This is a genomic window from Flavobacterium bizetiae (genome assembly GCF_902804475.1).
Taxonomy (GTDB): domain Bacteria; phylum Bacteroidota; class Bacteroidia; order Flavobacteriales; family Flavobacteriaceae; genus Flavobacterium; species Flavobacterium bizetiae.
Genome location: NZ_CADCSU010000054.1, coordinates 1 through 57,671 on the forward strand (window position 1 = coordinate 1; position 57,671 = coordinate 57,671).

The following is a 57,671-nucleotide window of genomic DNA, read 5'->3' on the forward strand; positions in this document are numbered from 1 at the left end:
AACTTATATAGTGAAGCATTTTATAAATTCCTTTTATTCAAGGTAAAAATTATGAGCACCAACTTTAATATGAACTTATATAACTTATATGGTGAAATGTTTTTTATAAATCCCTTTTATTCAAGGTGTAAAATTGTGCGAAACAACTTTATTATGTAGTTATATTACTTATATGATAAAAAATTTCACACTCAAATATTGGTAAATTAATTTTAATTTGTATCATTGTAGTATAGAATAGTATAATAATCTAAAATTTATTTAATGAGACAGTATCCTTTCCTACTAAAAAACCTGTTTTTATCCGTTTTATTGGTTGCATTTTGTACGCCTGCTTTCGCCCAAAAAAGTATTAAAATGACTTTTGGTAAAAGTGGTGTTATTAATTATGATGCAAAGCAAAAAACAATTGCGGTAAGTCAGTCAGGTAAAATTATTTTTAGCGGAGCAAAAGCTTCAGTTATAGTTAATGGTAAAACAATTTCTGTAAATGATTATCCGGAAGCAGTTTTTGCAAAAGAAGCTATTAGCGATGATTTAGGTAAAGGTTTAAAATATACATTGACATATAAAGATAAAAGCAAAGCAACGCTAATCCAAAGTTTTTACATTTATAACAATCAGGACTATTTTATAACTCAATTGGAAATTTTAGGTAACGGACAGCAAATTGCGACCAATTATATTGCACCGTTAGATTTAGGAAAAATTGCTTTTGATAAAATAGAAAATCTACACACCGTTTTTGTTCCTTATGATAATGATGCTTTCATTAGTTATAATTCAAAAAAGTTAGATACCATTGCTCATAATAATAGTGCCGAAGTTGGTATCATATTCAATAATACATCCCGTAACGGTTTTATCGTAGGTTCGCTTGAACATACTATTTGGAAAAGTGCTGTAAAAACTATCAATCAAAATAAAGCAGCATCATTTTCTGCCTGGGCTGGATATTCAGAAAAAGAAAATACACGCGATAGTATTGCGCATGGTATTGTAAAAGGAGATAAAGTAGCTTCACCAAAATTCTTCGTGGGTTATTACTCAGACTGGAGAAACGGAATGGAGCAATATGCGAAAACCAATCGTATCGTAGAGAAACCTTATGTTTTTGCGTGGGACAAACCAACTCCGGTAGGCTGGAACAGTTGGGGAGTTTTGATGGAAAAAATCAATTTTGAGAATACTACCAAAGTAGCTGATTTCTTTGGAGACTCAGTTCCGGAATTTCGTGTTGGCAATACCGCTTATATCGATTTGGACTCGTTTTGGGACAATATGGTAAAAGGTGGTTTTACAGGAGACTTTAGTAAACTAAAAGAATTTGCAGATTATTGTAAAAAGAAAGGTTTAGAACCGGGAGCTTATTGGGCACCGTTTACAGATTGGGGCTGGAAAGACGGACCTAATCGCAAAGCCGAAGGAAGTGATTATACTTTTGGAGAAATGTGGACCAAAACCGGAAACACTTATTTTGATTTTGATGGTGCGCGTGCTATCGATCCTACACATCCGGGAACTTTAAAACGTGTTGATTATGTGATTAATAAACTAAAAGAATGCGGTTTTAAAATGATCAAAATTGACTTTTTAGGTCACGCTGCTGCGGAATCTACTTCTTTTTATGATCAAAATGTAACAACAGGAATGCAGGCTTATAAAGTAGGGATGGAACATTTAGTAAATGCTCTTGACGGAAAAATGCTAATTTATGCTGCGATTTCTCCAAATATGGCAACTTCCCGTTATGCGCACGTTCGTCGTATTGCCTGCGATGCCTGGAAAACAATCGAACAAACACAATATACCCTAAATAGTGTAAACTATGGTTGGTGGCAAACCTATTCATACGATTATATCGATGCAGACCACGTGGTTTTTGCCGATGTGACTGAAGGAGAAAACCGCGCAAGATTAATTTCATCTGTTATTACAGGAACCTTAATTACCGGAGACGATTACAGCAAAGACGGAATCTGGAGCAAACGTGCCAAAGAATGGTTACAGAATAAAGAACTACTTAAAATCGTAGAAAATGGTGTAGCATTTCGTCCGCTGGAAGGAAATACAGGAAAATTAACCACTGAAGTTTTCGAACAAAAAATAGGAAACAATTGGTACATCGCTGTTTTGAATTACAGTAATATGCCTAAAAATTATGCGCTTCCTTTACAAAGATTAGGCGTAAAAAATGGAAACTATAAATTGCAGGATGTTTTTACAGGTCAAAATAGCGAAGTAAAAAACAACAGTATAATTTTAAGTCTTGGTTCTAAAGATGCCCGTTTATTTAAAATTGTAAATCGTTAACTGAATGCTTATGAAAAAACAGTTTTTTAAGAAAACGATGCTAGTATTGACGTTATTTATGCTTTCGTCAAATGCGATAAATGCTGCAGTGTCGTTGCCTTCTTTCTTTACCGATAATATGGTACTGCAACAAAAAAGTGCCGTTCCGTTTTGGGGAGAAAGCGATGCAAAATCGGTTACGATTACAACTTCGTGGGATAAAAAAACATATACATCCAAAGTCGTAAACGGTAAATGGAATGTAGTTTTAAAAACGCCAGTTTATGGTGGTCCTTTTACCATTACTATAAATGACGGTGCTGTAAAAACGCTCAACAATATTTTAATTGGTGAAGTTTGGTTGTGTTCTGGACAAAGTAATATGGAAATGCCTCTTGAAGGCTGGGGAAAAATTGACAATTACAAAGAAGAAATCGCCAATGCCAATTATCCTCAAATACGATTATTACAGGCAGAACATATCGAGAGCACTTTACCATTAAGTACACTAAAAGTACAACACGATGGATGGAATGTTTGCAGTCCTAAAACCATTGCTGATTTTAGCGCAACGGCGTATTTTTTTGCCAGAAAAATTTATAAAGAAAAAAAGATTCCAATTGGGTTGATACATTCTTCCTGGGGAGGGACATTAATTGAAGCCTGGACAAGTTCCGGAGCGTTATCGACCATTCATGATTTTGATGCCCAAATTCAGGCCATGAAATCTGAGGTGGATGCCAATGCATTATTAAAAAAATATAATGCTGATATGGCGGTTTGGGAAAAGAAAGTATCAGATTCTGATAAAGGTTTTGGAGCAGGAAAAGCGATTTGGGCTGCTAGCAATTTTGATGATTCATCGTGGGAAACTATGAAATTGCCGTCGTTTTTTGATAGCAACGGACTAGGCAATTTTGATGGCATCGTCTGGTTTAGAAAAAAAGTAACTCTTACGGCAAACGATACAGATTTTACGCTAAGTTATTTTGCAGATGATGACGATATGATTTGGGTAAATGGCAATTATATTGGTGAAACCAAAGGATATAATGTAGAACGTCATTATACCATTCCGGCAAAGTTTCTTAAAAAAGGTGAAAACACCATAACCATAAGAGTTTTTGACGGTGCAGGAAATGGCGGTGTTTACGGAGATGAGAATTTCATTTTAAAATCAGCAAAACAATCTATTCCGTTAGCCGGAAATTGGAAATATAAAATTGGTGCAGATATCAAAGATTTGCCTGTAAGGCCGTATTTGGCTCAAGGCCAAAACAGACCAAGCGCCATATACAATGCAATGATTGCGCCATTGAGAGATTATAAAATAAAAGGAGTAATCTGGTATCAGGGAGAAAGCAACGCCGAGAGAGCCTATCAATACCAGACATTATTTCCATTATTGATAAACGATTGGAGAGATCAGTTTAAGGATAAAAATTTACCGTTTTTCTTTGTTCAGCTCGCCAATTACAAACAACAAAAACAAGAACCGGGAGATTCTGATTGGGCAGAGTTAAGAGAAGCTCAATTTAAAACCCTAAAAGTATCCAATACCGGAATGGCTGTTACAACAGATATTGGTAATGGAGAAGATATTCATCCCAAAAACAAACAAGATGTTGGTGGTCGTTTAGCCAATATTGCTTTGGCAAAGGTTTATAATGTCAAAATCGATTATTCGGGACCGTTGTATAAATCTTATACTATAAAAGGGAATACAGTTATTCTTGATTTTGATTTTAATAAAAACATAAAAGCCAGAGACGATACGCTTAAAGGATTTAGCATTGCAGGATCTGACCAGAAGTTTTATTGGGCAGAGGCTAAAATAGTAAATGGTAAAGTCGAAGTACATTCGGAAAAAGTACCAAATCCTGTGGCCGTTCGCTACAATTGGGCTGATAATCCTGACGGAAATTTAACCAATGCATCAGGTTTGCCTGCATCATCTTTTAGAACAGATGTTTGGGCAGGAATTACACAAGAAAAGAAATAGAAATAAAATATAATAAAAATGAAAAAACACATTACCAATTTAAGGCAATCTTTTGGGATCGCATTTTTTGTGCTGGCGAGTTATTGCAGCCCGGTTTCGGCGCAACAAATTATCTCAGTAAAAACAAAAAGTAATGCGCTTGTTTTGCAAGTTACTCCTGGAAAAGAGTTGAACACTATTTACTTAGGAGAAAAATTAGCCAATGATTTTGATTATGTAAAAATACAAGGTCAGTTCAAACAGGGAACAGATTATTCAGGAATTTACAATGCAGCATACACACCATCTGGTTCTAAAAACTTATTAGAACCTGCTATTGCAGTAACGCACGCTGATGGAAATACTTCGCTGGATTTATTATATGTAGATCATAAAACGACTACAGTAAGTACAGGAGTTTCTCAAACTGAAATTACCCTAAAAGACAATGTTTATCCAATTGAGGTTCATTTGTTTATTCAGTCTTACTATGATACGGATATTATCGAGCAATGGACAACGATTAAACATGCTGAAAAAGGAAATATTACTTTAAACAAATATGCTTCGGCTAATTTATACCTTAAAGGATATAACAATTTCTATTTGAATCAATACCACGGAGACTGGGCAAAAGAAATGCAACCTGAAGAAAGCAAATTAACTCACGGAATCAAAGTATTAGATACTAAATTAGGTTCACGTGCGAATTTGTTTCAGCCGTCAGTATTTATGGTTTCTTTAGACAAACCAGCTACAGAAGATGACGGAAAAGTGTTATTTGCAGGTTTAGAATGGTCAGGAAATTTCCGTACAGATTTAGAATTAGATCCGTTGAATAATCTTCGTGTTATTTCAGGTATTAATAATGCAGCGGCAGCTTATTCTTTAGCTAAAAATACTGTATTTACAACTCCAAAATTTTGGTATACTTTATCTTCTAAAGGAAAAGGACATGCAAGCCGTAATTTGCACGACTGGTCAAGAAATTATAAAATATTAGACGGAAAAGGAAGTCGTTTAACATTGCTAAACAACTGGGAAGCTACTTATTTTAATTTTGATGAAGACAAACTAAAAGTACTTATCGCTGATAGTAAAAAACTAGGTGTTGATATGTTCTTATTAGATGACGGATGGTTCGGAAACAATTTCCCTCGTAACAATGACGACGCAGCTCTTGGAGACTGGGACGTAAATAAAAAGAAATTACCAAATGGGATCGGAACTTTGGTAAAAACAGCCAAAGACAATCAGGTAAAATTCGGAATCTGGATTGAGCCGGAAATGGTAAACCCGGCGAGTGATTTATACAAAAAACACCCGGAATGGATTGTGAAACAACCAGGAAGAACGGAGCATTATTTCCGTAATCAATTGGTTTTAGATTTATCAAACCCTAAAGTTCAGGATTTTGTTTACGGAGTAGTAGACAATCTTTTTACAGAAAACCCGGAATTGGCATATATCAAATGGGATTGTAATGCAGTAATTTACAACGCCTATTCAAGCAATTTAAAAGACAAACAAAACAATTTCTATACAGATTACGTAACAGGATTGTATAAAGTTTTAGAGCGTATTCGTGTAAAATACCCTACAGTACCTATGATGCTTTGTTCTGGTGGTGGTGGTAGAGTAGATTATGCTGCAATGAAATACTTTACAGAATTCTGGCCAAGTGATAACACAGATCCTTTAGAAAGAGTGTATATGCAATGGGAATACTCGTATTTTTACCCAGCTTTAACAATCGCAGCTCACGTAACAGATTGGGGAAAACAACCTATAAAATACCGTACCGATGTTGCCATGATGGGAAGATTAGGTTTTGATATCGTGGTAAAAGATTTAAACGAGAAAGATTTGACTTTTGCGCAGCAAGCGATCAAAAATTATAATGCATTAAGCAACACAATCTGGCAAGGAGATCAATATCGTTTGCAAAATCCTTGGGGTAATGATGCGGCGTCTGTAATGTTTGTAAACAAAAGCGGAAACGAAGCAGTTGTATTTAGTTATTCTGTTAATTCAAGATACGAAGTAGGAACGCATCTTCCTATAAAATTAAAAGGATTACAAGCAGGGCAAAACTATAAAGTAGAAGAAATCAACGTATATCCGGATAAAAAGCCTGTGGTAGAAACTGCGACTTATTCTGGTGATTTTTTAATGCAGGTTGGTATCAACCCGAATGTAAATTCTACTAATACGAGCGTTGTTTTAAAAATTACAAAGGCCTAAATCTCAAACATTAGTATATATTTGTACTATCATTTCTAAATAAATACCTATTAAAACGTTTTATGAAGCAAATTATTCAGCAGATAAAAAATCTCGAATCTATAAATTCCTTCTCTAAACATGAACAATTGGTTCAGGGAATAATTAATGCCATCGATGAAAAAGTGGTTACAAAAGGAGATTTACTTCCATCTGTAAATACTTTTATAAGCGAGTTGGGTTTTGCGAGAGAAACCATTGCAAAAGCTTATAAAGAACTTGTGCACAGAGGAATTATCGAATCAAAAAACCGATTGGGTTATTTTGTTGCGACCAATGATGTAAAGCAAGAACTAAAAGTGGCACTGCTAATATTTGCATTTGATATTTTTCAGGAAACGTTTTATGAGAATTTCAGAAAAGGTCTTGGAAAGAACATTCAGCTCGATATCTTTTTTCACCACAATAATTTCGATACATTCGAAAGTATTGTTCAGAACATAAAAGGAAAATACGGCATGTTTGTGATTGCTCCAATTCCGAGTAAAAAAACACCGGCTGTTTTAAAACAATTGCCTACCAACAGGGTTTTGCTGGTAGACCGTTTTATAGAAACAGATGAAGATTATAATTATGTTGCACAAGAGTTTGGAGATTCGTCTTACAATGCTTTTGTGCAGCTTAAAGATAAAATTAAAAAATACGATGAGATTATTTTCTTCTTTAAACCCTCATCTGCAGAACCTGATGAAATTTTAAATTCATTTAAAAGATTCATGAAGGACTATGATATTAAGGGAGTTATAGAAGAAGAGTATGTATCCGGTTCTCTTGAAAAAGGAAAAGTATACTTCACGATTCACAATCTTGAACTTTGGGAAATGCTTAAAGATTCTAAAATCAAAGGGCTTAAAATTGGTACCGATATTGGTTTTATTTCGCACAATGATGATATCGTAAAAGAGATCATTTTTGATGGCGTTACCACTTTCTCAACTGATTTCTCTGAAATGGGAAAAAAAGCAGCTAATTTTGTTCTGAACCGTAAAAAAATTCAGGAGATTATTCCAACAGTTTTGGTCGACCGAAATTCGCTGTAGTTTATGAGTGTATTGTCTATTGTTAGTTTTTTGCTTATTACAGGTTTTATCGCCTTATTTTCAGCTTTAAAAACACGTAAAAAAAAGGTCCAAACTACAAATGGACTTTTTTTTGCAGATCATAACAACAATTTTTTTATAGTAGGAGGAGCATTGTTACTCAGTAATATAAGTGCGAATCAATTTATAGGCGAAAACGAATCCATATACACCAACAACATGAGCGTTATGGCATGGGGCGTAAGTTCTGTGTTTGCGATGTTGCTTGTGGCGGAGTTCTTTTTGCCTATTTATTTTCGTACCGGCGCCATGACAATTCCGGATTATCTGGGAAAACGCTATGATAATTCGACCAAACGATTGGTATCGATCGTATTTCTGTGCAGTTATGTCGTGAATCTTTTGCCAGCCGTTTTATATGGTGGCGCAGTAGCTCTTACCGGAATGTTCAATTTCTTATTGCCTTTACAATTAACCTATTGGCAAAACATCTGGATTATGGTTTGGGTGATTGGTCTGACAGGTTGTGCATATTCAGTTTTAGGAGGTTTACGCGCAATATCGATAAGTGATACTATTTTAAGCATCGGATTATTGACTATTGGGATTGCTTTTCCATATTTTGGGTTTAAATTTCTGGGCAACGGAGATTGGTTCAAAGGATTTCATATCCTGCTTTCTCAGCATACAGACCATCTCAATGCTATTGGAGGACCAAAAGACGAAATTCCGTTAAGCACCATTTTTACAGGAATGTTCATCATGAACCTGTATTATTGGGGAATGGAGCAGTTTATTGTTCAGCAGGCACTTTCGGCAAAAAGTTTATCGCACAGTCAAAAAGGGATGGGGTTGGCCTGTTTAGGAAAGCTTTTATGTCCGTTTATCATTAATATTCCCGGATTAGTTGGGGTACATTTGTATAATAATCTCGAAAACACCGCTGAGGTTTTTCCTCTCGTTGTCAAAGATACCTTGCCGGGTATCATGATTGGTTTAACGGCCGCAGTTGTTCTGGGCGCAGCAATAAGTACTTTTAATGCTGGTTTAAATAGTAGTAGTACGCTGTTTGTGCTTAACCTTTACAAACCGTGGTTAGAGAAAAGAAATAAAGAAATTACCGAGAAACACTTGGTTTACACAGGACGTAAATTTGAAATCATTGTTTCGGCTTTGGCCATGTTTTCGGCTCCGTTTATCATGTTTAGCAAAGCAGGTTTTTATACTTATTTGCAACAATTGGGCGGAATGTTTTGCGTGCCTATTTTTACCATTATTCTCGTTGGTTTTGTGTCTAAAAAAGTTCCGCCACAAGCCGCTAAAATCGGAATGATATTCTTTATTTTTAGTTACATCGTTTTTAATTATATACTCGATATCAAGCTGCATTATTTGCATATGCTGGCTTTGTTATTTGTTTTTACTACAATTTGCATGCTGGTTGTGGCTAAGTTGTATCCTAACTATCATTACACCGAAATCAAATTAGAGTCGGTTGAATTATCACCATGGAAAAACCGTTATTGGTATTTCGCTTTACTTTTGATGGGGATGATTAGCATTTTTGTGCTGTTCTCGAAATGGGGGATAGCTTAGGGGGAAGGGACTAAGAAACTAAGGGACTAAGGTTCTGAGAGACAAAGGGACATAGGTTTTAATATAGGGACGCACTTTTGGTGCGTCTTTTTTTTTGTTCAAAACCTCATTTTTCAAATTCTATTATAAAACTAAATCTTTTTTTCAGGAGCTAATCCCGCTATCCGTTCCAATCTTTTTATTTTTTAAAGAAAAAAATAAAAAGGATTTCCACTTCTATCGGGGCTAGGGGACTCGTTTTCATAATAATAATTCCGTGTAGTTTGTCATCCTGAGGAACGAAGGATCACACAAGAAGCTCGACAAACAAGCTCGACAAAGGATCTCGACAAAGATTAAGGATTCACTTTGCGGAATTACTAGTGTGATCCTTCGTTCAGTATGACAAGCTTGTGGTTATTTTACGTTAAATACTTTACAACAAACATAAAAGTTACTCAAAACAATGATTAAGAAATTCAAAGTTTGGATTAAAACTTTTTATCAATTCAATTTTTTTAACCCTTATCCATCCTTTTAATTCTTTTTCTCGGGCAATTGCTTCCTGGATCCAATTAAATTTTTCGTAATACACTAAGAATTTGATGTTGTACTTAGATACAAATGTCTTTTCGCCAGTTTCTATACTTTGTTTGTGTTGAGATAGTCTTTTTTTTAGATTATTCGTGACACCAATATAAAATGTAGATCGGTGTTTGTTAGTTAGAATATAGATATAATATACATGATACCCATTTTGATTTATCATACTTTTTTGTACGAATATAGCTATTTTAAATAGTGTTTTTTGAAATAAGTCACGCAATAAAGTAATCAATACTTTATGTCTAATATAACCCCAAAGTATTTGTCATCCTGAGGAACGAAGGATCACACAAGAAGCTCGACAAAGATTGTGGAGTTACTTTATGGAATTACTAGTGTGATCCTTCCTGCGTCAGGATGACAAGATTACTAAGAAACTCTGACTAAACTGTGACTAAAACTGAGACTGCGACTGCGACTGTAAAACTGCGCCCTCTTATCGGGATGGTGGCAGGCCCTAATATTTAAAAGTCTGTACTAAATAATGTAAATGTATTGATCTTAAAACTGCTTTTTATGTAAAAATACGTGGCTGTGTGTCTTTTTTACGCAAAGAAATTGAGGGTTAAAAGGGTTATTTTAAGACTATAAGGGCGATTTTTTTATAATGATTTTAGTAATAATTTTTTAGAAATTATGCTTTTTTTATGAAAATTGACAAAATGAAATTATGTAGTCTAAATCTTTGTAAAGTGGTTATTTTCTTTGTTAAAAAATATAATTGATAGTTTTTTGTGTGAGATTTCTCTATTTTATTGCTTTCTTTTTTTTCTTTTTCCTTTTTAAACGTAGTTATTTATGGTAAAGCCGAAATAAAAAGCGGAAAAAAATAACAAATTCTTAAAACATAAATTTGGATGTTATGAAAATATTTGTATGTTTGTATTGTTGTAGTATAGTATAGTATAAGTCAATTCGTTTTCTCATATTTTAAATGCTCAATATTCAAAAAAACCAACTCAATATTTTATTAACTAAAAACCAAATCATTATGAGAATCGCAATAAGATACTTATGCTTCTTAGTAGTTATGATGTCCGCCGGTACACTTTATTCCCAAACCATCACCGGTAAAGTTACAGATAATGAAAATTTACCTTTGCCTGGAGCTACTGTTGTAGTAAAGGGTACACAGACCTCGACTGTAACTGACATTGACGGAAGTTACAAATTAAGCAATGTAAAAACAGGAGCTATTTTAGAATTTAGTTTCATAGGATTTAATACTTTAAGTATTACGGCCAATAACCCGGTTGTAAATGCGTCTTTAAAACCAAGCTCTCAGGAACTAAATGAAGTGATAATAGTGGGAACTGTAATGAAAAAAGGAGATCTGACAGGAGCTGTAAGTAGTGTTTCTGGTGATAAACTTAGAGAAGTTCCTACGCCAAACGTAGTGCAGGCATTACAAGGGCGTGCCTCGGGTGTATATGTACAACAAAGTGCTGTACCTGGTCAGTCAGGTTCGATAAGAATTAGGGGGAATAATTCGCTAAACTTTGGCGGTAACCCAATATTTGTTATAGATGGCTTGGTTACTGATGGTAATTTTGAAAACATTAACCCTGACGATATTGCGAGTATGGAAGTTCTTAAAGATGCTTCGGCTACTGCATTATACGGTTCAAGAGCTGCAAATGGAGTAATTGTAATTACGACAAAAAAAGGTTCAAGATCAGGAGAAGCAAAAATACAGTATGATACATGGACTGGTGTTTCTGAATTTGCAAGAAATATTCCTTTGATGAATGGTCAGCAATTATTTGATCTAAGAGTTGATGCTTATGCGAATCGTTATATGGATGAAAATCCAGGTGCTGATCGTGCGGCTTATGTTAACCAAATTAAATCGAATGGTTCGACTGTATTTGCACCTTATGAATTAGAATCTTACAGAACAGGAAAAAGCTATAACTGGTTAGATCAGGTAACACGTTCAGGTTTTCAAAGCAATCATAACTTAAGTTTTAGCGGAGGAGGAGAAAAAGGAACTTATTTTGTGAGTTTTAATTATGTTGATCAGCAGGGACTTCTTAAAAATTCTGATTTTAAAAGATATAATGGAAAAATTAACCTTACGCAGGATTTAAAATCTTGGTTGCAGTTTGGTACTAATACTACTTTCTCAAGAAGTAAAACTGATTATCAGGAAGGTAGCGCTTTTGGTGTAGCATTGGGAGCAAATCCATTATTACCTATAGATTCTAAAGCTACGTATCTTAGATATGGTGAAGTGTTTGACCAGAATCTTTATAACCCGATAAGAAGTCTTGATATCATTAATTCAAGCACACGTAACAGACTTACAAGTAGTAATTTTTTAAGTGCGAAACCATTAAAAGGACTTGATATCAGAACTACTTTATCTGTAGATATTGCAGATCAGGCTAACTTTGATTATGTGCCAAGTTACACGGGACAATCGCTTAGAAATTCTATGAATGGTGAGGCTCATCACTATAGATATTCACAATTCAATTATCAGTGGGATAACACGGTAAGCTATAATAGAGTTTTTGCTGCAAAGCATGACGTAAGTGTTATGGGAGGATTCTCTGTATTGAGTAATTCTGGAAATAGTACTGATGTAAGAGCTCGTGGATTTGTAAGTGATGATTTGACTTATAAGGCATTATCTGGTGCATATCAAAAAGATAATGCGCAGTTAAGCTCGAATTTTACAGATTACTCCAACCAATCTTATTTTGGAAGAGTTAACTATACTTTTGATGGTAAATACAATATTACAGGTACAGTAAGAAGAGATGGTTCTTCTAAATTTGGTCCTAACAACAAATGGGGAACTTTTCCTTCAGTAGCAGGAAGTTGGGATATTGCTAAAGAAAATTTCCTTTCTGGATTTGAAAAATTAAATCAACTTAAATTCCGCGTAGGTTATGGTATAGTGGGTAATCAAAATGTAGATGCTTACAGATACTTTGCCTTATACAATGCACAAGTTAGTAATAATTCAGGGACTTATGTGTCTGATAATTATATTGATAACTTTAACTTGAGATGGGAAAAACAAAAGCAATTTAACGTTGGGTTAGATACTGGTTTCTTTCAAAACAGGTTAACTGCAAGTGCTAATTATTTCCATATAAACAACGATGACCTTTTGATGTTGCGTAATATGCCGGTTTCATCAGGATATAAATATAAACTGGATAATATTGGTAGTACAACGAATGAAGGTATAGAATTAGAAGTTAGAGGTGATATTATTAGAAACAAAGACTTTAAATGGAATGTTTCTGCTAACATATCATCAGCAAAAAATAAGGTTACAAAACTTTATGGAGATGCTACAGAAATATACAATTTAGGTGGTTACAGTAACAATGAGATCCAACGTACAGGGAACTTTTTCTTAGGCAAATCGGTAAACACAGTTTATGTGTTTGAATATGATGGTATAGCACAGCAGGGGGAAGACCTTACTAAAGTAAATTACGGAAGCAGAACTGTTCAGCCTGGGGATATTAAAATTAAAGACCGTAATGGAGATGGTGTAATAAACGATAAAGACAGATATGTAGTTGGCGATTTGAATCCTGACTATTATGGAGGTTTTTCTACAGATTTTAATTATAAAGGTTTTGCATTAAACGCAGTATTTTCTTATTCAATAGGAGGTAAAAGACCAAGTGGTACCTACGAAAGCTATATGAACTCAGGAGGTATGAGTGCAGCACATACAGATCTTTTAGATCGTTGGACGCCTACTAATACGAATACAGATGTGCCAAGAGCTTATTTTGGAGGAGGAAGATACAGTTTGGGTGAGACAGATAAGGCAATACAAGATGCTTCATTCTTAAGATTAAATGCACTTACATTCTCTTATACATTACAAGACAAGGTTGCAGAAAGTGTTTTCCTTAAAAATGTAAGGTTTTATGTAACGGGATCGAATCTATTTATTGTAACTAAATATAAAGGTTATGATCCTGAGGGAGGAGATTCTTATCCTATATCCAGAATGGTAGTTTTAGGATTAAATGTATCTCTTTAATCAAATTAATTTAAAAAATTATTTTATGAAAGCAAAAATTATAGCCTTTATGGCTCTGGCAATATTATCGACCTCCTGTTCTTCAGATTTTTTGGAAGAAGATCCTCAAAGTTCACTTACTGCTGCTCAGGCTTATGGTAGCTTAGGTAAAATTGAGCCTGTTCTTTTGGGAGCTATAACAAATTGGAGAAATATGCAAAAAGACCGTGCAGGACTTTATACTTCTCTTGGTACAGACGAAGCACAACAAGGTGCTTTGCAGGTAACGGGAGATGCAAACCAGGCCGGACTTGATTTATACAATGGTTTTCTAAGTCAGGAGAATCAGGCAATTGGACAATTATGGAATGACAGATGGCCAGTAATTGAAGTAGCTGCACAAACTATTAGAGCATTAGGAACCAATACCGAAGATGATAGTGCAAAACGTGATCTTTTAATGGGTGAAGCTAGTTTTTTAAGAGCAACATTAATGTTTGAGCTTACACAATATTGGGGAGAAATACCTATTAATGATAAAGCAAAAACGGCAGAATTTGGTTTAAAACGTCAGCCTTTGCCTTTGGTTTATTCTTATATCGTTGCCGATTTAGAAAGAGCAATCGAAAAACTTCCTGCATCACAGAGCAATCCTGCATTTCCTGCAAAAGGCGTAGCTCAGGCACTTTTAGGAAAAGTATATCTATATGCTCCTCAAGCTTCAGGATACCGCGATTATACTAAAGCAAAGCAATGGTTTGGAGCCGTTATTACTTCTGGTAAATATAGTTTATTGTCTAATTACGCAGATGTTTTTAGTCCGGATCATGCTAATTCTTCTGAGTCTTTATACGAATGGCAGTATAATAACAACTGGCCTGATAATAACCAGATACAATGGCAGACAGGTTCAAGAGTTTTAGCAAACATAAACCAATACGCTTATTTTGGAGGTTATGATCTTATACTTCCTACTCAATATTGTTATAAAGATAAAACGGATGGCGGAATTTGGGAACCAGGTGATACACGTAAAGATGCAAGTATTCGTTATGATTTTACTTATAAAGGAGTTAAACCAACACTTCCGGCTGGTTTTGGAGGTGATGAGTTAGATCCGCACATTAAAAAGTTTGAAGATATTCGTGTAGAAGGAAAACAATCATTTTGGAATTCAGGTAAAAATAAAGCCTACATCAGATATTCAGATGTATTGCTTAATTACGCAGAATGTTTAAATGAATTAGGAAATACAACAGAAGCTGAAGGATATGTAAATCAGGTTCGTACAAGAGCTTTTGGAGGAACATTGCCAGCAGGAATGGCATGGAGCGGACTTTCTCAGGCTCAGTTTAGAGATCAAATTTTGGATGAACGTATGCGTGAATTAGCTTTTGAAGGCTGGAGAAGAATGGACCTTACTCGTACAGGGAAATTGGTAGACCTAGTAAAAGCACGCAACAAATGGGCCAAACAAAACGGTACAATAGCTGCATTTCATAACCTTTATCCTATTCCTATAGGCGAGATTAAGCTTAATGATGAGATTGGTCCGGAAAATCAAAATCCAGGATATTAATGTTTTTGAAGACAGTTTTAATGTAATTTTTTATTTTTTGGTCATGTGATTTTGGTTAGTCACAGTTTTGATTGTAATGCCATTTTGGATTTAGGTAATAACAGTACGAAGTTTTCTGTTAGAAAAAACTTAGTCCAAAATGGCATTCTTTTTTTTAATGTTTACAAAAATGTAAACGAATCAAATAGTAATATGAAGTTCAATAATATTCACTTTTTTATATGGTTATTAGTTTTAAATGCTTTTTCGTTAAGTATTTATGCTCAAAACAAAGTAAGTTTAAACTCTTCTGATATCGTTTGGAAAGTAAAACCACAAGCAGAAATAGGGCAGGACAGTCTTAAAATATTCTCCCCAAATTACACCGGAAGCAATTGGGTAAATGCCGTTGTTCCCGGCACCATTTTCAATTCGTATGTTGTAAGCGGATTAGAGAAAGATCCTAATTACGGCGACAATATTTATCAGGTCGATAAAACAAAATATGATCGTAGTTTTTGGTACCGTTCAGAGTTTAAAGTACCTGCAAATTTTACAAAAGAAACTATCTGGCTCAATTTTGAAGGAATCAATCGCGAAGGTGATGTTTACCTTAACGGAAAAAAACTGGCCACATTAAGCGGTATGATGCAACGCGGTAAATTTGACATTACAAAATTGGTACGTCGCAACGATAAAAATGTATTGGCAATTTTGGTAAGTATCCCAAAGCTACCCTTAAATAATTACGGAAGTCCAACTTATATTTCAAGCGCCGGTTGGGATTGGATGCCTTATGTACCAGGATTAAATTCCGGAATTACAGATGATGTTTTTCTAAGCAATACAGACAAAGTAACGATTGTAGATCCGTGGATTCATACCAACTTACCTTCAAACGCACGCGCAGATCTTGAAGTAAAAGTAGAGCTTAAAAATTCATCGGCACAAAATCAGGAAGGAGTTCTTACGGGTGTAATTATGCCCGGAAACATTACTTTTTCTAAAAAGATTAATCTGGAGGCCAACGCAATTACAAGTGTCAATTTAAGCAAAGAACAATTTCCGGAACTTTCTATTCAGAACCCGAAACTATGGTGGCCAAATGGTTATGGAGATCCTAATTTGTATACATGTCAGTTTACTTTTAAAATAGGTAATACAGTTTCAGACGAGCAAAAAATAACCTTCGGAATTAAAAAATATACTTACGATACAGAAGGCGGCGTTTTACATGTTTCGATCAACGGAAAACGTGTTTTCTTAAAAGGAGGAAACTGGGGAATGAGCGAATATATGCTTCGCTGCAGAGGAGAAGAATACGATCTTAAAGTAAAACTCCACAAAGAAATGAATTATAATATTATTCGTAACTGGCTAGGTTCGACTACAGATGATGAGTTTTACCAAGCCTGCGATAAATATGGAATTATGGTTTGGGATGATTTTTGGCTTAATGCAAATCCAAACCTGCCATTAGACATTCATGTTTTTAATAGCAATGTAATTGAGAAAATAAAACGAGTAAGAAATCATGCGAGTATTGCCGTTTGGTGCGGAAATAATGAAGGTTTACCACAACCTCCGCTTAACGGCTGGATTGCTGAAAACATCAAAACATTTGATAATAACGACAGATATTATCAGCCATGTTCGAACACAGGAAACCTAAGCGGTAGCGGACTTTGGGGCAATAAAGATCCGAGGTTTTATTTTACCAAATATCCTGCGGCTTATGTAGGCACGGGAGATGGACCAAGTTGGGGTTTAAGAACCGAAATTGGTACAGCTGTTTTTCCAAACATCGAAAGTTTCAAGAAATTTATTCCGGAGAAAGACTGGTGGCCAAGAAACGATATGTGGGACAAACATTTCTTTGGAGAAAAAGCTTTTAATGCATCACCGGATAATTATGATAAAAGCATCATAGAACGTTATGGGAAACCGAATAATCTGGAAGAATATACCATAAAAGCCCAATTACTAAATATCGAAACCAACAAAGCCATGTACGAAGGCTGGTTAGATCATATGTGGGAAGATGCTTCAGGTATTATGATCTGGATGAGTCAATCGTCGTACCCAAGTATGGTTTGGCAGACTTATGATTATTACTACGATTTAACAGGTGCCTATTGGGGTGTAAAAGCCGCTTGTGAACCTATGCACATTCAATGGAACTCGGTGAATAATTCGGTTAAAGTAATTAATACTACAGGAACTGATTTCAAAAATCTAAATGCCGAAGCAACGGTTTATAATCTGGATGGAAAATCAGCAGCAAAATTCAACCAAAAAGCCGTAGTAGATTCGTATTCGAATACAGCGACAGAAAGCTTTGTGATTCCGTTTTATTCGAACCAAAAAGATCTTGCTTTTCAGAAAAATGTAACAGCTTCTTCTACAGATGGAGGAAATACCAGAGACGTTACAGATGGAGATTCTAACAGTCGCTGGGCAAGTAAATCAACAGAAGACGAATGGATTTACGTTGATCTTGAAAATGAATACACTGTAAACAGAGTAGTTTTAAACTGGGAAAATGCCTTTGGAAAAGAATATAAAATTCAAACCAGTACAGATGCAAAAAACTGGACAGACGCAAGCATTATAAAAGAAGGAAAACAAGGACTTGAAACTATTTCTTTTGATGAAGTAAAAGCCCGTTATGTTCGAATGTTAGGTATAAAACGCGGTTCTGGCTGGGGATATTCACTTTATGATTTTAAAGTTTTTGGTGCCGATGCCAATACTTCAGAGTTGAGTCCGGTACATTTTATTCGATTAAAATTAAAAGATGCTCAAAATAAAGTAATTAGTGAGAATTTTTATTGGAGAGGAATTAACATGAAAGACTTCACCGATTTGAATAAATTGCCAAAAGCAAACGTAAATGTTTCCAGTAAAGTCGTAAAACAAAACGGGAAATATGTTGTAAAAGCTAAAGTTTCAAGTCCGTCAGGAATTGCATTTGGAGTTCACATTCAGGCTTTAAATGATAAAACAGGAGCGCAGATTTTGCCGGCAATTATTAGTGATAGTTATTTTACTTTACTAAAAGGAGAAAGCAAAGAAATTACCGTAGAATTTGATGAAGCACTTTTGAAAAACGGAGAAAAACTGGTGATAAAAGCTATTCCATACAATAAATAAGAAATTATTCTAAACGCAAACCTGACAGGTTTTTAAAACCTGTCAGGTTTAATAAACATCGCAAAACGATTAAATTAATTTGCCACAGAAAAAATCATTTCCAATTTTTTTATCCCGATAGCTATCGGGAGTGGCTAAAAACAAAACAATTATGAACATTAAAAAATTTAAAGCCCTGCTTTTTATACTATTGCCCTTGTTAGGTTATTCGCAAAATAACCCATTAGAATTATGGTATAACAAACCAGCATCTCAATGGGAAGAAACATTGCCGTTAGGAAACGGACGTTTAGGAATTATGCCGGACGGCGGAGTGACAACCGAAAAACTGGTTTTGAATGAAATTACCTTATGGAGCGGAGGTCCGCAAGATGCCAACAATTACAAAGCATATTCTTTTTTGCCACAAATAAGACAATTGTTATTGGAGAATAAAAATAAGGAAGCACAAAAACTAATCGACCAGCATTTTATCTGTACAGGAGCAGGTTCCGGAAGCGGAAACGGTGCTGATGTACCTTTTGGAGCGTATCAGGTTCTGGGAGATATGACATTAAAGTTTGATTATAAAACCCAGTCAAAACCGGTTAATTATAGCAGAAACCTGGACATTCAAACCGCAGTTGCCGGAACTCAATTTACAATTGACGGCGTGAGGTATAAGCGTGAATATTTTACAGGATTTGGCGACGATGCAGGTTTTATCAAATTGACTTCTAGTAAAAAAGGAAAACTAAATTTCACCATTCAGTTAGATCGACCAGAGCGTTTTAAAACCGTAAATGGTACTGATAATTCTCTTGTTATGACAGGTCAGCTTAACAACGGAACTGACGGAAAGGGAATGAAATATAAAGCAAAAGTAAAAACTCAGCAAGTAGATGGAAATGCTTTATATACCAATAATAAAATTGAAATAAAAAATGCTACAGAAGTTGTGATTTTTATTTGTGCAGGAACAGATTATAAAGATAAAAACTTCGAAATTACTACAGATAAAGTTTTGGATGCTGCGATGCAAACGAAATATCAGGATCAGAAGAAAAAACACGTTGAAAACTACCAAAAATTATTTAATCGTTTGACTTTAAATTTCGGAAAAAGCGCAAAGAAAACATTACCAACCAATGAGCGCCTGGATACTTTTGTAAAAGAACCAGATGCAGATACAGCGCTTCCAATTTTGTTTTATCAATACGGACGTTATTTAAGTATCAGCAGCACCAGACTAGGATTGTTGCCTCCAAACTTGCAGGGTTTATGGGCGAAAGATGTACAAACGCCATGGAATTCAGATTATCATTTAGATGTAAATGTTCAGATGAATCACTGGGCTTTAGAAACCGCTAACTTATCAGAATTGAATCTTCCATTAAAAGATTTGACTAAAGATTTGGTACCAAATGGAGAAAAAACAGCCAAAGCTTATTACAATGCTGATGGTTGGGTTGCACACGTTATTACAAATGTTTGGGGTTTTACAGAACCGGGAGAAAGTGCTTCATGGGGAATCACAAAATCGGGTTCAGGATGGTTGTGTAACAATTTGTGGAGCCATTATTTGTACACAAACGATCAGGCGTATCTGGCTGAAATTTATCCGATATTAAAAGGAGCAGCACAATTTTACAAAAATATGTTGGTGAAAGATCCTGAAACGGGATGGTTAGTAACATCGCCATCGGTATCACCGGAAAATTCATTTTTGTTGCCAAATGGCGATGCGTCGCACGTTTGTATGGGACCTACAATAGACAATCAAATTATTCGCGAATTGTTTAATAACGTGATAATCGCTTCTAAAAAACTTGGTTTAGATAATGATTTAAGTATTGAATTAGACAAACAATTAAAATTATTACCGCCTCCGGGAGTTATTAGCCCTGATGGAAGAATCATGGAATGGTTGAAAGATTATAAAGAAGAAGATCCTCAACACCGTCATATTTCTCATTTGTATGGTTTATATCCGGGATCTTTGATTACTCCTGAAAACAAACCAGAATTGGTTGATGCAATTAAAAAAACGCTTGAAGTAAGAGGAGATGACGGAACAAGCTGGTCTATTGCATACAAAATGCTGTTTTGGGCTCGTTTAAAAGATGGAAACAGAGCTTATAAATTATTTAAAACAATCCTTAGACAAACACGTGATACCAATATTAATTATGGTCCTGGTGGCGGTGTGTATGCCAATTTACTTTCTGCAGGGCCGCCATTTCAAATTGATGGAAACTTTGGTGCAGCTGCCGGAATTGGTGAAATGTTAATTCAGAGTCACGCCGGATTTATAGAATTATTGCCTGCAATGCCGGATGCCTGGTTAAACGAAGGGGAAGTAAAAGGACTTAAAGCCGAAGGAAACTTTACCATAAACATCAAATGGGAAAAAGGCAAAGTAACAAAGTATGAAGTTTTATCTCCTGTACCAACAAAGGTAAAAGTGAAAGTAAACGGAGAAATGAAAGAGATTACATCTTCTAAATTATAATTTGTAGAATTTAATTAGACCTAACAGTCCCGAAGCCTCGGGATTAAAACCTGTTAGGTCTACTATATTGAATAGATTCCAGCTTTAGCTGGAGGTAATAGAAATTCATCTCAAATATGGCTTTAGCCGAAATCTTAAAGTATTTTGGCTAAAGCCATTATTATATTCAATTCTTAAAAATCTGCAGCTAAAGCTGGAGCCTTTTCAATAAAAGAATGAAATCATGTTTTACTAATTTAATTCTAAACAATGAATTTTACTAAAATAATACTCTTTGGAACACTATTAAGTTCAATAGTTCTGGGAGCACAAACCACAGAAAAAATAACCTCGCATGTAAACCCCTTTATAGGTACAGGCGCAGCACACGGATCTCCACTTTCGGGGAATAATTATCCCGGAGCGACAGTTCCGTTTGGGATGGTGCAATTGAGTCCTGACACGAGAAATACTCCCGATTGGAGCGTTGCCAGCGGTTACAATTATAATGACAGCACTATTGCAGGTTTTAGTCACACTCATTTAAGCGGAACGGGTGTAGCCGAATTATTCGATGTTATGTTGATGCCCTTTAGTGGTGCAATAGTCAAAGAAGAAGCCGGACAAAATGCGTATCAGTCTAAATTTTCTCATGAAAAAGAATCGGCTAAACCCGGTTATTACAGCGTAGAATTGTTAGATTATCAAATAAAAGCAGAACTTACGGCAACTACACACGCCGGTTTTCATAAATACAGTTTTCCTAAAAATAAAGAAGCCCATATCGTGATAGATTTAGATCATTCGATGAAAAAATCAGATTGGAATACACTTATTATTGCTTCGCAGCTTTCATTTCCTAATGATCATACGATCGAAGGTTATCGCGTTATCACGGGTTGGGCGCCAATGCGAAAAGTATTTTTTCACGCTGAATTCTCACAACCTATAATCCATAATCATGTTACAGATGGCGGAAATATTTATGATAATGCCAAAATAGTCAACGGAAATGCAATCAGAGCGATTTTAGATTTTGATACCTCAAAACAGCAAGAAATTTTGGTAAAAGTAGGGATCTCAGCAACTAGTATCGAAAACGCACGTTTGAATGTTCAGACTGAAATTCCTGTTTGGGATTTTAACGCAACGGTAAATGCTGCCGATGCCGTTTGGGAAAAAGAACTTAGCAAGATAAAAATTGACGGAACAGAAGAACAAAAGCAGATTTTCTATACCGCTTTGTATCATACTTTTATCCAACCGAATACTTTATCAGATCTTAGCGGAGATTATCCTTCAGTCGATTTTACGACTAGAAAATCATCCAAACCTTATTATTCAACATTCTCTTTGTGGGATACGTATCGTGGTGCACATCCTTTGTACACCATTTTGCAGCCGGAACGCTCGGTTGATTTTGTAAATAGCATGTTGGCATATTACAAAGTCTTTGGTTATTTACCCATCTGGCAATTGTGGGGACAAGAAAATTACTGTATGATAGGCAATCACGCCATTCCGGTTGTGGTTGATGCCGTTCTTAAAAATCTATCAGGAATTGATGCCGAAGCAGCGTTCGAAGCCGTAAAAAATTCGTCAACACGTGAACATCCGGGATCACCATTTAGTCTTTGGGAAAAGTATGGTTACATTCCTGAGAATCTAAAATCCCAGTCGGTTTCATTGACTTTAGAAATGGCTTACGATGATTGGTGTGTGGCGGAATTAGCGAAAAAACTCGGTAAAACAGATGATTACAATCATTTTACAAAACGTTCTCAGTTTTACAGAAATCTATACGACAAACAAATAGGATTTTTTAGAGCAAAAGACGATAAAGGCAATTGGATCGGGCCATTTGATCCTTTAAAATACGGTGCAAATGGCGGATATCCGTTTACAGAAGGAAATGGATGGCAATACTTTTGGTACGTTCCACAAGATGTAAAAGGACTTGTAGGTTTAGTGGGCGGCGATAATACTTTCACTAAAAAACTCGATACTTTTTTCACTTTAGAAGATAAACCCGAAGAAGTAAATGACAACGCTTCTGGTTTTATTGGTCAATATGCGCATGGAAATGAACCAAGTCATCATATCGCTTATTTGTACAATTACGCAGGACAACCTTGGAAAACACAACAATATGTTTCAGAGATTCTGACGAAAATGTACAATACCACTTCATCCGGTTATTCCGGGAATGATGATTGCGGAGAACTTTCGGCCTGGTATATTTTTAGCGCAATGGGTTTTTACCCTGTTAATCCGGCAAGCAGTACGTATGTCATTGGATCACCGTCTCTTAAAGAAGCTTCTATCGAATTGAACGACGGAAAGATTTTTAAAGTGATAGCAAAGAATGTTTCTGATAAAAATATTTATATCCAAAGTGCTAAACTGAATGGTAAAAACTACACCAAGACTTTTATCCATCAAAAAGATATCGACGCTGGCGGAACTTTAGAATTTGTTATGGGATCAAAACCTAATAAGAAATGGGGAACTAAATTTGAGGATAGACCGATTAAGTAGGTTTATATTTTACGGAAATAGCCTACAGATTATGCGGGTTGAACGGGTCTTCGCAGATTTTATTTTATTATTTTTCCGTATTCTTGTCATCCTGACGAAGGAAGGATCACACTAGAAACTCCGCAATCTGAATCACCAATCTTTGTAGAGCTACGTGTGAGATCCTTCGTACCTCAGGATGACAAGATTGTGGAAACCTTTGTCAAAGTTCTAAACTTACAAGATTAGAAGAAAAGATTCTTATGAAAATGATTGCCCTAGCCCCGATAGAAGAGGAAATCCTTTTGTGGCGGTGTTCGCCACAAAAGATTGGAACGAATAGCGGGATTAGCTCCTGAAAAAAGTATAGAAATCAGGATGACAAGATTGTGGAAATCTTTGTCAAAGTTCTAAACTTTGACAAAGTTCTCCCTAAAAGTTATTCTGCGCAATTTTGTCATCTCTGACGAAGGAGAGATCACACGAGAAGCTCCACTAGGAAAAGACATAACCTTTGCCGATCTACGAGTGTGATCCTTAGTTCCTCAGGATGACAACAATGTGAATAACCATTGCAAGCAAAAAAAATCCGTTTTATATCCGCGTTTTCGCAAAGCGAATCCGTGTCATCCGCGTGCCATATTCAACGCTTAGAAAAAACAAAAAAGGTTTGATGAAATTAATCATCAAACCTTTTTTTATTCCCAAAGACCCGACAGGTTTTATGGCCTTTCGGGTCTAACTGTTTAAATACCTATACTAACTTAAACAGAAACGGATTCTTCATTTTTCAATAAAGACAAATGTATGGTAACGCCTGAATGGCTTTTTTCTTCAGAAAGAACTGTTTTGAAAGTTTCTTCAGCTTCAGCTTTTTTATCCAAACCTAAAAGTCCCAAACCTTGCATGTACAAACAGTGAATTCTGTTACGTTTATCTAAATCATCTTCCCAAATCATAAGATCAGGCAATGAAACCGCGAAATAGTCAATCGTAACATGATCGTTTAGATGCTTTTGCGCATACGTAACAAGTTTTTCGAAACGTTTATTAGCCTCAGCGGTATCATTTAATTTTAAGAAAGCAAGACCCTGATAGAAAATTTTATCCGGTTGCTGATCGTTATAGAAAATCGCAGCCGTAGGTTCTTCTAGTCCCTGAGTCGCTTTTTTCCACCAGTTATTGGCTTCTTCCTGATTGTTCTTTTTATCGAAAGCAACGCCAAGCCAATAATGAATATCATTTTCCTGAGCGCCCGGTAATTTCCCTTCGCCAAGATTATCAGGATAAGTTTGCGCTTGTTCTAAAAGTTTTATAGCCTGATCATAATTGCCTTCAGAGATTTGTTGTTTCGCAATTTCGGTTAAACTCGTAAGATATTGTCCGCTTACTTTTCCTTCGCCGCCTTCCCACGGATGGAAAATTCGGTTTTGTAATAAAGTTAAAGCCTTGTCGTGTTTCCCTAAAAGGTTGTACAAAGCCACTCTTTCTAAGTAAACATCGTCACGCTGAATCACCAATTCTAAATGTTTCTCTAAGAAAGCCAATCTGAAAACCAGATCTCTGTTCAAACGTTTGTACAATTGATCAAGTTCCATTAAAATTCTGGAATCATCTAAATCTAATGAAAATGCTTTCTCTAAACTGGCAAGCGCTTTTTCTTCATTTTCTAATTTATTGTAATAGGCCAGAGCCAAATTACGATGTACAGTTGGGAAGCTATCATCTATAGCAACTGATTGTTCCCAGCAAGAAATGGCATCATCATAATATTTAGAAGCATACCAGAAGTTTCCTAAATAGTACAAAGCTTTTGCATCATTGGTTTGTTTCGCGATCACATTTTGAAGTACTAATGCCGCTTCAACCTGATTTGGGAAACAATAATCCGGTTTTGCCTGAGACGCCATTTTAAAGCACTTTTCGGCTTGACCGAAATCATTTAATTTTTCGTAGAAAGAACCTGCAAAATACCACGCCAATGGATATGTTTCTTCGTCTTTTAATCCTTCATTCAATAAATTTGCGGCTTCCTGATACAAACCTGCAGCAGCATAATCTAACGCATATTCTATATACGTATGAATGTTGTTTCTGATTAATGAATTAAAATACGCAAGGTCTTTTTTGTCATTGCTTAAAAGGTATTTTTCGAAAAGTAATCCGAAATTGAAGCAATCATTTTCAAGATAATCATTTGCTAATTGTAGCGCTTTTTCATGCTGACCTAATTTTCTAAGGAAAGCTACTTGCAAATGCAATGCTTTATGATCTTCGGTATTTTTAGAAATTGCTTTTTTGATGTGCGTTAAAGCCAATTCATAATCGCCATTTAATGCGTCAAGTTGCGCTACATAAAAATAACCTTGATTTTGCCAGGCCGCATTCCACGTTGCTTTATAGAAAGCATCGTAAGCTTCTTTGTTTTTATCTTGATATTTAAGACATAAACCTAAATTGAAATACGGTTCTCCATCATACGGATTCGGATTTCTCTGTGTCAAAGTTTTGATAGCCGCTCTAAAATAAGGTTCAGCTTCTGTAAATTTTGCTCTTCGCATCAGCCATAATCCCATTGCATTATTCGAACGAACATCGCCGGCATCACGTTTTATAGCTTCTTTGTAATACGGAATCGGGCTATAAGTAGCGTGTCTGTATTGCTCTAAATGCTGTGCCGTCAGGAACAATTGCTCATTACTTTCGATAGTTTCCGGAGCAAGGGCAGGTTTTGCTGCTTCTGGAATTTCATCTTCATTTTGTGCTTCATATGCCCAATCTACCAGAACTTTACCATCGGCATCCGTTACTGAAATCGACAAACTTTCTAAAGAAGCATTTTGATCAAAATCAATTGTTTCTTCGAATGAATTGTACGGAGAAGCATCGTATTGTTTTTGTAATAAAACAGTATCGTTGCTTTTTAAAGTAACTGTTGTATTCGGGTAAACACCTGTTGTATAAGCTTTAATTACTAATTTATTATCGATACTTTCAATATTAACCATCGCATTTTTAGTCGCATTTTTCACGATGCCTAAATCGCGGTACGGCATAAAATACTGTGTAAAATCTTTTTGTTCACCCGGCATAATCCACGTAAAATCTGGCTGATTATCCGTGTAAACGCCACACATTAATTCAATATATGGGCCATCTTCATCAGTAAGGTTACGATCCCAGGCACGACCGAAATCGCCATGTCCCCAAGTCCATTGTTTTTTTCCCGGAGAAACATGATGATTGGCTACGTGCAATAATCCGCCTTTTGAATCATTTTCGTATCCGCCCACAAAATTATATTTAGATGCAATCGCCATATAAGATGTTGGAACAGGAATATTTTTATAACGCGAAATATCAGTTCCCGGTGAATAATCTACTTTGTAATAGGTTCCTTTTGCAATTGGGAAAGACGAAACATCGCGTTTACCGTGGTCAAAAACAGCATTTACATCCGGTGGAAAAACCGATTGATAATCGTCATTTACTTTAACCGCAGGATTTGCCCACCATAAAAAGGTTTGTGGGAAAGATGTTCTGTTGTATAATTGCGCTCTGATTTCTAAATATGCTTTGTCAGGATACAATCTAAATCCCGCCATACCTTTGGTTCTAAACATACGCTCGACCTCGCTGCACCAAACGGTTGCGCTTCCGTCTTCACGTTCTTCGATTGTGAAATCTACCGGATCAAAAGTCGTTGGTCTGTGGTGTTGTGGCCAGTTAAACTCAATTCCCCCAGAAATCCAAGGACCTGTAAGGCCCACTAATGCCGGTTTTACAACCTGATTATAATATACAAAATGACGTTCTTTGGTTTTATCGTATGCCATATGCACACGTCCGCCAAGTTCAGGCAAGATCATTATTTTAACAAACTCATTTTCAAGATAAACGGCTTGATATTCTTTGTCGACTTTTTCGTCTGCGATTTTTTCAATAACCGGATAAGGATATACAGATCCGTTACTTCCCTGATAAACTCTTTTTTCAATGAATACAGGATTTTTTTCAGGTTTGCCCACCTCATAGGTTGGTAGGATTATTTTTTCCTTCCAAACATTTACTTTTTGCATGATGTAATGAAATTTAAATTATTGAATATTCTTTGATTTTTTATCAGAAACCATCAGTTCCTCAATCTCTTCAAGACTTTTGTTTTTGGTTTCAGGAAGTTTTTTGAATACAAACAGAAATCCTAGGGCACAGATCACTCCGTAGATCCAGAAAGTTCCGGATGTGCCTAAATATTCGTTGAAAATAGGGAATGTCTGTACCAAAAGTGCAGAGGCAATCCAGAGAGCAAATGTCGCTACAGACATCGCAACACCTCTGATTCGGTTAGGGAAAATTTCAGATAAAATAACCCACGTGATAGGAGCAAGAGACATGGCATAAATAGCGATCGCTAATAATACCAGTAATAATAATGGGAATCCGGTAACATTGGTATAATAAAAATACCCCAATAAAGCGTAGATTACAGCAAGTGCGCCAGAACCAAAAAGCATTAGTTTTTTACGGCCAATTTTGTCTACAGTTCCCATCGCAACCAATGTAAACACAAGGTTGATGCTTCCTGTAATAACAATATTCATAAATAAATCGTTGATACTATAACCCGCCGAAACGAAGATTTCCTGAGCATAGTTAAAGATGATATTGATACCGCACCATTGCTGAAAAGCGGCCAATACAATCCCGATTGTTAGAATTGGTAATGCTTTTTTATCCAGTAACATTCTGAAATCAGTTTTCTCGCTTTCGTCGGTAAACGTTTCTTTTATTTTTACCGTAGCTTCTTTGGCGTAGGCCAAACCTCCAATTTTAGTTAGCGTATTTTCGGCTGTATCGTAATTTCCTTTTTTAGCCAAATATCTTGGGCTTTCAGGAATTAAAAACATTAATATAAAAAATAGAACTGCAGGGAAAAATCCAGCCCAAAACATCCATCTCCAGCCCGTTTGTCCGTTCCATGAAGCCAGAATTTCAACGTGTGTATATCCTGCCGGAATAACTTCGGTAATCAGCATATTGGTGATTTGTGCGGCAAGAATACCTATAACTACAGTAAGTTGGTTGATTGATACAAAAAGTCCGCGGGTTTCTTGCGGAGCGATTTCGGCAATATATAAGGGTGAAATTGTCGACGCAATTCCAATCCCGATTCCGCCAATAATACGCCAGATAATAAATACCGTAAAAGTTTCTGAGGCTCCGGTTCCAAGAGCCGATAAGGAGAATAATATGGCGGCAACGATCAACATAGGACGTCTGCCGTAAGTATCTGCCAGTTTTCCGGCAACGGCTGCTCCCGCAACACAGCCTACAAGCGCACTACTCATTGCCCAGCCCTGAAGCGCAGGAGAATTAGAAATGCCAAAATAAATTTCGTAAAATGGTTTTGCACCACCTATTACAACCCAGTCGTATCCAAAGAGTAAACCACCCAATGCTGCGACAAGGCTAATTGATAGTAAAAAGGTATAATTATAATTTTTCATAAAAAGGTTTTAATAGCTTTTGTAAAATTAGCAGAACAGGAACCTTTGATTTATGGATATTTTTTTTGAATAGATGGATTATAATACGATTTTTTTGCGCTTCTGGCTAAAATACGAAAACAATTGCGTTACTGCTTGTATTCCGTGCGATATTGTATGGGCGAAGTGCTCATTATTTTTTTGAATAAACGCGAAAAATACAACGGATCATTAAACCCCAAAGCAAAGCTTATTTCTTTAATACTCATAGTGGTAAAGCTGAGATATTGACAGGCTTTTTGCATTTTTAAGTAATTGAAATAATGTATAGGAGAGTAGCCCGTTTGCTTCTTAAACAAGGTAAAAAAGTGCGAAGACGAGTAATTAAAGTAAGCAGCGACATCATTGATTTTTAGCGCTAAATCCAGATGTTTTTTCATATAATCAATTGCGGACTCAATAGTATTATCCTCTGAAAATTGCCTGTTTTTTTTGATGAAAAATCGCTCATATAAAAAAGCATTCAATAATTGCCATAACGAGAGATTGGCATATTCCAGATTACTGGCACTATAACCATCTTCCATAACATCCAGGATATTTTCAAAAAGTTCAATACGTCTTTCTTCAAGCGACAATTGAGGCGCTGTATCAGGAAATTCGGTAATGAACTTTTCGTAGAAATGTGGCGCTTGAGGCCCGGTAAAATGAATCCAGTAAATACTCCACGGATTTTGTTTTAGTGCATAATAATCATGCGCCACTTCAGGAGGTATTATATAAAAGGTATTCGCTTTGAGCGTTATGGTTTTGTTTTCTTTACTAATGATACCTTCACCTTTATAACAATAAATAAGAATGTATTGTTTGCTGCCATGTTTTCGTTTCATCGAATGGTGGCTTGCATTCGGGAAAACTCCAATATCTGTAAAATACAAACTGGCAATAAGTGCATTTTTTTTAATGCTCGAAAGTATGTTTTTAGGAATCACGATCATACGTTGGCCTAAAAAACCTTCTTTAACTTTTATCTTTTCCTTTTGTGGTGAATTCTTCATTTTTGCGGATACTATTTTTCAAATATCGTAATTTAATCCATGTTTTTAAAAAAAATGTCCATTTTGATGACAATAATCAAAACTACATTTGAAACATTCGAATAACAATGATGTTTTTCAATCCTTTTTTTAAAACTATATGAATTCTATTAATAATATTGTATGCGAACCTTTTGGCGTATGCGATGGCAAAGAAATCTTTAACTTTCGACTCACCAATGTTCACGGAAACTATGTTGAACTCCTTAATTATGGAGCCATAGTAAAATCCATAGTGGTGCCGGACAAAAACGGAATTAAAGAAAATGTAGTCTTAGGATTTCCTACTCTTGAAGGATATCTAAAAGACAAATCTTATATAGGAGCAACGGTTGGGCGTTTTGCCAACAGAATCAATAATGCGGAATTTTCGATCGAAAATAAAACCTATTATCTCGATAAAAACGATGGAAAAAACAACAATCACAGCGGTTCTGCAGGATTTAACAACAAGGTTTTTGATTTTGCGATAAAGGATGATGCGATAGTTTTTATTCTGGAAAGCAACAGTGGAGAAGGCGGTTTCCCCGGAAACTTAAAATCAAAAGTGATGTATAACTGGACGGATAAAAACGAACTCAAAATTAAATATTTGGCTTTAGCCGATGAACCAACGCCGCTCAATTTTACCAATCATTCTTATTTTAATTTATCGGCCTGTAAAGAAAAAATACAGCATCATTTTCTAAAAATTGAAGCAGACAAAATAGTTGAAAGTACGGCAGATTATATCCCAACAGGGAAAATTTTACCCGCAGAAAACTATGCTTTTCAAAACTATAAATTAGGAGATGTGATGAAAAATTGCGGACTCAACACGTATTATATTTTTAATGATAATAAAATACGTCCCGATTTTTCATGTGAATTATTCGAAGAAAAATCAGGTAGAAAGTTACTCGTAAAAACTACTTATCCCGGCGTACAATTGTACACAGGAGATTATCTTAATAGTGCTGTTTTGGGCGAACATGGCAAGTTTTACGAACCTTTCGACGGGCTTTGTTTAGAATGCCAATATTATCCGGACAGTCCGAATCACACCCATTTCCCAAATACAATTTTCGAAGCCGGACAAGTTTATAATGAAACGATTATCTATGCTTTTGATGTTGTGATTCCAAAATATGCCACAGATTAGAAAGATTAAAATGATTTTTTAGCGATTAATTGTAGAAATTAATTCGTGCTCATTCGTGAATTCGTGGCAAAAAAATTACAATTACTAAAAATTGAACTATCACCTCTAAATTATATACAATGAAAAAAATGCTTATTCATAGATCCTTAAGTTTGCTGATACCCGCAATGTTTTTTGTGCAGCTAACCACTAAAGCACAAAACGATGGACTTTCTCTAAAGTCTAAAGATAATCTCAACAAAATCGAGTTGTCTTTCGCTAAAGATGGAAGCTTATCTTATGAAGTAACACGACGTGACAAAAAGATACTTTTAAATTCTCCGCTGGGTCTGACTTTCACCAACAATGATTTTACTTCTGGATTATCAGTGGTAAAAGTTTCACCTGTCGAAGAAAAGGTAGAAAAATACGAGCTTAAAGTGGCGAATAATAAAATTGCCAATCATGTTTTTAAAAGTAAAAGCATCACGTTTAAAAACGGGCAAGGTGCTTTGATGACAATAGATTTAATTGCCGGAGAAGAAGGAGTTGCTTTTAGATACAGATTTGCCGAAAAAGAAAATCAAACCAGAGTTCTTAAAAATGAAAGTACAGGATTCCATATTGATCAAAATGCCAAAGGATGGCTTCAACCTTACAATAAGGCTGGAGATTATACTCCGGGTTATGAAGATTTTTATATTAATGTAAAACCTGGAGACCCAATAAATGGTGCAAGAGGTGAATCTGTGGGTTGGTGTATGCCGGCACTTTTTAATGTAAACGATGCTAAAAGTTGGGTTCTAATTGCAGAATCTGCAACTGACGGTTCGTTTCCGGGATGCCATTTGCAACCCGATTCTAAAGGCGGAATTTACAATATAGCTTTCGCTAAAAAAGACGAGAAATTTACGTTGCCTTTACCGGATAAAGAAGCTTATCCGGAATCAAATTTACCTTGGACAATGCCTTGGAGAGTAATTATGATTGGCGATAAAGCAGGAGATATTTTATTATCGACTATGATTACAGATTTGGCTCCAGCCTCAAAAATCGAAGATACTTCGTGGATTGTATCCGGAAAAGCTGCATGGTCCTGGTGGTCACATCCTGAGGATTTTACTCCGGAAATGTACAATAAATTTACAGATGTTTCGGCTTCATTTGGTTTTAGATACACGCTTTTTGATGCCGGATGGGAAAAAGCCAATAAAGAAGGAAAAATTATCGATTACGCTTTAGCAAAAGGAGTTCAGCCATTGGTTTGGGGATATTCAGCAGAGTATTTTGACGCGGATAAAAGAAAGAAAAGATTCAAAGAACTGGCTGATATGGGCGTAAAAGGAGTTAAAATAGATTTTTGGTGCTCAGATCGTCAAGAAGTTATGGGAACTTTGCAATCGGTTTTTGAAGATGCTGCGAAACAACATTTATTAGTAAACTTACACGGAACAACGGTACCAAGAGGATGGCACAGAACATGGCCTAATTTTGTAACAGCCGAAGCAATTCTAGGAACCGAAAGCTATTTTTACGAGCCAAGATTTCCGGAAATGGCAGCAGAACAAAACACCGTATTGCCTTTTACAAGAAACGTAGCCGGACCTTCTGATTATACGCCGTTTGCATTAACTTTTAGAAAATACACTCGTTTAAATACAGGAACACATGAATTGGCGATGGCGATGATTTATACATCAGGAATTATTCATTTTGCCGATTCAGAAGAGGTTTTTAATTCATTACCAAATGAATTGAAGAATCTATTAAAAGAAATGCCGGCGACTTGGGATAAAACAGAATGCATCATTGCAGAACCAGGAAAAGCAGTTGTATTATCGCGTAAAAAAGACAACCTTTCGTATATCGTGGGAATCAACGGAACAAACAAAGTAAATCCAGTTTCAATCGATCTTAAAAAATATGGAAAAGGCTATTCAAAATTCAGAATTATCTCTGAAGGCAAAGACCCGTTAATGGATTTTAAAGTAGAAACTCATCCGATAACTTCAAAATGGCAGTATAACTTAGCTCCAAAAGGAGGATTTATTATTGAGTTTATAAAGTAATAATATTTTTAATGGGAGTGTCTTTTTAACCGCAAAGCACGCAAAAGTTTACGCAAAGTTCGCAAAGCTATTTCAATATATAGCTTTGCGAACTTTGCATTTTTTATAAAAACAACATAATAAAATCTTCCGTTCTTTGCGGTAAAACTTACCATTAAACCATATAAGTGATATAAGTAATTTAAGCTTAATTATATGTAGATCTATAATATGAACTTATATCACTTATATGGTTTAAAAATTTTAGATGGTTTGTTTTTTAAAATTCCTCCATCCAAAACCAATCAGCAATAAATTGAAAAGTAATAAAGGCAAAAATGCTTTTGCAAAACTTACTTCAGATGGATCATTAAAAGTTTCCACTTTAAATTTAGACCAGTTTTCTTTACTAACATCTGCATTATCAAATATTTTTGGATAGAAATACAAACGCATTTTTTCATGGAATTGCTTTGTCTCTTTCAAAAATAAAAGCTGGTTTCCCAGATCAGATTGAGCAATTTCGTTTAACTGAATCTGAGTGTGTAAAGTTGGAATAAAGTGCGCAATAAGCTGACTCGCTTTGTTTCGCTGTTGTAATTTATGCTCTAATTCCTGAGATTGTTTTGCCGAATCATCATCTCCCGCTTGTTGCATGGCATAATACCAAAGCCAGCTGAATTCTTTGTCCGGCAAAGGATACGTTTTAAATTGCGGATAATGATTGTAGAATTTATCCATTGTTATTTTTTTATCCATATCCCATTTTTCATGATAGGCATTTCTTTGCTTAACCGTCAATTCTAAAGCTTCCGGAATTGGAAATTTATTGACAATATAAGTATTGATTGTTGCCGGTAAAATGATGATCAAAAACAACCAGATTGTCAATAAAATAACCGCATTGAAGTTTGAATTTTGTTGTAACGAAACAATGAAAAAGCTTATAGCAAACCAAAAAAGGATGTATAAAATTCCGAGACCGTAAAAGGTAAAAAGTGCCTGATTAAGCGGAATATTCAAAAATAAAATTGCGATAAAAAGTACCATTGTTAAAAGCGCAATTAAACTTAAAATTCTAATGTAGAATAACTTCAGGATGTATAAAAAAGTATTATCGCTTTGTGTAGCGACAATTTTCCATGTTCCGCTTTCTTTTTCTTCTGAAACCAGATTATAAGAAAAGGCAATGATTAATAGTGGAAAAAGATAAATCAGTACAAAACTAAAATCGATGTTTCCGGATAATAAATTGTTGGGGTTATTTAATTCCGAGTCGTATTTCTGACCTTCTAAACCTCGAATTGTAACACTTTGTATCGACGGATTTACATCTCTTTGCCCAATTGCCAAACTATTAACAGGTAAGGTTGCATTGACCAATGAAAATTTGATGTAATAGAGCAGAAGCCCCATTTCGTCTTTATGAAAAGCAGCATTTCTGGCAATATGTTCTTTTTGATAAAGTGCCGCTTCTTTAATATTATTCTGTTGCTTTTGCTGAAATTGCTGACCAATTAAAAGACTTATAAAACAGATAATTAAAAGGAAAATCAGTCCGATTTTGGTTCCTTTCGATCGTATGAAATTTTTAAATAGTAATACTAACATATTAAATGGCTTTAAGGTTTTTTGCTGCAATTCGAATCAAAATAAACAGCATTATAGTCCAGAGAGTGATAGAGAGAACAGAAACAATTTCAGATTTTAAAACGTCCAAAATTCCTTTTGGTTCATAATGAAATTCGGCGACATCAGCCCAATGTTCTTTGTTGATAGTTAGTGGTTTATCATTTGGTCCAGGTTTTTTGTTACTAATGTATTTTACCTGTAAACCATTCATTTTTTGCGCCATGTTATAACGATACTCTTCCGCTTGTTTCTGAAAATCGATATACGAATCATAATCTGTATTGGATAATCCCATCGATAAATTTTTCATTGCGATATACGGATTCAAAAATGAAACTGTTTTAGAAAAACTGTTTTGCTTTTCATAAACCTTCAGTAAAGTTTCTAAATGTTGATTGTATATGCGGGAGCTTATTTTCTCCCCTTCGGTCATGATAAATCCGGAATAATTAAAAGGCAGTTTTTGTACCGAATCTACTTTGTAGACGCTTAAAAGAGAATCTTTAATCGCTTTATAATGCAAATCATTAGGATTGTGACTGTCTCCTTGTTTAAGAATATCTTTTTCGATATCACTCTGAAACTGAATTTTAGACGGAGCTTCGTAAATATAAGCGCCAATTGCCTGAGTGGTTCGTGGCAGGATAATCGTAAAAACCAACCAAATTCCAATTAGCGAGATTAATGCTTTTTTAGATGTTTTGCTAGATGCAGAAACCAAAACTGCGATCACACAAAAGAAAATCAGATAAATAAAATGAAACCCAATAAATAATAGCATTTTGATCGTTTCATCGGCAGAAATGCTGAAATTTTGCAGCAACAACCAGATAAAAACCAAAACAATAATGGTTGGGATAAAAAACAGCATAATAACGCTGGCGATTCCTAGTATTTTACCTCTTAATAATTGTTTCCAACTGATTCCCTGACTTAAAAGCAGTTTTAGAGTTCCGTCTTCTCTTTCGGCTGCGACCGCATTAAAACCTAAGAAAAAGATCAATAAAGGCAATAAAATTTGTAAAACCATTGCAATACTGATTTCTCCAAATCGAAGCATACTATTAGAAAATCCTGCTTCAGAGAAATTAGCGGTATTTTGCTTGTGCGCTTCCAGAAAAATGGCATTCCCGAAGAAAGGTTCCATCCCAAATTCAAAAATACTTAAAGGCGTACTTTTTCTGAAAGCAAAATTTCCGTAATGCGCCATTCGGTGTGGGTTCTTGTCCGGATTTTTCAACCAGTCTTCTCGGGATTCGTGCTGGTATTTTTCGCTGGTTTCGTTTTGATTGGTATAATTTTCCCAACCAGAAAAAGCAGCATAAAGTAAAATAATCCCAATAAAAAGGGTGATAATAAAAACTGCCGAATTTTTAAAAACGGAGTTCTTTAAATGTTTGGCGATTAAAATTTCTGTGTGTAATGATTTCATACCAATTAAAATTTATAAGTTACAGTCAGGCTAAAATTTCTGGGAGCTCCGGGAAATAGTCTCAAATAATTTTGAGCACCTAACCAATAGGTTTTATTAAATAAATTACCAGCGTTTACAGCAATTTGCATATTGCTCTTGTTGGGTTTGTAATAAATGGCAGCATCAAAAACAGTAAAATCAGGAAGAGTAAAAGCTCTGGTAAACCATGGTACTTTGCTGCTTTGATATTGCATCCCGAAACCCACGCCCAAATCTTTTAAAGCTGAATCTGAACTGAAGTTATAACGTGTCCATAAATTAGCGCTGTTTTTAGGCGTATTTTGTTTTCTGGCCCCAATTAAGGATGCATCGCGATCGTTGGTAATTTCGGCATCGATATAACTGTACGAAGCATTTATTTGCCAGTCGGCTGTGATATAACCTGCAAGATCACACTCAAAACCACGGCTTCTTTCCGCACCTCTGGTGACCAATAAATCAGGATTGGCAGGATCATTAGCATTCATCAAAATATTACGCTGATTGATCTCGTAAATTGCTGCATTAAAACTCATCGAATTATTGAAGAAAGTCGTTTTTATTCCCACTTCTTTCAAATTACTTTCAAGCGGATCGAATAAACTTCCGGCGGGTAAAGACCCCGTTTGCGGCATTAAAGTCACCGTATTCGATTGTGGCTGATAACCTTCAAGATAAGTGGTATAAACATTAATTTCATTGTTGACCGCATAAGTCACGCCTACACGAGGCAACAAAGCCGATTTTTTAACCTTCAATTCATTATTCGATTCATAATTGGTAATATCTTCAAACCATTCGTTTCGTAAACCCAGCAAAAACGTAAATTTTTCCCACTGAATCTGATCCTGAATATAAATAGCATTTGTAGTCGTTAATGCAGATGGCAACGCTGTTCTTATATTCAACGTATAATCATCTGCGCTTGTAATAGTATATGTTGGATTATTCAGATTGAAATAATTAACATTGGGTTTAGGCAAAACAACTCCATCAATCGTAGTAGTTTGATAATTAGCTGCATTTGCCGTAACAAAAGTAGTGGCCACAGTTCCGTCTTTTAGTAAATAACCTCTTGCGGCATTTTGTCCGCCGCCTTTGGTTTTGTTCCAACTGCTTAAATCGTAGCCAACCAATAATTTGTGTTTTATTTTTCCGGTTTTTAAATCAAAATTAAAATACGTACTCAAATTGTCGATATCCCAATATTGCTGGCGTTGCACAAATTGCATCATAGCCAGACTGGTCACAGGCTGATTGTTCATATCAACGGCAAAACCGTTTGTCGTTCTGTGTTCCTGAAGATCTTCTGTCCAGGATTGTTTCATATATTGTGCATTAAAACCAATTTTAGAACTGAATTTATGCCCCAAACTGGTCGTAAAAATCATTTCTTTCGATTTAAAAAAATCACTCGGTGCACCCAGATTCAGACTTATAGGTGTTTTGTTTAAACTGGTAACTCCTGCAACAGCGCCAAAAATAGGCTGACCACGATCCAGAATCCCGGTCATATTACTAAGAATCAATTCAGTATTAATAGCCGTTTTTTCGTTTGGGATATAACTGAAAGACGGAGAGATCAAAAACGATTTATTACTCACTAAATCACGAAAAGATTTGGCTTCCTGATACGCTCCGTTTACACGGTACAAAAGAGTTTTCGATTCGTTAAGAGGTCCGGTAAAATCCAGACTTCCGCGTAAAGTACTAAAACTTCCCACGCTAAGACTCACTTCTTTGCGATCGATTGCTAAAGGTTTTTTGGTCACCAAATTAATGCTTCCGCCAGGATCTACAGAAGAAAATGTAGCACTCGACGGGCCTTTAATCACTTCTACACGTTCGATATTAGTAGTTAAGGGTTGTAAAAAGTAATATTGGCGGGTTCGCATACCGTTTACAATCTGACCTTCTTCATTCTGACTAATGCCACGAATCGTATATTGATTGTAATAACTCGCCGGAATCACACCACTTGCCATTTTTACAGCATCAGCAAGATAAAAAGCACCTTTATCTGCAATTAATTCTTTGGTAATTGTAGCGATAGATTGCGGAATATCCTTGTTTAACGCTGCAGTTTTTGTGGCAGCAAACGAATAATCGCTATTGTACTTCTTTGACGAACGTCCTATAATTTCAACCGTTTGCAATTCATTTCTTGCCACTTTTACAGAGTCCGGAACAATGCTGTCTTTGGCTTTTTTATTAATGATTTGCGATTGTGCGCATTGAGAACCAATTATTAAAAATATAAAAGGATATATATGTTTCATTTTTATGTTAATGGAAATTATACTTCCTTTTATACAGTTTGTAAATACAAATCTTCCAGTTCGTTTGCCGATATTTTGTCGGCTTCGATAACTGTTACCAGGTTTCCTTGTTTCATAATTCCAATGTGTGAAGCTACTTCTCGGGCTCTGAAAATATCGTGCGTAGCCATCAATATTGCCGTTCCGTCTGCAGATAGTTCTTTCAGGATTTGCGAAAATTCATTCGAAGCCTTCGGATCTAATCCGCTTGTAGGTTCATCTAACAATAGCACTTTTGCTTTTTTGGCAATCGCGATCGCAATACCGACTTTTTGCCGCATTCCTTTAGAATATCCGCCCAGATTTTGATCGTGTGCCGTTATTTGCAAACCTGCTTTAGTCAAAAAATAAGTCAATTCACCCGTAGAGTATTTAAATCCTGCAAGCGATGAGAAGAATTTTAGGTTTTCTAAACCCGTAAGATTAGGATATAACATTACGGTTTCAGGAATGTAAGCCACATATTTTTTAGTTTCCTGAGCATTAGATATAACCGATATATCATTGATTTTTAATTCTCCTTCTGTTGGTTCAATAAAACCCAGAAAGAGATTAATTGTAGTCGTTTTTCCGGCACCATTCTGGCCTAAAAGTGCAAATATTTCCCCTTCTTTAATAGTTAGGTTCAGTTTATTCAAAGCAGTATGACTGCCATATTTTTTGGTCAGATTTTCAGCTATAAGCATAGTTTTTATGTATTTGGATGATTTAATTTAGATTTTACTCACAGTCAAAATCACAATGAGAGTTGAACTTGGAGACTTGAATTGTAAGGATAGGAATAGTGTACTACGGTTTCTGTAGAAAAAAATTAATTGGAATTTGAAAATAAGAATGACATTTTTACCTCCTATTCAATACGATTTTTGGTATGAACAGAGTGTATCAAATGAAATGCGATCAATTCTCCTTTTACCAATTAAAAAATAGGTAAGAGGTGTTTTTAATTTTCCGAAAATAAAAATGTAGTAAACTAAATTAGGGCAGGAGGTGCTCTAAGAGAAAAAAGACTGCCTTTAAAAAAGGTTGAAGCAACTTTAGTATAAAAGAATACATAAGAAGTTTCGGTGCTTACCTTGTCAAAAGATAAAGTTTGAAATGAATTGGGAATAAAAGTACTAAAAGCAAAATGACAAACGTGGCAGTTCGTATCAACAGTATGGCTGTGCGTGATTTGCTTTTGACCTTCAACGTATTGATGATCACAAGGTTTCTCTGTTAATTGCTTGTAGATGTGCTCATAAGAATGGACAGTCTGAAACAGCATTGCGAACAATACAGCTAAAGACATAAAAAGATTAATTAAGATAATTTTCTTTTTCATTCTTGTTCTGGAAATCCTTTGTTTATGGCGAGTTCACGAGTTATTAACTAACGCAACTCGGTTGCAAAGATAGATATCTTAATTAAAAAAGGCTTAGAATCCGGGATTAATTTAAAAATTAGGATTGAAAAGTTTTGTAATACGTACCTTTTAAAGATTACTGTACAGTAATTGTATCGTATGAAAATCTGAAGATCCGTCGAAATATTTGTCTAATACTTCATTAAATACAGGCTCAGTATTCTGAACACTGGCAAACAAAGTCATACACGATTGTAGTTTTTCATTGTCCGGATTTCCAAATATATCTTCTGCCGTTTTTTCATCAGTTTTGATCAGTTCGGCGGTGATTTCTATCAAATGTTTTCCTAAAATCGGATGTTCCAGAAAAGCGATTGCTTCATCTGCATTTTTAATTTCGTAGAATTTAGACGTATCACACGATCCCAATCCTTTTATCTGCGGAAAAATAAACCACATCCACGGAGATTCTTTCCTTCCTTTTTTAATTTCCGAAAGCGCAGACAAGTATAATTTGTTTTGCGCGTCTAAAAAGCGAACCAATCCTTTATTATTGTAAGCCATTATTTACTGATTTTATTTGGGGCAATCAGGTCGTAAAACTACTGAAAATAAATATAGTTAAGTAATCTGAAAGTTTTTTTTACATTCCTTTTTTTCTATATATTAAGCAGAAAAATATCTGTAGTATTTATCGGAAAATTTTATTGTTTTGAAGGAAAGTTTTTGGGAAATGATTTTGTAAAGGCGCGCATTTTTGTCATTTCGACCGAAGGGAGAAATCACACTCGGGATTCGACAAAGATTGGCGATTTTGATTGCGGAGTCTTTTGTGTGATTTCTCCCTTCGGTCGAAATGACAAGATTGTGCTTTGCAATCTTTACGGTTAAAAATTTCACAATATTATTCCTGTTAACAACCCTCTTTTTTGTTATAAAACTCAATAATCTTTCGTCTTCCCGTTATAATATTTCTATTTTTACTAATACACTACATTATCGACTTAGATAATAATTGAATTTTTGATTTGACATTAGTTTCAAAAAATGTCAATTTCTGTTAACGAGCGTTCTGCTCAATAAAAAAAATAAATTATGAAAATAGGATTAATCGGATTTGGAAAGACTGGAAAATCAGTAGCATCAATACTACTTGAAAACAAGAAATTTTGCCTGGAATGGGTTTTAAGACAAAGTACTGTTTTAGAACACAGATCAGTTCCGGAGTTTTTTGGAATTCAGTCAGAAGAACCCGGATTAATCTACTCAAGTTCTAAAACCACTATGGAGGAATTGTTAGACAAACATCCCGTAGATGTCATTATCGATTTTTCGTCTAATGAAGGTATTTATACATATGGCGAACTTGCCGCAAGCCGCAATATTAAAATTATCTCAGCAATTTCTCATTATAAGGATAAAGAATTACAATTATTAAAAAAACTGGCACATAAAACCACCGTGTTCTGGTCGCCTAATATTACGCTTGGTGTTAATTATTTACTTTTTGCTGCTAAGTTTTTAAAGAAAATCGCTCCGTGGGTTGATATCGAAGTCAACGAAGAACATTTTAAAATGAAACAAGGAACATCAGGAACCGCGGTTAAAATTGCAGAAGCTTTAGATATTGATAAAGAAAATATCAATTCGGTTAGGGCAGGAGGAATCGTTGGGAAACATGAGGTAATCTTTGGTTTTCCGTATCAGACCGTTCGGTTAATTCACGAATCGATTTCGAGAGAAGCCTTTGGAAACGGAGTTGTTTTTGTTGCCGAAAACTTAGAACACAAACAAAAAGGATTATACAATTTTGAAGATATTTTATCGCCTTATTTTGCGGTTTAGTTTCCTGCAAATTGCTGGCACTGAGGCAGAAATTTTTTAGGTAAAACGTTAAAAAAATCTTGCAATCCCGATAGCTATCAAGAGCTGAGACGAAAGTTGTTTCTTTTTTAAGTTTAAAACTTTGCATCTCTGTGACTTTGCGCAAAATTTCGTTAATACGTAAAAAAACTTCAATATTCAAACCCGACAGTTTCTTAGAACTTGTCGGGTTTTTTGTATGCAAAAATTTAAAACAAAAAATAATTGATAAAAATATATTTGATATATCAAATAAATAATTACATTTGATATATCAAATACATTGTAGAAGGAATTTAGCCTATAGCAGAAAATATCGCTTTCTACAAATAACTTTAAACTATAAAACTTCATAAAATGAGAAGACTATTAGCCTTATTATTGCTAACATTTTCAATTGGTTCGTATTCGCAAAACGCGTCAAACGTAAAAGAAAATCTTACTGAATTAAGTAAAAAACAAATTATTGATTCGCTAACCCAAAAACTTGAAGAGTTTTATATACGACCAAATGCTGTCGGAGATATTAAAAAGAAACTAAATGAGAATTATAAAAAAGGGCTTTATAAAGACATTGTAAAACCAAATGAATTTGGGAGTAAATTAAGTGCAGATCTTATAGAAGTTAGTAAAGACTTGCATTTTTCAGTACGATATGATCCGGAATGGACAGAAAATCAGCTTAAAAAAGAAGATAAAGAAGTACAGAAAAAAATTAAAGCTGAAGAATTGGCTGAAGCAAAAAAGAAAAATTTCGGTTTTCAACAAGTACGAATTTTAGAGGGAAATGTAGGTTACCTAAAATTTGATTATTTTGAAGATCCTGCAATAGGCAGTGAAACGGCTGCGTCGGTAATGCAATTTTTAAGCAGTACTGATGCGCTGATTATCGACTTACGCCAAAATAATGGCGGAGCTATGGAAATGGGACAATTTCTAACCAGTTATTTTTATTCCGGTAAAGAATTGCCTCTTTATAAATATTATTATAATGAGAAAAACAGAAAAAAAGTAGAACGCGAAATGTGGTTATTGCCATCTGTTCCTGGCAAACGTTTAGAAGATATTGATATTTATATTCTAACCAGTTCCGTTACTTTTTCTGCAGCTGAATGGATGAGTTATTCGCTTCAAAATTTAAAACGTGTTACAATTGTAGGCGAGAAAACGGCGGGAGGAGCACACCCAATTGATCGAAAAGTATTGCCAGATGGTTTTTCTGTAAATATTCCTTTTGGAGAAGTAAAAGACCCAATTACAAACCTTGATTTTGAAGGAAAAGGAGTTATGCCCGATGTTTTATGCAAAAATGAAGAAGCCGTAAATACCTCTCATATCCTTGCTTTGCAAAAACTATCAGCCAAAAATAAAGAGGTAACAAACAATCTCAATTGGTATATTCCAATTATTAAAAACAGACAAAAAGCAGCCAATATTAACAGCACGGTTTTAAAATCGTATCAGGGAAAATACGGTAAATCAGAGCTGAAACTAGAAAATGATAATTTATATTATAAGTGGAATAATTTATTCACTTTGCTATTGACTCCTATCGAGCAAGATTTATTTCTGGTGGATGGAATAGATGATTTCCGTATAAAAGTTATTTCTGAAAACAATGTGGTAACGGGAATTAAGAGAGTGTATCAGGACGGAGAGGAGAAGTTTTATAAAAAAGAGTAAGTTTTTTTTAGAATTTAATCTCGCAAAGTCGCAGAGACGCAAAGCTTAAAATTTAAAAACAAAAAACTTTGCGTCTCTGCGACTTTGCGAGATTCTTTTTTCTATAATATCACTTCCTAAAAATCAAAGCCTTAGTATATTCCGCATTCATTTTGGCGATTGAAAGAATCGAAATTCCTTGCGGGCATTCGATTTCGCAGGCTCGGGTATCAGAACAATTTCCAAAACCTTCCTGATCCATTTGCTGAACCATGGTTAAAACCCTTTTTGAGGCTTCTATTTTTCCTTGCGGAAGCAAAGCGAGATGCGTTATTTTAGCACCAACAAACAAAGCTGCACTTGCGTTTTTACAAGTGGCTACGCACGCTCCACAACCAATACAAGCGGCGGCATAAAAAGCGGCTTCGGCGGTTTCGTATGATATTGGGATAGTATTGGCCTCGGGTGCCTGACCTGTAGCAGCGCCAATAAAACCACCGGATTCAATAATATTATCAAAAGCAGATCTGTCGATTTTTAAATCTCGTAGCACCGGAAAAGCTTTGGCTCTAAAAGGCTCGATATAAATGGTATCTCCGTCTTTAAAACTTCGCATATGAAGTTGGCAAGTTGTTGTATTTTTTAAAGGTCCGTGAGCTCTTCCGTCGATCATAACGCCGCATTGCCCGCAAATTCCTTCCCTGCAATCGTGATCAAATTCGATGACGCGTTCTTTTTTCTGAATTAAAGATTCGTTCAAAAGATCGAGCATTTCCAGAAAAGACATATGCTCAGAAACTTCGTCGATTTCGTAATTTACCATTTCTCCTTTCGCGGAAGCGTTAAGTTGTCGCCATATTTTAAGATATAGTTTCATAGTTAATTATTAATTATAAATTGTCTGTAAGTTGTGAAATTGAGATTTATGGATTGTTAATTAATAATTTATAATTAACAATTAATAATTATTTATAACTTCTAACTGCCAATTCAACCGATTCGAATACGAGAGGCTCTTTGTGTAATTCCGGTCGATTTGCTTTTCCTTTCCATTCCCAGGCCGAAACATAACAGAAATCTTCGTCGTTTCGAACTGCTTCGCCATCTGGCGTTTGGTATTCTTCACGAAAGTGTGCTCCGCAGGATTCTTCTCTTTGTAAGGCGTCATAACACATTAATTCGGCCAATTCGATATAATCAGAGATGCGTCCGGCTTTTTCGAGTTCGCTGTTCAAAGTATCGTCTCCGGTAATTAATAAGTCTTTTTCGAAAGACGCTTTTAAGGCTTTAATTTCTTCGATGGCTTCTTCGAGTTTTTCTTTACTTCTCGAAAGACCGCATTTTTCGTATAATAATCGGCCTATTTTTTTATGAAAATAATCTGTAGAAAGCGTTCCTTTACTATTCAGAAATTGATCTAATTGCGCTCTGACTGATTTTTCGGCTTCATCAAAAGCGGGATGATTTGTATCTAATTTTGGAGCGTTTAATTCTCCTGCCAAATAATTTGGGATAGTATACGGCGCAATAAAATAACCGTCGACACACGCCTGTAGTAAGGAATTAGCGCCTAATCGGTTTGCGCCATGATCGGCAAAATTAGCTTCGCCCAAAGCAAATAAACCCGGAATTGTAGTCATTAATTCATAATCGACCCAAAGACCGCCCATCGTAAAATGCGCCGAGGGTGAAATAAGCATGGGTTCCTTGTAAGCATTAATTCCGGTAATCTTCTCGTACATCGCAAAAAGATTACTGTATTTGGCTTCGATGGTATCTTTTCCCTGCGCTTTTATGGCAGCAGAAAAATCCAGATAGATCGCATTTTTCATTGGTCCAACGCCATGCCCGGCATCAATTTGTTCTTTTGCGGCTCTTGATGAAATATCTCTTGGAGCCAGATTTCCAAAAGAAGGATATTTACGTTCCAGATAATAATCTCGTTCGTCTTCTGGAATTGTATTGGGATTTCGATCGTCCTGGGCTTTTTTAGGTACCCAGATTCGGCCGTCGTTTCGAAGCGATTCCGACATCAACGTAAGTTTAGATTGATTGGCTCCGTGTTGCGGAAGGGAAGTAGGGTGAAACTGAATCCAGCTCACGCCCGCCATATAAGCGCCTTTTTTATGCGCTCTCCAAATAGCAGAACTGTTACATCCCATTGCCAATGTCGAAAGATAATAGACTTTGCCATAACCTCCGGAAGCCAAAACTACGGCATCTGCAACGTGACGTTCCAGTTCTCCGGTTTCCAGATTTCTGGCGATAATACCTTTTGCTTTTCCGTCAATGACTACCAATTCGAGCATTTCGTGACGGTTATGCAACGCGACTTTTCCTAAAGAAACCTGACGTAATAAACCCTGATAAGCTCCTAATAAAAGTTGCTGTCCGGTTTGTCCGCGAGCGTAGAAAGTTCTCGAAACCTGAACACCTCCAAAAGATCTGTTATTAAGATATCCTGCATATTCCCTTGCAAAAGGAACGCCTTGCGCCACAGCATGATCGATTAAAGCTGCTGAACATTCAGCAAGACGGTAAACATTGGCTTCACGAGATCTGAAATCGCCACCTTTTATGGTATCGTAAAACATTCTATAAGTGCTGTCGCCATCATTTTTGTAGTTTTTGGCCGCATTTACACCACCTTGTGCAGCAACAGAATGTGCTCTTCGGGCAGAATCCTGAAAACAAAATGACTGAATATTATAACCTTGTTCTGCTAATGATGCCGCGCAGGAAGCACCTGCAAGACCAGTTCCTACCACTATAATGTTGAGTTTTTTTCTGTTGGCCGGATTTACAAGTTTAGCTTTGGTTTTATAAGTATTCCATTTTTCTGCTAAAGGACCTTCAGGTATTTTTGAGTCTATCATTTTTATTGTATTTAAAATGAAACTTATCTTTAAGAAGCTGTAATTTACTACAAAATATCGAGTTTTGAAATAGAAAAATGGGTAAAAAAAATAGCACACAGATCTAATTTTTAAATCAGAATCTATGTGCTAAAGAGGATGATCCCAAAAGGGAAATATTATTGTTTACTAACAGGAATAGATTTAGTAGTACCGTTTATTTTTACAAAATAAATTCCTGACGGATGTTCTGAAATAGAAATTACATTTCCTTTTCCTTGTTTTATTTTAGTTCCTAAAGGCGAATAAACACTCCATTCCAGTTCTTTCGATAAATGAAATATACCAGTTGAAGGGTTTGGATACACAGTAATTTTATTCGATTGTTCGTTTGGAATTTCAACCCCAAGATTGCAATTACGAACAGTAAAAGGGGAGTTGTTTTTAGTATTGCTTCCCACTGAATTACTAACGGTTAAAGAAACGTTTTTAACTCCTTCTGTTCCGTAAATTACAGTATGCGGACCAACTCCTGTTGCGGTGGCAGGTTGTGCACCTTCACCAAAATTCCAAAGATAATTATCAACCGTTCCTATAGAAACAGATTCGAAAATAACAGGCGCATTGAGACATCCCGTTTGCGGACTTACTTCGTAATCTGCGATTGGAGCAGTTGTTCCTCCGGTCAGTACAAATTCCATTTTATTGATGTTGATATCGCCTTCTTCAAAAAACAAAGTAATAGTACGCGTACCTTGCGTTAACGGAATATTCGAAATGCTTGCAGTTTGCCAGTTTTGAAAACCTCCGGTATTGGGTAAATTAATAGTTCCGGTAACGTTTACGCCATCCACTTCGATACGAATTTTTCGGTTGGCATAAGGAGAGGAAACTCTAAAATTGATCGTATAATTTGCTGTAGTATTTACTTTTGCGGTGTATTTAAGCCATTCGTTTTTGGCTACATAGGATATATTAAAACCACCTTCGTTACAAACTTCTGTTCCTACGCCGTCACCAGGCCTGTACGCAGTATCACCGCCACCATCGCTGTCAAAATAAGCGCCGGTTCCTATATCATAATTTTCGGCTTCGATAACTCCCGGAATTTGAGCAATAACTCCTAAATAGGGTGCATTTACTAATGTCGTTGCCGTATAAACAGCGGTGTAAGTAGCAGTTCCTGTTGCAGGAGCTTTAAAGGTTTGGTTGGCTGCTCCGCCATGATTCCAATGGTCGAAATCGTATCTTATGTTGCCTACATACTGCGGAGTTGGAGCATTTAAGGTTTGCACGCTGGCATTGGCAACCACTTTTCTGGTCGCTGGTGCTGTAACTGGTTTTTGGTTGAATTCTAAACCTAATAAAGCCGGAGTACTTGTGACCGTTACATCAACTAAATTGGGTTTAATATCTACAAAAGCAGATCCTGTAAGACCATTACTGTCGGTTACTTTTACGGTAAAACGGTACCAAATGTTTGGTGTTTTTTCGCCTTGGTTACCCGCTGTAAAAGTACCTGATTTCACGCCCTGCGGACTTGCACCCGGATGTGAATGTCCGGCTCCTGGAATATCTTCATGAAAAAGATCAATACTCCACGAATAAGCACTTGCAGGAAGATTTCCGTCTTCGACATCGGTGGCATTAGCTTCAAAAGCCACTATATCGTCAGCGTTCCATTTTAAAGTTGGTAACGGAGAAACGATCGTAACGGTTGGTGTATTGTTAAAAGGTGTAACGGTTAGCGTTGCAGGATTACTTGTGGCGCTTCCTGCCGTATTGGTCACAATAACTCTGTAGTTTCCGGCATTTGCTGGTAAAACATTGGCAATTGTATAACTTGCTGTAGTGGCTCCTGGAATATTAACATTATTAAATTGCCACTGATAACCAAGTCCTACGCCACTTGCCGAAACTGTAAAAGTAACAGGCGTAGTTTGCATAATGGTTTGAGATAAGGGATGATTTACGATCGTAGGCGCTGCTGTTGCAATATAATCGAGTTTGATCAAAGCTCCGTTATTTTCGTAAGAACAGTAATAGATATAGCCATCATTGCCTAAGGTCATTCCTAATGCCTGTTTTTGCGGTGCGAAATAAAATTCAGTTGAAACGGGATCAGCAATGTTTGGATCGAAAGAACGAATTTCATTTCGAACGTAATCCTTTATAATAAATTTTCCTTCAAGATTAGGATAACGCGGCGTATCCGGATTGTATAAAAGACCATTGGTCAGCGCGTTTCCTATGCTTCCGGTTGCGTAGGTAAATATTGGGTTGGTAAATAAATTAATCTCAGTTTGCTTCCCGTCGCCACCTTGCGGATGTCCCCAGGCGTAGTTGCGAATAGTTGGATTACTGATTTCGTTGATTTCTTCCCATGAAGTCCCCACATCCAAAACATATAATTTATTGACTTTTTTATTGGCTACAAGTCTAAAAGGATTTCTAAAACCATAAACCCAGATACTTTGTCTTTGTACAGAACCGCTTCCGTAAAACGGATTTCCGGGTGCAGGTTGTCCGTCTTCGGTAACTCTTAGGATTTTTCCTTTATAAGTATCCAGATTTTGAGCATTCGTATCCACCTGACTATCTCCAACGGTTATGTACAAAAATCCGTTAAAGAATTTTAGATCGCCACCATTATGAAAACCCTGACCAATAGGTTCTAACAATAAGATTTCCTGTCTGCCTAAAACCTGATTGGTATTGTTTACTTGTATTCTTTCTATTCTGTGTCTAATTACTGCGCCATCAAGAATGGCATAAAACACATAAATATAACCGTTTGTTGCAAAGTCAGGATGTAGTGTTAAGCCCAATAATCCTTGCTCTTTATCTGTAATGGTGTTTACTGTAAAAACAGTAGAAATGGCGTTATTCTGAAATACTTTTACAAGACCCGCTCTCTCGGCAATAAATATTCGTCCGTCAGGAGCTTGTTCTAAAGCTAAACCTTCTTTTATTACAGCCGTAGGAGCAAGGTTTTGCGTAATATATTGACAGTTTCCCTGCCATGACAGCAAGAGAAAAAAAGCATAGAGTATATGCAGAAATGACTTCTTTTTAAATTTTTTGAGTAGATTTTTTTTCATAATTATTAAGAATGAATTTATAATTTGGGTAACCAAATTTAATCTTTTTCTTTATAATTATTTTAGTTTTTGATATTATCTTTATTGTGTAAAATATTGATTATTAATTGTTTTGGCGATTTTGTGTAAGGATTTGATGTATTCTTTAGTCAAAATTATTGCTTGATAAATTTTTCTACATTCGGAATTTTCTGTAATGATTTTGTGTTTTCTTCGAGAATTTTAGCCGCAGCTTCATTTATTTTTTTTGATGGAATTGCTTTCCATTTCTCTAAATCTTTTTCATAATCGTTATGGAATAATACTCTCGATAAATCTCTGATGACACAAAAAGCGGCGATCGAATGACCATTTTCGCTATCGTAATTACCATTATTAATAAAAAACTGAATTCTTTTATAAAGTCCATCGGGAGAGTAAAGGGATAATTCGGTCAATTTTCCGCGGTATTCTAAATCGGCAGAACCGACTCCTTTTAAATTGGGAAACAATTTATAATCAGCAAAATGCCTTCCTTCATGACCAATATAACTTACTCTAAAGGTTTCCGACTTTAAATCGTATGATTTTTTTACGCAAAACAAAGCTTCTTTGGTGGCCCAGCCAGCAGGATAATAACGTCCCAAAGTGGCATATTCGCTCCAGCCCAGCGTTATAAAATCATCCATAAAATAAACTTTTACAGGCGTTTCTTTTCCGTCATAATTGAGGTTATAGATGGTGTCTTTTTCTGTTTTCCAAACCAATAAATCATAAAGACCTCCGGTTTTTCCAAATCCTGTTGTATGGTAGCCTAAACTGGCGATGTATTTTTTTTGATAGACATTGATGCTGTCTTCGTTAATCTTTAGTTTTTCTGCCGATGGAAAGTTTTTTCTAAGAAAATCAGATACATTTTTCATGATCAGCGTGTCGTTTTTCTTTTCTTTATTTAAAAATGAAAATCGCCAGTAATCTCTGTAGATTTTTAATAATTGATCTATTTTAGATTTTCGGGTTTCCAGGAAATCACTTTGATCGTTTTTGAACTTAAAACGGTTTTCAAAATTGGTTTTGAATTGTAAATCCTTTGCTGCTATTTTTTTTGATGGATCTATTTCTAATAATGGTAGAGCCAATACAGGATTTCCGTCTAATGCGAGAGAATAAATCTTGGTATAATCGAGTTTTATGCTGTCATTTTGAATCGATTGAGCATGTATTTCCGATAATGAAATGAAAGTAAAAAGAAGTAAAGTAACTGATTTTAAGGTTCTCATAATAAAGGATATAAGGTTGAGTTTATAATGACTTTTTTACTATAGAGACTTATTTTGTGATTTTGTTACAGTTTTTATTAAAAAATTAAACCCGACAGTTTTTTAATACCTGTCGGGTTTAGATTTTATGGAATTATTTAATGACCAATAATTTCTTTGCGGTGTAAAGTTCCCCATTCGTTTAATGCACCAATAACATTATACAAAGTGTGGCTGTGTTCTGTTCGTGCGTATTCGACCGTTGGCGGAAACGTATCATAAACGGTTCTTGTAACGAGTTTGTTTATTTCGAGATCTTTAAGTTCTTTCGAAAGCATTTTGTCTGTAATTCCGTTGATATCTTTCGAAATTTCTTTAAAGCGTTTTGGCCTGTTGGATAATGCTATTAAAATGGGCAGTTTCCATCTGCCGCTTAAAACTTCTAATGCATCTCTTACCGGTAATAATGCTGCGAGGCATTCTTCAGGCTGACCATTGCAACCCATTTCTTCAGTTATTTCGCTTTTTGTTTTCATATGTATTGCGTTACTATCCTCAAGGATAGCGCTATCCTTGAGGATAGTACTATAAAAGAGATAGCAAATGTATATAAGTTTGTATCATAAAACAAAATAGTTATAAAAATGAGCAAAAAGATTCTGAATATAGTGACAAGCATCAAGGGAGATGCTTCTTTTAGTAATAAATTATCTAATGCAGTTATTGAAAAACTGGCTAAAGAATATCCGGCAAGCGTAGTACAAACTTTTGATCTTTCTAAAACGCCTTTGCCTTATTTGAATGAAGTGCAGCTGAATGCATTTTATACTCCTGAAGAGGCACATACAAGTGCACAAGTAGAATCTATTAAACTTTCTGACGATGCAATAACATATTTACTGGAGGCTGATATTATCGTTATTGGAGTTCCTATTTATAATTTTGGAATTCCGGCATTGCTAAAAGGATGGATCGATCAGGTAGCTAGAGCAGGAAAAACGTTCAGCTATGATGAGAATGGACCAAAAGGCTTAATAAGCGGTAAAAAAGTATATTTATCGGTTGCTTCGGGAGCTGTGTTTTCTGATGGCCCTTACAAAAGTTATGATTTTGCAGAACCGTATTTGCGCGTAGTTTTGGGCTTTTTAGGGATAACCGATGTTACTACTTTTCGTGTAGAAGGAACTGCAATTCCTGATTTTGCTGATAGTGCTTTACCAAATGCTTTGGCGGTGGTCGAAGAATTTGCTTTCTAAATTGAAAATAATAATACGAACGTTGGACATTTTCGTATGCAATAAACCCGACAGTCTTTTTCATTAGAAACTGTCGGGTTTTATATGAAGTTTTTTCTTAATGAGACTTAGCAGCACTCACTGTCATCCCGAGGAACGAGGGATCTCCGCTTGAAATTCCGCAAAGTAGGTTATCAATCTATGTCGAATGACTTGCGGAGATCCCTCGTTCCTCGGGATGACAAACTAGCCGAAAATATTATTATGAAAATGACGCCCCTAGCCCCGATAGCAGTGGAAATCCTTTTGTGGCGGTGTTCGCCACAAAAGATTGTAACGTATAGCGGGATTAGCTCCTGAAAAAAAGATTTGGTTTTATCATTAGCAATCAGGATGACAAAAGAGCTTGCATCACAAAAAAAACGAATATTGGAGTAAATTATTATTTCTCAATAATCATAGTAACACCTTGTCCTCCGGCAGCACAAATAGAGATAAATCCTCTTCCGGAACCTTTTTCGTTTAATAATTTTGCCATTACACCAATGATTCTTCCTCCGGTTGCGGCAAATGGATGCGCTGCGGCGAGACTGCTTCCTTTTACATTCAATTTATTTCTGTCGATTGCTCCAAGAGTTTTCTTTAATCCTAACTGTGTGCTTAATTCGGGGCTTTCCCATATTTTTAAAGTGGCAAGAACCTGAGCAGCAAAAGCCTCGTGAATTTCATAATAATCGAAATCCTGTAGATTTAAGTTTGCTTTTTCGAGCATTCTGCTGGCAGCAAATAATGGAGCTAACAACAGATTTTGTTGATTTTTGACATATTCGATAGCAGCGATTTCAGCAAAAGTAATGTAAGCTAAAATGGGAAGCCCTTGTTCTTTTGCCCATTCTTCGCTGGCCAAAAGGATGCAAGATGCTCCATCTGTAAGCGGAGTCGAATTTCCTGCTGTAAGCGTTCCGTTTATTTTATCAAAAGCGGGATTTAGTTTAGCCAATTTTTCAATCGTGCTGTCTTTTCTAAGATTATTGTCTTTATCCAAGCCGTTAAAAGGAGTAATCATATCGTTAAAAAATCCTTCGTCGTAGGCTTTTGCCATATTCAAATGACTTTTAAGCGCGAGATTGTCCTGATCTTCACGCGAAATCTGATAATGTTTTGTTGTAATTTCAGTATGTCCGCCCATCGAAAGTCCGGTTTGCGATTCTTCGTTTTTAGGAACCAAAGGCGATAAATCTTTAGGACGAAGCTGTAGAAACAGCTTGATTTTTTCTCCTAATGATTTTGCTTTTCTGGCATTCAGTAAAATCTTTCTCAGTTTTTCGCTCACCGCAATTGGCATATCACTAATAGAATCGACACCTCCGGCAATACCAGATTCTATTTGTCCCAAAGCAATTTTATTGGCGATATAAATAGCACTTTCTATTCCGGTATCACAAGCTTGTTGCAAATCGCAGGCAGGAGTTGAAGGATCCAGCGAAGTTTTCATAACACATTCTCTAATGAGGTTATTATCATAAGTGTGTTTAATTACAGCTCCTCCGGCGACTTCGCCTAATAATTTTCCTTTTAGATGGTATTTATCGATAAGTCCGTCAAGCGCGGCCGTCATCATTTCCTGATTTCCAACATTGGCGTAAGCCGTATTAGCTCTGGCAAACGGAATTCGGTTGTATCCAACAATAGCAACTTTTCTAACTGTATGCGTGGTATTCATAGTTTAGATTTTTATTTTCAGAATTTTTTCCAGATTAAAGATAAGCAGAGTTCGCTATAATTTAAGGGTTTAAATAAAAAACATCAATTTATTATCTGAAAATCGATTTTTGATAATATAATTTTTGAATGGTAATGTAAGAAGTAAGATGTTTAAAATTAGATGTTTGTATTTTGATTGGAATTTCGGTTATAAGATATTTAGAATATTTTATATTCTTATTTAGAATAATTAAAAATAATTTGGTTAAAAAGGATTTAGCTATTACTTTTGCCCTCGAAATCAAAACCAAATAAAATGAATACATTAAGTATTAAAAGGGTACTATTTTTTCTGATGTTTTTAAGCTCATTACAAATGATGAGTCAGCAAGCGGGAAAAATAATAGGGAAAGTTTCTTTAAGCGGAAATGTTCCGGCAGAAAACATTTCTGTTGCTCTTAAAGGAACAAGATATAGCGCCGTTACAAATGAAAACGGACAATACGAAATTAAAAATGTTAAGCCAGCTACTTATACAATTAGTATTCACGCTGTAGGCATCCATTCGACAGAATCTCAAATTACTGTGACTGCAAAACAAACGGTAACTAAAAACTTTATGCTTTCTGAAAGTCAGGAAGATCTTGATGAAGTGGTTATTACTAAAAATAAGTACAAGCAAGATAAGCCTTCTTTGTCATTGCGTCTTCAGACTCCGGTACTTGAAATTCCGCAAAACATTCAAATTATAAGTGCTCAGACTTTAAAAGATCAACAAATTACAAGTATGAGTGATGGAGTGATTAGAAACGTGAGTGGTGCTGTGCGTTCAGAACACTGGGGAGATTTATACACGAATATAAAGATGCGTGGTTCTCAGGTTCAGGCTTTCCGTAACGGTTTTAATGTAGTTTCTTCTTCATGGGGACCTCTTACAGAAGACATGAGCTTTGTAGATCATATTGAGTTTGTAAAAGGACCGGCAGGATTTATGCTTTCAAGCGGTGACCCAAGCGGACTTTATAATGTAGTAACTAAAAAACCTACGGGAATCACTAAAGGTGAAGCTTCTGTAATAGCAGGAAGTTATGATTTTTACCGAGCAAGTATTGATCTTGACGGCAAACTGGATAAAAAAGGAAAATTATTGTACCGTTTTAATGCAGCGGCACAAAATAAAGGTTCTCATAGAGCTTATGAGCACAACGACCGTTATGTAATTGCTCCGGTGATTACATATCAAATTGATGATAAAACAAAGATTACAGCTGAATATAATTTTCAGTATGCGAACATGACTGAGGTTGGATCTTATTACGTATTTGGTCCTAAATCTCAAGGATATGCCACTTTACCGGTTGGATTTACTATGACACAACCAGGATTGCCGGATACTAATATACAAGATCATAGCGGATATTTTATGTTTGAGCATAAGTTTGATGATAACTGGAAACTAACAGCACAAACTTCTTATTTTAAATATCTGCAGGAAGGATATAGTTCATGGCCAAGCGCTGTAGGTTCAGAACAAAATACTCTTGGAGTAGGCAATATTATAAGAAATGTTAGTATTTGGGATGCAGAAAGTAATATGTACTTAGGTCAGATATTTGTAAACGGAAAATTCACTACCGGACCAGTTACCCATAAAGTATTAGGTGGTGTAGATTTAGGAAGTAAAGATTATATGGCAGATTGGGGACAATCTCATAAGCTTGATACTCCGGCAAATCCTTTTAATGTCTATAATCCAAATTACGGGACACCACCAAATGGTATGCCTGCTTTTGATCATACAACGCCGCTTTCTGTAAGAGCTGGTGGAAAAATAAACTCAGAATATGCAGCAGCATATATTCAGGATGAACTTGGTTTTCTTGAAAATAGATTAAGATTGACTCTTGCTGCAAGATATACCTGGATTAATCAGTCAAGTTTTGGAGAAACACAGGAAGACAGCCATATTACACCACGTGTAGGGGTTAGTTTTTCGGTAACAGATGATTTGGCTGTTTACGGATTATATGATCAGGCTTTTACGCCGCAGTCAGGTATTGTTAAGGATGGTAATGTAAAGCCACTTACTGGAAACAATGTCGAATTTGGTATCAAAAAAGATTGGTTTGATGGTTCTTGGAATACTAGTTTATCGGCTTACAATATTTTAAAGAAAAATGAACTTACTGCTGATCCGAACAATATTCCGGGTGGTCAACAATATAGTGTTGTTCTTGGAGAAAAAAGAGCTCAGGGTATTGAATTTGACTTAAGAGGAAAAATATTTGATGGCCTTAATTTAATTGCTAATTATGCTTTTACAGAATCTATTGTACTTGAATCTGATGTTACAACTATAAAAGAAGGTTCTGTTGTTCCGGGATATTCTAAACATACAGCAAATGCATGGTTAAATTATACGGTTCAGGATGGAAAACTAAAAGGATTAGGAGCTTCTATTGGAGGTACTTATCTTGCGGGTCGTGAAACAGATACTTGGAGTGTTGCATCAGAAAGATTACCAAACTATTTTAAACTTGATGGAGGTTTATCTTATGAAACAGGAAAAATAAAAATTACCGCAAACGTATTTAATATTTTAGATAAATATCTTTACAGCGGTTCTTACTATGAGTGGCTTGAAGCGTATTACTGGCAAACAGAAGCACCGAGAAACTTTAGAGTTGGTGTAACGTATAAATTTTAATTTTTTTAGCCCACGGATTAAGCAGGTTTAAACAGGTTTTCGCTGGTTTTTATTTTGCTTATCTTTACAAAACAAAAGCATCTGTCAATTGGCAGATGCTTTTTTTTAGGCTCAAAGACTCATAGTTTTATTAAATTTTTAAATACTAGGTAAACGTTATTATAGGATTTATTTCAAATAAAAAATCTGTGTCAATCCGTTTAAACCTGCGAAATCCGTGGGCTAAAATCTATTTATCCTTTATGAATCAACGGAATCACTTTAGACCCTATAAGTTCTATAGCGTTCATTAATTGTGTGTGCGTAAGTCCGGCATTATCCATCTGAAATGTAAATCTTGAAATTCCGCCTAGTGATTCACTGTGGCGTAAAATTTTCTCGGCAATACGTTCAGGATCACCTACAACCAAAACACCCTGATCGTCAATTAGCATATCAAATTTGTCTTTGGTTACAGGAGGCCAGCCGCGTTCTCTTCCTAATTTTGTCCATAGTTCAGCATAACCGGGATAATATTCTTCGATCGCTTTTTGAGTTGTATTACTTGCATAACCTGGTGAGTGTAAACCTACTTTAAGTTCTTCGGGTTTATAACCTGCGGCTTTTCCGGCTTCGCGATACAAATCGACCAAAGGTTTAAAACGATACGTTTGTCCACCAATAACAGCCACCATCAAAGGTAAGCCCAGCGATCCTGCTCTCACAAAGGACTCAGGAGTTCCGCCAACGCCTAGCCAGATAGGTAATTTTTCCTGTAAAGCTCTGGGGTATATTGGGAGATTATTCAACGCCGGACGAAATTTTCCCGACCAGGTGATAAATTCATTATCTCTAATTTGCAAAAGAAGGTCTAATTTCTCGCTAAAAAGTGCATCGTAATCATTTAGGCTATAACCAAAAAGGGGATAAGCTTCGATTGCAGATCCGCGGCCTACAACAATCTCGGCTCTTCCTTTTGATATTAAATCGAGTGTAGAGAAATTTTGGTATAACCTGACCGGATCAGCAGCACTTAAAACCGAAACAGCGCTTGCTAATCGTATGCGTTTGGTTCGTGCAGCAGCAGCGCCTAATATTACGGCTGTAGCCGAATCTAAAAACTCTTTTTTATGATGTTCTCCAATTCCAAAAACGTCAAGACCAGCCTGATCAGCCAGTTCGATTCTTTGTAATAATTGTTCCATCGCATCGACACTACTCAAAGTGTTGTTGTCTCCGTACATTGCCGAAGCAAAACTGTCTATACCAATTTCTATCATATAGTAAAGATATTAAATTTTATTTTTTCTGTTATGAAATGGTACTTTAAAGAATCGTAATTAATTTATCATCTGT

At 35.8% G+C, this 57,671-nt stretch carries 33 protein-coding genes; 16 read left to right on the forward strand and 17 right to left on the reverse strand.

Features of this window, described 5'->3' with window-relative positions; translation table 11 throughout:
• The first annotated feature begins 264 nt into the window (after positions 1 to 264).
• From FLACOL7796_RS04815 to FLACOL7796_RS04835, 5 genes are all read left to right on the forward strand, one after another.
• Positions 265 to 2,313 carry an alpha-amylase family protein gene (locus FLACOL7796_RS04815; protein ID WP_173969697.1) on the forward strand — a complete coding sequence of 683 codons (2,049 nt, stop codon included), beginning with the start codon at positions 265 to 267 and terminating at the stop codon, positions 2,311 to 2,313.
• Positions 2,314 to 2,323: 10 nt separating this feature from the next.
• Positions 2,324 to 4,294, forward strand: a complete 1,971-nt coding sequence (locus FLACOL7796_RS04820; RefSeq protein ID WP_173969698.1) for a sialate O-acetylesterase — start codon at positions 2,324 to 2,326, stop codon at positions 4,292 to 4,294.
• Between the two features lie 18 nt (positions 4,295 to 4,312).
• A complete protein-coding gene (locus tag FLACOL7796_RS04825) occupies positions 4,313 to 6,517 on the forward strand; it encodes an alpha-galactosidase (RefSeq protein WP_173969699.1) in 2,205 nt (734 codons plus the stop codon).
• A gap of 62 nt (positions 6,518 to 6,579) precedes the next feature.
• A complete protein-coding gene (locus FLACOL7796_RS04830) occupies positions 6,580 to 7,596 on the forward strand; it encodes a GntR family transcriptional regulator (RefSeq protein ID WP_173969700.1) in 1,017 nt (338 codons plus the stop codon).
• A 3-nt stretch (positions 7,597 to 7,599) separates the two neighbouring features.
• Positions 7,600 to 9,192 (forward strand): solute:sodium symporter family transporter, encoded by a 1,593-nt coding sequence (locus FLACOL7796_RS04835; protein WP_173969701.1) that lies wholly within the window; start codon positions 7,600 to 7,602, stop codon positions 9,190 to 9,192.
• A gap of 433 nt (positions 9,193 to 9,625) precedes the next feature.
• Here FLACOL7796_RS04835 and FLACOL7796_RS04840 read toward each other — a convergent pair whose 3' ends face one another.
• Positions 9,626 to 9,940, reverse strand: a complete 315-nt coding sequence (locus FLACOL7796_RS04840) for a GIY-YIG nuclease family protein (RefSeq protein ID WP_173969702.1) — start codon at positions 9,938 to 9,940, stop codon at positions 9,626 to 9,628.
• Between the two features lie 828 nt (positions 9,941 to 10,768).
• On the opposite strand from FLACOL7796_RS04840, the gene FLACOL7796_RS04845 reads away from it, so the two are divergent.
• From FLACOL7796_RS04845 to FLACOL7796_RS04865, 5 genes are all read left to right on the forward strand, one after another.
• Positions 10,769 to 13,795 carry a SusC/RagA family TonB-linked outer membrane protein gene (locus FLACOL7796_RS04845; RefSeq protein WP_173969703.1) on the forward strand — a complete coding sequence of 1,009 codons (3,027 nt, stop codon included), beginning with the start codon at positions 10,769 to 10,771 and terminating at the stop codon, positions 13,793 to 13,795.
• A gap of 25 nt (positions 13,796 to 13,820) precedes the next feature.
• Entirely contained in the window at positions 13,821 to 15,353 is a 1,533-nt protein-coding gene (locus FLACOL7796_RS04850; RefSeq protein WP_173969704.1) for a RagB/SusD family nutrient uptake outer membrane protein, read from the forward strand.
• A gap of 192 nt (positions 15,354 to 15,545) precedes the next feature.
• Positions 15,546 to 18,485 (forward strand): discoidin domain-containing protein, encoded by a 2,940-nt coding sequence (locus FLACOL7796_RS04855; protein ID WP_173969705.1) that lies wholly within the window; start codon positions 15,546 to 15,548, stop codon positions 18,483 to 18,485.
• Between the two features lie 151 nt (positions 18,486 to 18,636).
• The gene (locus FLACOL7796_RS04860) at positions 18,637 to 20,976 is read left to right on the forward strand and encodes a glycoside hydrolase family 95 protein (RefSeq protein WP_173969706.1); all 2,340 of its coding nucleotides are present in this window, start codon (positions 18,637 to 18,639) and stop codon (positions 20,974 to 20,976) included.
• 249 nt (positions 20,977 to 21,225) lie between these two features.
• Positions 21,226 to 23,493: a GH92 family glycosyl hydrolase gene (locus FLACOL7796_RS04865; protein WP_173969707.1), complete on the forward strand. Its 2,268-nt coding sequence runs from the start codon at positions 21,226 to 21,228 to the stop codon at positions 23,491 to 23,493.
• A 743-nt stretch (positions 23,494 to 24,236) separates the two neighbouring features.
• On the opposite strand, the gene FLACOL7796_RS04870 is transcribed toward FLACOL7796_RS04865, so the two are convergent.
• The 3 genes from FLACOL7796_RS04870 to FLACOL7796_RS04880 form a co-directional block, all read right to left on the reverse strand.
• Positions 24,237 to 27,551, reverse strand: coding sequence for a tetratricopeptide repeat protein (locus FLACOL7796_RS04870; RefSeq protein ID WP_173969708.1), 3,315 nt, complete (start codon positions 27,549 to 27,551; stop codon positions 24,237 to 24,239).
• An 18-nt stretch (positions 27,552 to 27,569) separates the two neighbouring features.
• Positions 27,570 to 28,979, reverse strand: coding sequence for a sugar porter family MFS transporter (locus FLACOL7796_RS04875; protein ID WP_173969709.1), 1,410 nt, complete (start codon positions 28,977 to 28,979; stop codon positions 27,570 to 27,572).
• Between the two features lie 128 nt (positions 28,980 to 29,107).
• Positions 29,108 to 30,016: an AraC family transcriptional regulator gene (locus FLACOL7796_RS04880; protein ID WP_173969710.1), complete on the reverse strand. Its 909-nt coding sequence runs from the start codon at positions 30,014 to 30,016 to the stop codon at positions 29,108 to 29,110.
• Between the two features lie 139 nt (positions 30,017 to 30,155).
• Between FLACOL7796_RS04880 and FLACOL7796_RS04885 the strand changes: the two genes are divergently transcribed.
• The gene (locus FLACOL7796_RS04885) at positions 30,156 to 31,196 is read left to right on the forward strand and encodes an aldose epimerase family protein (RefSeq protein WP_173969711.1); all 1,041 of its coding nucleotides are present in this window, start codon (positions 30,156 to 30,158) and stop codon (positions 31,194 to 31,196) included.
• 119 nt (positions 31,197 to 31,315) lie between these two features.
• Positions 31,316 to 33,244, forward strand: a complete 1,929-nt coding sequence (locus FLACOL7796_RS04890; RefSeq protein ID WP_173969712.1) for a glycoside hydrolase family 97 protein — start codon at positions 31,316 to 31,318, stop codon at positions 33,242 to 33,244.
• Between the two features lie 243 nt (positions 33,245 to 33,487).
• On the opposite strand, the gene FLACOL7796_RS04895 is transcribed toward FLACOL7796_RS04890, so the two are convergent.
• The 6 genes from FLACOL7796_RS04895 to FLACOL7796_RS04920 all read right to left on the reverse strand — a co-directional run bounded on the left by FLACOL7796_RS04895 (position 33,488) and on the right by FLACOL7796_RS04920 (position 40,535).
• Positions 33,488 to 34,834 carry a DUF3526 domain-containing protein gene (locus FLACOL7796_RS04895; protein WP_173969713.1) on the reverse strand — a complete coding sequence of 449 codons (1,347 nt, stop codon included), beginning with the start codon at positions 34,832 to 34,834 and terminating at the stop codon, positions 33,488 to 33,490.
• A 1-nt stretch (position 34,835) separates the two neighbouring features.
• Positions 34,836 to 36,287: an ABC transporter permease gene (locus FLACOL7796_RS04900; protein WP_173969714.1), complete on the reverse strand. Its 1,452-nt coding sequence runs from the start codon at positions 36,285 to 36,287 to the stop codon at positions 34,836 to 34,838.
• Positions 36,288 to 36,292: 5 nt separating this feature from the next.
• Positions 36,293 to 38,587 carry a TonB-dependent siderophore receptor gene (locus tag FLACOL7796_RS04905; RefSeq protein WP_173969715.1) on the reverse strand — a complete coding sequence of 765 codons (2,295 nt, stop codon included), beginning with the start codon at positions 38,585 to 38,587 and terminating at the stop codon, positions 36,293 to 36,295.
• Between the two features lie 29 nt (positions 38,588 to 38,616).
• The gene (locus tag FLACOL7796_RS04910) at positions 38,617 to 39,312 is read right to left on the reverse strand and encodes an ABC transporter ATP-binding protein (RefSeq protein WP_173969716.1); all 696 of its coding nucleotides are present in this window, start codon (positions 39,310 to 39,312) and stop codon (positions 38,617 to 38,619) included.
• Between the two features lie 287 nt (positions 39,313 to 39,599).
• Positions 39,600 to 39,950 (reverse strand): hypothetical protein, encoded by a 351-nt coding sequence (locus FLACOL7796_RS04915; RefSeq protein ID WP_173969717.1) that lies wholly within the window; start codon positions 39,948 to 39,950, stop codon positions 39,600 to 39,602.
• Positions 39,951 to 40,100: 150 nt separating this feature from the next.
• Positions 40,101 to 40,535 (reverse strand): DUF1810 domain-containing protein, encoded by a 435-nt coding sequence (locus tag FLACOL7796_RS04920; RefSeq protein WP_173969718.1) that lies wholly within the window; start codon positions 40,533 to 40,535, stop codon positions 40,101 to 40,103.
• 531 nt (positions 40,536 to 41,066) lie between these two features.
• Here FLACOL7796_RS04920 and FLACOL7796_RS04925 point away from each other — a divergent pair.
• Together FLACOL7796_RS04925 and FLACOL7796_RS04930 are read left to right on the forward strand one after the other, a co-directional pair.
• Positions 41,067 to 41,816: a 4-hydroxy-tetrahydrodipicolinate reductase gene (locus FLACOL7796_RS04925; protein ID WP_173969719.1), complete on the forward strand. Its 750-nt coding sequence runs from the start codon at positions 41,067 to 41,069 to the stop codon at positions 41,814 to 41,816.
• Between the two features lie 375 nt (positions 41,817 to 42,191).
• Entirely contained in the window at positions 42,192 to 43,517 is a 1,326-nt protein-coding gene (locus FLACOL7796_RS04930) for a S41 family peptidase (RefSeq protein ID WP_173969720.1), read from the forward strand.
• A gap of 109 nt (positions 43,518 to 43,626) precedes the next feature.
• Here FLACOL7796_RS04930 and FLACOL7796_RS04935 read toward each other — a convergent pair whose 3' ends face one another.
• The 5 genes from FLACOL7796_RS04935 to FLACOL7796_RS04955 form a co-directional block, all read right to left on the reverse strand.
• Positions 43,627 to 44,373 (reverse strand): succinate dehydrogenase/fumarate reductase iron-sulfur subunit, encoded by a 747-nt coding sequence (locus tag FLACOL7796_RS04935; protein ID WP_173969721.1) that lies wholly within the window; start codon positions 44,371 to 44,373, stop codon positions 43,627 to 43,629.
• Positions 44,374 to 44,461: 88 nt separating this feature from the next.
• Entirely contained in the window at positions 44,462 to 46,372 is a 1,911-nt protein-coding gene (locus FLACOL7796_RS04940; protein WP_173969722.1) for a fumarate reductase/succinate dehydrogenase flavoprotein subunit, read from the reverse strand.
• A 158-nt stretch (positions 46,373 to 46,530) separates the two neighbouring features.
• Positions 46,531 to 49,452, reverse strand: a complete 2,922-nt coding sequence (locus FLACOL7796_RS04945) for a PQQ-dependent sugar dehydrogenase (protein WP_173969723.1) — start codon at positions 49,450 to 49,452, stop codon at positions 46,531 to 46,533.
• Positions 49,453 to 49,607: 155 nt separating this feature from the next.
• Positions 49,608 to 50,711, reverse strand: coding sequence for a hypothetical protein (locus FLACOL7796_RS04950; RefSeq protein ID WP_173969724.1), 1,104 nt, complete (start codon positions 50,709 to 50,711; stop codon positions 49,608 to 49,610).
• 137 nt (positions 50,712 to 50,848) lie between these two features.
• Positions 50,849 to 51,226, reverse strand: coding sequence for a winged helix-turn-helix transcriptional regulator (locus tag FLACOL7796_RS04955; RefSeq protein ID WP_173969725.1), 378 nt, complete (start codon positions 51,224 to 51,226; stop codon positions 50,849 to 50,851).
• Positions 51,227 to 51,334: 108 nt separating this feature from the next.
• Between FLACOL7796_RS04955 and FLACOL7796_RS04960 the strand changes: the two genes are divergently transcribed.
• Positions 51,335 to 51,946 carry an FMN-dependent NADH-azoreductase gene (locus FLACOL7796_RS04960; protein ID WP_173969726.1) on the forward strand — a complete coding sequence of 204 codons (612 nt, stop codon included), beginning with the start codon at positions 51,335 to 51,337 and terminating at the stop codon, positions 51,944 to 51,946.
• A gap of 421 nt (positions 51,947 to 52,367) precedes the next feature.
• On the opposite strand, the gene FLACOL7796_RS04965 is transcribed toward FLACOL7796_RS04960, so the two are convergent.
• The gene (locus tag FLACOL7796_RS04965) at positions 52,368 to 53,648 is read right to left on the reverse strand and encodes an acetyl-CoA C-acetyltransferase (RefSeq protein ID WP_173969727.1); all 1,281 of its coding nucleotides are present in this window, start codon (positions 53,646 to 53,648) and stop codon (positions 52,368 to 52,370) included.
• Between the two features lie 297 nt (positions 53,649 to 53,945).
• Between FLACOL7796_RS04965 and FLACOL7796_RS04970 the strand changes: the two genes are divergently transcribed.
• Positions 53,946 to 56,336, forward strand: coding sequence for a TonB-dependent receptor (locus tag FLACOL7796_RS04970; RefSeq protein ID WP_173969728.1), 2,391 nt, complete (start codon positions 53,946 to 53,948; stop codon positions 56,334 to 56,336).
• Positions 56,337 to 56,569: 233 nt separating this feature from the next.
• Here FLACOL7796_RS04970 and FLACOL7796_RS04975 read toward each other — a convergent pair whose 3' ends face one another.
• The gene (locus tag FLACOL7796_RS04975) at positions 56,570 to 57,592 is read right to left on the reverse strand and encodes an LLM class flavin-dependent oxidoreductase (RefSeq protein WP_173969740.1); all 1,023 of its coding nucleotides are present in this window, start codon (positions 57,590 to 57,592) and stop codon (positions 56,570 to 56,572) included.
• Positions 57,593 to 57,671 lie beyond the last annotated feature (79 nt).

What these genes read in the sequence shown, in the direction of transcription:
- FLACOL7796_RS04905 (WP_173969715.1), bottom strand. Translation starts at nt 38,587, where the DNA reads ATGAAACATATATATCCTTTTATATTTTTAATAATTGGTTCTCAATGC.
- FLACOL7796_RS04950 (WP_173969724.1), bottom strand. Translation starts at nt 50,711, where the DNA reads ATGAGAACCTTAAAATCAGTTACTTTACTTCTTTTTACTTTCATTTCA.
- FLACOL7796_RS04820 (WP_173969698.1), top strand. Translation starts at nt 2,324, where the DNA reads ATGAAAAAACAGTTTTTTAAGAAAACGATGCTAGTATTGACGTTATTT.
- FLACOL7796_RS04945 (WP_173969723.1), bottom strand. Translation starts at nt 49,452, where the DNA reads ATGAAAAAAAATCTACTCAAAAAATTTAAAAAGAAGTCATTTCTGCAT.
- FLACOL7796_RS04855 (WP_173969705.1), top strand. Translation starts at nt 15,546, where the DNA reads ATGAAGTTCAATAATATTCACTTTTTTATATGGTTATTAGTTTTAAAT.
- FLACOL7796_RS04910 (WP_173969716.1), bottom strand. Translation starts at nt 39,312, where the DNA reads ATGCTTATAGCTGAAAATCTGACCAAAAAATATGGCAGTCATACTGCT.
- FLACOL7796_RS04875 (WP_173969709.1), bottom strand. Translation starts at nt 28,979, where the DNA reads ATGAAAAATTATAATTATACCTTTTTACTATCAATTAGCCTTGTCGCA.
- FLACOL7796_RS04815 (WP_173969697.1), top strand. Translation starts at nt 265, where the DNA reads ATGAGACAGTATCCTTTCCTACTAAAAAACCTGTTTTTATCCGTTTTA.
- FLACOL7796_RS04915 (WP_173969717.1), bottom strand. Translation starts at nt 39,950, where the DNA reads ATGAAAAAGAAAATTATCTTAATTAATCTTTTTATGTCTTTAGCTGTA.
- FLACOL7796_RS04925 (WP_173969719.1), top strand. Translation starts at nt 41,067, where the DNA reads ATGAAAATAGGATTAATCGGATTTGGAAAGACTGGAAAATCAGTAGCA.
- FLACOL7796_RS04895 (WP_173969713.1), bottom strand. Translation starts at nt 34,834, where the DNA reads ATGTTAGTATTACTATTTAAAAATTTCATACGATCGAAAGGAACCAAA.
- FLACOL7796_RS04845 (WP_173969703.1), top strand. Translation starts at nt 10,769, where the DNA reads ATGAGAATCGCAATAAGATACTTATGCTTCTTAGTAGTTATGATGTCC.
- FLACOL7796_RS04890 (WP_173969712.1), top strand. Translation starts at nt 31,316, where the DNA reads ATGAAAAAAATGCTTATTCATAGATCCTTAAGTTTGCTGATACCCGCA.
- FLACOL7796_RS04825 (WP_173969699.1), top strand. Translation starts at nt 4,313, where the DNA reads ATGAAAAAACACATTACCAATTTAAGGCAATCTTTTGGGATCGCATTT.
- FLACOL7796_RS04885 (WP_173969711.1), top strand. Translation starts at nt 30,156, where the DNA reads ATGAATTCTATTAATAATATTGTATGCGAACCTTTTGGCGTATGCGAT.
- FLACOL7796_RS04880 (WP_173969710.1), bottom strand. Translation starts at nt 30,016, where the DNA reads ATGAAGAATTCACCACAAAAGGAAAAGATAAAAGTTAAAGAAGGTTTT.
- FLACOL7796_RS04955 (WP_173969725.1), bottom strand. Translation starts at nt 51,226, where the DNA reads ATGAAAACAAAAAGCGAAATAACTGAAGAAATGGGTTGCAATGGTCAG.
- FLACOL7796_RS04965 (WP_173969727.1), bottom strand. Translation starts at nt 53,648, where the DNA reads ATGAATACCACGCATACAGTTAGAAAAGTTGCTATTGTTGGATACAAC.
- FLACOL7796_RS04850 (WP_173969704.1), top strand. Translation starts at nt 13,821, where the DNA reads ATGAAAGCAAAAATTATAGCCTTTATGGCTCTGGCAATATTATCGACC.
- FLACOL7796_RS04930 (WP_173969720.1), top strand. Translation starts at nt 42,192, where the DNA reads ATGAGAAGACTATTAGCCTTATTATTGCTAACATTTTCAATTGGTTCG.
- FLACOL7796_RS04920 (WP_173969718.1), bottom strand. Translation starts at nt 40,535, where the DNA reads ATGGCTTACAATAATAAAGGATTGGTTCGCTTTTTAGACGCGCAAAAC.
- FLACOL7796_RS04970 (WP_173969728.1), top strand. Translation starts at nt 53,946, where the DNA reads ATGAATACATTAAGTATTAAAAGGGTACTATTTTTTCTGATGTTTTTA.
- FLACOL7796_RS04960 (WP_173969726.1), top strand. Translation starts at nt 51,335, where the DNA reads ATGAGCAAAAAGATTCTGAATATAGTGACAAGCATCAAGGGAGATGCT.
- FLACOL7796_RS04840 (WP_173969702.1), bottom strand. Translation starts at nt 9,940, where the DNA reads ATGATAAATCAAAATGGGTATCATGTATATTATATCTATATTCTAACT.
- FLACOL7796_RS04940 (WP_173969722.1), bottom strand. Translation starts at nt 46,372, where the DNA reads ATGATAGACTCAAAAATACCTGAAGGTCCTTTAGCAGAAAAATGGAAT.
- FLACOL7796_RS04860 (WP_173969706.1), top strand. Translation starts at nt 18,637, where the DNA reads ATGAACATTAAAAAATTTAAAGCCCTGCTTTTTATACTATTGCCCTTG.
- FLACOL7796_RS04835 (WP_173969701.1), top strand. Translation starts at nt 7,600, where the DNA reads ATGAGTGTATTGTCTATTGTTAGTTTTTTGCTTATTACAGGTTTTATC.
- FLACOL7796_RS04935 (WP_173969721.1), bottom strand. Translation starts at nt 44,373, where the DNA reads ATGAAACTATATCTTAAAATATGGCGACAACTTAACGCTTCCGCGAAA.
- FLACOL7796_RS04870 (WP_173969708.1), bottom strand. Translation starts at nt 27,551, where the DNA reads ATGCAAAAAGTAAATGTTTGGAAGGAAAAAATAATCCTACCAACCTAT.
- FLACOL7796_RS04900 (WP_173969714.1), bottom strand. Translation starts at nt 36,287, where the DNA reads ATGAAATCATTACACACAGAAATTTTAATCGCCAAACATTTAAAGAAC.
- FLACOL7796_RS04830 (WP_173969700.1), top strand. Translation starts at nt 6,580, where the DNA reads ATGAAGCAAATTATTCAGCAGATAAAAAATCTCGAATCTATAAATTCC.
- FLACOL7796_RS04865 (WP_173969707.1), top strand. Translation starts at nt 21,226, where the DNA reads ATGAATTTTACTAAAATAATACTCTTTGGAACACTATTAAGTTCAATA.